We start from the raw sequence: 57671 nt of genomic DNA, 5'->3' as shown, positions 1-57671 counted from the left end.
TAGAGATGGATTTGTAATGGGTGAGGGCTCTGGTATTTTAGTTCTTGAAGAATTAGAGCACGCACAAAAAAGAGGTGCAAGAATATATGCAGAAGTAGTAGGCTATGGCATGAGTGCTGACGCGTATCATATAACTGCACCATCACCAGAAGGTGAAGGTGCTGCCCGGGCAATGGAATGTGCATTACAGGATGCAGGTATTACCAGCGATGAGATTGATTATATAAATGCTCATGGAACCAGTACTCCTTACAATGATAAATTTGAAACCATGGCCATTAAAAAGGTATTTAAAGATCATGCTAAGGAGCTGAGTATTAGCTCAACTAAATCTATGACAGGGCATCTTTTGGGGGCTGCAGGAAGCATAGAAGCAATTGCATGTGTCCTTTCAGCAAATGAAGATATAGTACCGCCAACAATAAACCTTGATAACCCCGATCCAGAGTGCGATTTGGATTATACTCCAAATCATAGCAAGAAAAGAGAAGTTAATTATGCTCTATCAAATTCCCTAGGATTTGGTGGACATAATGCAACAATTATAGTAAAAAAGTATAAATAAAACTGAATTTAAGAAAATAATTATAGGACTTCCCTATAATTATTTTTTTAATTTCATCTTTATAATAGACTAATCTTTTACTTAATCCAAAAAAATAGTAAAATCAAAATAAAATGGTAATTTATTGTACTGATTAAAGGATAAGAAATGGAGAGAAATATTATGTCAAATAAGTATAGAAAAGAACAGTTAATTGAATTTCAAAGTGTAATCACTTATAGTTTTAAAAACCCCCAATTAATTGATGAAGCATTAACCCATAGCTCCTTTGCCAATGAGATGAAAACTAAGAAGGTTATTCATAATGAAAGGCTGGAATTCTTAGGAGACTCTATTTTAAGTCTTGCAATTAGTGATTACATATTTCATCAATATAAGCACTTGCCTGAGGGTGAATTGACAAAGGTTAGGGCAAATGTGGTATGTGAATCCTCTTTGGCCAGTAAAGCAAGGTTAATAAATATTGGTGAATACTTACTGCTTGGTAAAGGGGAGGACAACACTGGTGGGCGAAATCGGGGTTCTATTTTAGCTGATGCATTTGAAGCTGTGATTGGTGCAATCTATTTAGATGGTGGGTTTAACGATGCTAGAAGCTTTATTCTAAGCCTTATGACAGACTTAATTGATATGGCTGTCAATGGAAAGCTTGTTAAAGATTATAAAACCCACCTACAGGAGCTTCTTCAAAGTAAGTCAACCGAAAAAATAATCTATAATGTAGTGAAGGAAACCGGGCCAGACCATGACAAAACCTTTGACATAGAGATACTTTTTGGGGGGAAGGTTTTAGGTGAAGGTCAAGGAAAAAGCAAGAAGGAAGCTGAGCAAAATGCAGCTATGCAGGCAATTTTAAAGGAAAGATATAAAGATGTCTAAGAAGAAATACATAATTCCGATATTTATCCCCCATAGGGGCTGTCCCCATGACTGTAGCTTCTGCAATCAAAAGCGAATTGCAGGTGATATTACCGAAATTACTGGTGTTGATGTTGGAGCTTTAATTGAGAAATATTTAGAGATATATCCTGAAGACATGGATAAAGAGGTTGCATTTTATGGTGGAAGCTTCACTGGTATTCCTTTAGATAAACAAACTGAATTACTAGAACCAGCATGGCAAGCTAAAAAGAAGGGATACATAAAGGACATAAGGCTTTCTACCAGGCCAGACTACATTAATAAGAGCATACTACAGCAATTGGGAGCCTATGGAGTATCTATAATAGAACTAGGAGTTCAATCAACCAATGACCATGTTTTAATGCTAAATCAAAGGGGACACACAAAGGATGACGTTGATAAAGCTGTATTGGATATTAAGGCTGCAGGCTATCAACTTGGCTTGCAGATGATGCTGGGATTAGCTGGAGATACCCATGAGTCGATAAATAGAACCGTAGAGGATTTTATACAATGGAAACCGGATTTTGTTAGGGTATATCCAACCATAGTAATAAAAGATACCCTTCTGGAGGAGCTATATAAGTCAGGAGACTACATACCCTTTTCCTTAGTGGAATGTGTTGCTATTGCAAAGGAAGTACTGAAAAAATTCCAAAATGCAGAAATACCTGTTATAAGGATGGGGCTACAAAGTACGGAGGAGATTACATACGGCAAAAGTGTAGTTGCAGGACCCTACCACCCAGCTTTCCGAGAAATGGTTGAAACAGAGATATATAGAGATAAAATCCAGGCAATTATTGAGTCAAAAGGACAAACTGATTTTCAAAATCTTATAATTTATTGCAACCAAAAAGATTCTTCTAAAGTAGCAGGGTACAAGCAGTCTAATAAAAGCTATTTTATAGAGAAGTATCATCTTAAGTGTTTTAAAGTGAAATCCTCAACCGAAGGCAAAAAAGGTCATTTGGTGGTTGAAGTCTTTTAAGAGTAGTTTTTGCATGAATCAAGGAAAAAGTATTTACTAGAGTTATTAACTTCTTTATGATAAAATAAATCAGTAAAGATTTCACAAGTATTTGAGGTGATTTTTTGTATTTAAAAAGATTAGAAATTCAAGGCTTTAAATCTTTTGCAAATAAAATTGAAATGCAATTTGACAATGGTATTATCGGTGTTGTAGGACCAAACGGTAGCGGTAAAAGTAATATATCTGATTCTATTCGCTGGGTGCTGGGAGAACAAAGTCCTAAGTCCCTTAGGGGAAGTAAAATGGAGGATGTTATTTTTGCTGGAACTACTACAAGAAAGCCTGTAGGTATGGCTGAGGTTTCATTAACGCTGGATAATACCTCTATGCTTATGCCCATAGACTATGGAGAAGTAACCATCACAAGAAGGGTATATCGTTCTGGTGAAAGTGAGTATTACTTAAACAAATCCTCCTGTCGTTTAAAGGATATAAGAGAACTATTGATGGATACAGGTATTGGTAAAGAAGGATATTCTATTATTGGACAAGGTAAAATTGACGAAATCCTGAGTAGTAAGCCAGAGGAAAGAAGACTAATATTTGAAGAGGCAGCTGGAATTATTAAGTACAAAACTAGAAGGGATGAGGCAGAGAAAAAACTAAACGCCACTAGAGAAAATCTACTTAGGGTTGCTGATATCCTTCATGAATTAGAAAATCAATTGGAGCCTTTAAAAAATCAGAGCAAAAAAGCTCTTAAATACCAAGGCATTAAAGAAAAATTATTAAGACTTGAGGTCAATCTTTTTATAAGAGAGATAGATAAAACTGAAGCAGGGTTAAAGGAGCTTATAGATCAAATAGACCTTCTGAAAAACTCTATGGAGAATCAAAAGGAAGAAAAGCAAAAGCTTAATCAGCAGATTGAAGATGTTAATCAATTGTTAAATCAATGGGATGAAAGCTTTTCAAATCTTCAAAATAAGTTTTTCAATACTGAAAATGAAATAAAAAAGAAGGAAGGGGCTATTCAGCTTAGTAAAGAAAAAACCCTTCATAATGATGAAAATCTTGAAAGAGTAAAAGAAGAAATTTTAAAGCTCAAAGAAGAGGAGATAAATGCCAATAGTCAGCTGGAAATTAAGCTAATTGAGCTGGAAGAGGTCTGTAAAGAGTTAGACCAACTACAAAAGAAAGTAATTGACAAAGTGGAAAGCTATGAAAGACAGGCTCATCATAATTCCTCTCGAGAGAAAGATATGGAGGATTCTAAATCTTATATTATTGACGCATTAAATGAAATTAGTGATAAGAAAAGCGAGTTAAATAGTTTAAAAACCTTGATAAGAACAATGGAGGAGCGCCTTCATCAAATTAATAAAGAATTATGTGATTTCAATGAAAAACTTAAGGAAAAAAACACTGAAGTTACAAGCTTGGAAGAAAATTTAAAACTGTTAGTACATAGTATCGATTCAATTGAGGAAGAAGCTAAAGAAATAAAAGGACTAGAAGAAAAGCTAGATAATAACATAACAACGGATTCACAGCAGTTGGAGGTTCTAAAAAATCAAATTAATCATCGCCAATCTAGAAGAAATGTACTGGAGGAAATGGAGAAGGATCACGAAGGCTTTAATAAGAGTGTTAAAAACATTCTTCAGGCGTGTGAAAAGAATCCTACTCTAGGTAAGGGTATATATGGTGTTGTGGCGGACCTATTAAAGGTGCCCAAGGGTTATGAGGTAGCAATAGAAACTGCACTAGGTGTAGCTATACAGAATATTGTAAGCGAAACTGAAGCAGATGCTAAGAGATTGATAGAGCATATGAAAAGAAATAATCTTGGTAGAATTACTATATTACCCTTAAGTGCTATACAGAGTAGAAATATTAACAACGAAGAGCATAGGATTATTGGTGAACAAAAGAATGTAGAAATAGCATTGGATATTATTAGTTGTGATGAGAAGTATAAAAATATATTTTCTAATCTTCTCGCTAGAGTTTTAATCGTACCAAATATTGATGTGGGTATTGCTGTGGCTAAAAAACTTCAATATAAGCTTAAAATTGTTACAATAGATGGTGATGTTATAAATATTGGAGGCTCATTAACAGGAGGAAGCAGTATTAAAAACACAGCTGGTATTTTGGGTAGAAAGAGGGAATTAGAAGACTTGGTGAGTCAAATTCATACTCTTGAGTTAAGAATGGATAATCAAAAAAATAAGCTGGATAACATGGTTTCAAAGAAAAAGGAATATACCCAGGTACTTTTAAATCTAAATAATACTCTACAGAAAAACAAAATTAAAGAAGCTACTTTACTTAATAAAATTGAACAGGCAAAAAAGGAAGAAATACAATATAGAGCTTCAATCCTACAAATAGAAGGTGAAATTAAGCAATTAAATAATGTTAATGAAGATTCTAATAAGAAGCAATTAATTATTGATGAGGAAATTCTTAAGATTGAAGATCATATATCAGATACTCGTCAAACCGTCAATGAAATCCATAGGAATTTACAGTTGGAAAAAGAAAAGCAGGAGGCATTGAACATAGAAATAACACAGAGTAAGGTGAAGGAAGCAGAGGTGGAGGGACAAAAAAGAGCGCTGCTTCAGGAAATAGATCACCTTCAAGCTACCATTGAAAAAGCAGAGAAGCTTAAAATACTTAAGCAAAATGAAGTTGCTAATATAAACAGCAAATATTCTCACCTTGAGGAAGAAATCAATCAAACCCAAAGTGAACTGACTCTTTTGAGGGAAGAAGGAAAAAACCTCGAATTAAAACTGGAAGAATTGAAGATAAAAAAGAGTGAGATATTAAAAGAAGAAGAAAATATAAAACGAAGACTAGAAGCAAATCAACAGGTAACTGCAGATATACAGGAAAATGGTCATAAGCTTGATTTAAAGAAAACAAAGCTTGAAATGCAGCAACAGTCCTATTATAACAAACTTTGGGAAGAGTATGAGCTAACATATAATAGTGCACAGGAGATGAAACAAGAAATTGAGGACATAGGGAAGGCAACAAGAGAAATCAAGGAGTATAAGGATGAAATAAGAGCTTTAGGGAACATTAATCTTGAATCAATCGATGAATACGAAAGGGTTAAGGAAAGATACGATTTCCTTAAGAAGCAAAAGGACGACCTTTATCAAGCACAAGAATCCTTGAAGGATGTCATCGACGAAATGGAAAAAAATATGGAGATACAATTCATCAATCAGTTTCAAATCATTAGGGAGAACTTCAATAATGTGTTTATAAAGTTATTTGGAGGAGGAAAGGCTGATTTGATATTGGAGGATGAAGCAAACATATTGAAATCAGGTGTGGATATTATTGCTCAGCCGCCGGGTAAAAAGCTTCAGAATTTATCATTATTATCTGGTGGAGAAAGGGCCCTTACAGCAATTTCCCTTTTATTTGCCATATTGCTGGTGAAGCCTAGCCCATTCTGTATTCTAGACGAAATAGAAGCAGCCCTAGATGATGCAAATGTTCAGAGATTTTCAAGCTTCTTAAAGGAGCTTTCAGAAACCACTCAGTTTATTATAGTTACCCATAGAAAGGGAACGATGGAGATTACTGATGCCCTATATGGTGTCACTATGGAGGAAGAGGGGGTTTCATCTTTGGTTTCAGTTAAGCTTGCTGATAAAAATGATGATATAGCCAGCTAGGAGGGAATTTTTATGTTTAAAAAGCTATTTGATAGATTTAAAAAAGAAGATAAGAAGGAATTAGAGAAGCGTGAGGATATTGAGGAAATTCAGCACTTATCGGAGGATCTTATTGAAATAGAAGAGGATGATGAAATAGAAATATTGGAGGCAGAAGAGACTGAAGAGCCACTTACCGATGAAACAATTGAAATACTAGAAAAAGGATTTAACGATGAGATAGATTTCTTGGAGGAAGAACCTGAAGAAGAGCAAGAACCAGAAAAAGAGCAAGAACCAGAAAAAGAGCCAGAACCAGAAGAAGTGGAAGAAATACCCTTTAACCTTTTTAAACGCCTTAAAGAAGGGCTTTCAAAGACTAAACAGGGTATTACAGGAAAAATAGAAAACCTTGTTAAATCCTATCAAAAGATTGATGAGGAGCTGTTGGAGGAATTAGAAGAAATTCTAATAACAGCAGATATTGGTGTACAAACCACCATGAGCATTATGGATTCATTAAGGGATAAAATAAAAACAGATAAAATTAAGGAACCAGAAATGATAAAAGAGTTGTTGAAGGAAGAGCTTAAAGAAATTTTAGGTAAATTTTCTGCAGACGAAAAATTAAATATTGAGCCCTCCCCGGCAATAATTCTTGTAGTTGGAGTCAATGGTGTTGGTAAAACTACATCTATTGGGAAAATAGCACATAAGCTTAAAAAACAAAACAAAAAGGTGCTTCTAGCCGCCGGTGATACATTTAGGGCTGCAGCAGTCGAGCAGCTAAAAATTTGGGGTGATAGGGTAGGAGTAGAGGTAATTAGCCATCAAGAGGGGTCAGATCCCGCAGCAGTTATTTATGATGCAATTCAAGCTGCTAAAGCAAGACAGGCTGATGTTTTAATATGTGACACGGCAGGTAGACTTCATAATAAGAAAAATCTTATGAATGAATTAGGAAAAATATCGAAAATTGTTGAAAGAGAATATTCGACGGCCACCAGAGAAGTTTTACTTGTGTTGGATGCTACTACCGGACAAAATGCTATTCAACAGGCAAAGGTTTTTAAAGAAGCTACAGATATTTCTGGTTTGGTGCTTACCAAGCTGGATGGAACTGCAAAGGGTGGAGTTGTGGTAGGTATAAGTCAGGAGCTGGCAATACCTGTTAAGCTTATTGGTGTAGGAGAAAAGATGCAGGATTTACAGGAGTTTGACTCCCAAAGTTTTGTTAATGCGTTGTTCGGAGAAGAATAATTATAAAAAGTGTTTGACAGTATCATGGTTTTATTATAAAATACTTCTGTAAAGCAAACTACCTTTACAGCTAAAAATCATAGGAAGTGATTTTATGATAGAAAAAACTATTGAGATTACTATGCTTTATGATTTTTATAGTCAGCTTTTGACCGAACGTCAGAGAGATATGATTGACTACTATTATAATCAGGATTTCTCATTAAGCGAAATAGCTGAGGTATTTAATATATCACGACAGGCTGTATATGACACAATAAAAAGAACTGAAAAGATATTATATGAATATGAAGAAAAACTCAAACTAATACAGTTATTTACAGATAAAACTGAAAATGTTGAAAAGGCACTTCAAAAAATCATAGGTCTGGATAATCTTATAAATACTGGTGCTTCTAAGGAAGTATTAAGACAGGAAACAAATATTATTAAAGAGCTATTGACGGATATGCTGAACTAATCTCAAGGAGGTTTCATGATGGTTTTTGAGGGATTGGCGGAAAAGCTACAGAACACCCTGCATAAGCTTAAGGGCAAGGGTAAAGTCAACGAAAAAGATGTTAATGACGCAATGCGAGAAGTCAAGATGGCCCTTCTTGAGGCAGATGTAAACTTTAAGGTGGTAAAGGACTTTGTTAATAAAGTCAAGGAAAGGGCCATTGGTGCAGAGGTTTTAGAAAGCCTAACTCCTGGACAGCAGATAATTAAAATAGTTAATGATGAATTAACTATTTTAATGGGTACGACCCAGAGCAAAATAAATTTTTCTTCCAAGCCACCTACTGTTATTATGCTTGTGGGCCTACAAGGAGCTGGTAAAACAACAACCGGTGGAAAACTTGCTAAGCTGATAAAAAAACAGGGTAAACGACCACTTTTAATAGCGGCTGATATTTATCGTCCAGCTGCAATAAAGCAGCTACAGGTTGTTGGTGGTCAGGTTGATGTACCTGTTTTCTCAATGGGAGACAAGCAAAATCCTGTTGATATTGCCAAGGCTGGTTTAGAACATGCAATTAGTAATGGCAACGATGTAATTATTGTGGATACTGCAGGAAGACTTCATATAGATGATGAGCTTATGGGAGAGCTACAAAGCATTAAAAGTAATATCAAACCCCATGAAATTCTTCTAGTTGTAGATTCTATGACTGGACAGGATGCAGTAAATGTTGCTGAACACTTTAATGAAAAGCTTGGGATAGATGGTGTGATTCTAACTAAGCTGGATGGAGATACACGAGGCGGGGCTGCCCTCTCGGTAAGAGCAGTAACAAATAAACCAATTAAATTTGCTGCTTTAGGAGAAAAGCTAGATGATATAGAAATTTTCCACCCCGATAGAATGGCTTCCAGAATACTGGGGATGGGAGACGTATTAAGCCTAATAGAAAAAGCGCAGGCTAACTTTGATGAAAAGAAGGCTAAAGAATTAGAAAACAAAATTAAAACACAATCATTTACTTTCGATGACTTTTTAGACCAGCTACAGCAAATGAAAAATATGGGACCTATAAGTCAGCTTTTGGAGATGATACCTGGTGCAGGTAAGCAACTAAAAGGATTAGAGGTAAATGAAAAGGAGCTTGTCCATATACAAGCAATTATTCAGTCAATGACTAAGCAGGAAAGACAAAATCCTTCCTTGCTAAATGGTAGTAGAAGAAAAAGAATTGCAGCAGGAAGTGGTACTTCAGTTCAACAGGTTAACCGTCTACTTAAGCAATTTGAGCAGACTAGAAAAATGATGAAGCAGTTTGCTGATATGGATAAGGGTGTTAAAAAGGGAGGAAAATTTAAGCTTCCCTTTGGAAATAAATTTTAAATGTACTTTTAAGGAGGTGAAATAAATGGCAGTTAAGATAAGATTAAAAAGGATGGGTGCTAAAAAAAGACCTTTCTACAGAATCGTGGTGGCTGATTCACGTGCACCAAGAGATGGTAGATTCATTGAAGAAATAGGATACTATAATCCGGTTTCCGAGCCAAAGGAAATTAAAATAGATGATGAAAAGGCAGTAAAGTGGCTAAAAGATGGCGCACAACCTACTGATACTGTAAAATATCTACTTAGGAAAAGCGGCATTATTGGAGAATAATGTTAGGGGGTTTTACACAAATGGGCGAATTAGTGAAAGTAATTGCACAAGCTTTAGTAGATTGTCCTGACGAAGTTGTTGTCAACGAGATCGAAGGAAATCAATCCATTATTGTAGAATTGAAGGTAGCCCCAGAAGATATGGGTAAAGTAATCGGTAAGCAAGGTAGAATTGCTAAGGCCATTAGAACTGTAGTGAAGGCTGCAGCAACTAAGGATAATAAAAGAGTAATTGTTGAAATCATCTAATCATAAAACTAGACTAATAAAAGCCCCCAAATCTGAGACATAAGGGAACACTGCCACTACAGCGTATTTATACGTGGGGTACTGATTTTCTTATCGATGAAGGATATGGGGGTTTTCTATTTATCTGAACCTATTTAAGAAGCGGGTGGATATATGCAATTTTTAAGAGTTGGAAAGATAGTAAATACTCATGGTATAAGGGGTGGTGTTAAGGTTATTCCAACCACCGACTATCCAGAACGTTTTGAGGAATTACAATATGTTTATTTGGATAAAACCCATAAGCTTATAATAAAAAAGCTTCAGTATGTTAAGAATATGGTTGTGCTTACCTTTAATGATTATGAGGATATTAATTTAGTTGAAGGGCTTAAGGGAAAACAATTATATATAGATGAAACTCAGCGTAGAGAGCTACCAGAGGACACCTATTATATAATTGATCTTATTGGTCTGGATGTTTATACTATAGATGAAGTCTATCTAGGACAGGTTAAGGATATAATACAAACAGGACCAAGCGAAGTATACGTTATTAGGGATGATAAGGGTAAGGAAGTCATGATACCGGCAGTAAAGGAATTTATGCCTGTAATTGATATAGAAGCAAAAAAAATCATTGTAAAACCCATTGAAGGAATGATTTAATGATTGTTAGAGTGTTAACCCTGTTTCCTGAAATGTTTAAAAACACCTTAGGAACAAGTATACTTCAAAGGGCACGAGAAAAAGCCCTGCTGGATATTGAGTGCATCAATATAAGGGACTATACAGACAACAAGCATAAGAAGGTTGATGATTATCCCTACGGAGGCGGAGCAGGAATGGTTATGACCCCTCAGCCTATTTTTGACAGCTATAAAGCTGTAATTAACTCGCTAGGCAGTGCTATTAACCCCAAGACTATATATATGTCTCCTAAAGGAAAACCCTTTAATCAGCAAGCAGCTGAAGCCTTAGCTAAAGAGGATTGTCTGATTTTTATATGTGGACATTATGAAGGTATTGATCAGAGAGCTATAGATTATCTAGTAACAGATGAAATATCTATAGGTGATTATGTATTAACAGGTGGTGAAATTCCAGCTATGGTTGTAATTGATGCTGTAGCTAGATTGATACCAGGAGTACTTTCACAGGAGGAATCATACCAAGAAGAGTCCTTTTACTCGGGACTTCTGGAGTATCCACATTATACTAGACCTCGTGATTTTCGAGGTATGGAGGTTCCTGAGGTACTAACATCAGGAGATCATAAAAAAATTGATAATTGGAGACGTAGAAAATCACTAGAAATCACCTTTAAGAAAAGGCCTGATTTATTAAAAAACACAAAGCTAACAGCAAAAGAAGTGAAAATAATCCAGGAATTAAAGGATAGTTTGTAACTACCTATTGCTATTGGAAAATGGGTATGATATAATTACAAAGGTATTACGGGCGGTCCTCTATGAAGGAGTCATATGAACGTCTAGGAAGAGAGGAGGGACAGCAATGGATTTAATTAAATCAATCGTAAATGATCAGCTTAAAAAAGATATGGTAGATTTCAATACTGGAGATACAGTAAAAGTACATGTACGTATTAAAGAAGGTAATAGAGAAAGAGTTCAGATATTCGAAGGAATTGTTATTAAAAGACAAGGTGGAGGTATTTCTGAAACCTTTACTGTAAGAAGAATTTCTTATGGTGTAGGTGTAGAAAGAACATTCCCTGTGCACTCTCCTAAAATTGAAAAAATCGATGTGGTTAGTCGAGGTAAAGTTAGAAGAGCGAAACTATTCTATCTTAGAGATAGAGTTGGTAAGGCAGCCTTTAAAATTAAGGAAAAGAAAAAGTACAATAAGAAAGCATAGATATTTCAAAAAAGGGACTGTTTACAGTCCCTTTCCTTATATAAATGAAAGTTAATAATGTTGAATGTTTAATGTTGAATGAAAGAATCAATTTAGTTGAAAACTTAAAGAATTGGGAAAACTAAATGAAATAAAAAAATAAATCTTGGTATCACTCTGAGTATGCAAAGAAAATATTGTTAATCAACCAACAACTTAGCATTCAACAATCAACATTTAACATTGTATTTTACAAATTACTTAATACCATAGGAGGTGATATAATGATGAATATAAATTGGTTTCCAGGGCATATGAAGAAGACTAGGGAGCTTTTAAAGGAACAGCTGAAGCTAATTGATGTTGTGTATGAGCTATTGGATGCTAGAATTCCATTAAGTAGTAGAAATCCTGAGATTGATGAAATAATCACTAATAAACCTAGAGTTGTAATATTAAATAAGGCAGACCTGGCTAGTGAAGATGCTACAAACCGTTGGGTTACATATTATAAAAACAAAGGTATTACTGCAATTCCTGTAAACACCATAAGCGGAAAAGGCCTTAGACAGGTACTGGCGGAGGGTGAAGCAGTAGTAAAGGAAAAGATGGAGGCCCTTTTAAGAAAGGGTAGAAGAGAGCGGGCAGTAAGAATAATGATGGTGGGAATACCCAACGTAGGTAAATCCTCTATGATAAATAAATTAGCAGGTAAGAAGAGTGCCCAAACTGGAGATAGGCCAGGAGTAACTAAAGGTAAACAGTGGATCAGATTAAAAGGGAATTTGGAGCTACTAGATACTCCAGGTATTCTATGGCCCAAATTCGAAGATCAAGAGGTTGCACTTAAGCTAGCCTTTACTGGAGCAATAAGGGATCAAATAATGGATGTTGACAGCTTAGCTCTAAAATTAATAGAACATTTAATGAAGGAGCATTCAAAAAACATTGAAGAACGATATTCATTAGCAGCAGTAGGAGAAACTCCCCTTGAAACCATGGAAATGATTGCAAAAAGTCGTGGCTGTATTATAAAGGGTGGGGAATTTGACTATACTCGTACTGCTAATATTATACTAGATGAATTCAGGGGAGGAAAAATAGGAAGAATTACTCTTGAAAAGCCTTCAGAAATTGAATAATTTTGTTTAATAAAGTGGGGATGATAACATGATAATGCTTGAGTTAGAAAATAGTCTCTGGAATGCAGGCTATGAAAAAATTGCTTGTATGGATGAAGTAGGAAGAGGCTGCTTATTTGGAAGTGTCTTAGCAGCTGCAGTTATTTTGCCCAAGGGATTATATATAGAAGGTGTTAGAGATTCAAAAAAACTAAGTGCTAAAAAGAGAGAAGTACTGTATGAGGCTATAAAAGAACAAGCAATAGCAATTGGTGTTGGGACGGTATCTGCTAAAATTATTGATGAAATAAATATAAAAAATGCTACTCGTCTAGCTATGAAAAAAGCTATAAAAAGTCTAAAGGACTCAGAAGGAAACATTGTAGTGCCTGAATATCTCTTAATAGATGCTGAAAGTATTGATATAGAAATCCCACAAACAGCCATCATCAAAGGAGATGATACTTCCCATGGAATAGCTGCTGCATCTATTGTAGCTAAGGTTATTAGAGACAGAATGTGCCTTAAATGGGCTGAGGAGTACCCTAATTATGGAATAGATCAACACAAGGGTTATGGAACCAAGCTACATCGTGAAGCTCTCCTTAACCATGGCCCTAGTCAGCTACATCGAAAAACCTTTATCAAGAAAATAATGGGCTAGGGTCAAAAAGTGAAGAAGAAGATCGGTAATATAGGTGAAGAAATAGGCAGGCGACTTTTAATTGATAAAGGTTATAGTATACTGTTTCAAAATTATCGAACTAGGTTTGGAGAAATTGATATAATTGCAGGCAAGAATAATGTAGTAGTATTCGTGGAAGTTAAAACAAGGAAATCAACCACCTACGGTATGCCAAGGGAGGCTATTAATTATAAAAAACAGATGAATTATAGAAGGCTAGCAGAACACTTTATCCAGAATCAACCATTAAGTCGAGGAAAAGACTTTAGGTTTGATGTTATAGAAATTATAATCAATAGCGATAAGAATGAAGTTATACATATTGAAAACGCCTTTTAAAACCAGTAACCACATAGCTTTTATAGCGAATCTGAATACTTTTGAAAATATATATTTTGAGACAGACTCTTTAAAAAGAGATCTGTCTTTTTGCTTTGGTAACAAATATTTAATAAATGTTATTTTTCACCTTAAAATATTTAATGAGGTAGTATATTCCAATTGGAATTTGCAAACTGGCTATTCCTAAAACCGGAACACCAAAGGCTAATACCTTTAACAACCGCAGAAGCAACAAACTTTCCATTTTCTCTGCAAATGCCACCATTATTGGAAATAATGGAAATGAGGCAAGAAAAAGAAGTAAATAAATGATCCCTCTAGTTATTATCTTAATTGCCGCTTTTCTATTTCTATAGGCTTTATTTTCATGCAAATCTATATCCCAAGCTCCTTTGGTTGAATCTTGTTGCCCATACCACCATGCCATAAATATTCCTCCCAAAATAAATGGATGTGTCCCTTTTATTTCTTATTAATAATTATATCATTCTACACACCTATAGAAAACCTTTGAAAATAGTTTTACTAAGCTAAAGAAATAGCTTTTAAGTTAGATTCCTTTCAAGACCACTGAGTAAAGTTGATAAAAAAAGTTAACAAATGAAACATAAACTTAACATATAAATGTTACTATTTGTTTCTCTTTTATTATGTATTTTTTGGTATATTTTGATTGAAAATCAGCAAAAAAATAAGGAAAACTACATAAATGACAAAACTAGACAGATTTCGATAAAGGAATTTTCTGCTAATTATAGAATAGTAATAAATAAAATGTAACTAAATAATAATCAATAAAGTAAATAAGGAGGGGCTAATGAAAATAGATATTTATTTAATTAAAATATTACTATTATTACTATTAACTGTATTTGCATTAGTAAGTGATTTGAAAACCTATCGAATAGGCAATCGCATTGTACTTCCTCCGATAATTTTAGGTATAGTTATCAATATCTATGAAAAGCAAACAATAGGTTTGATAGAGTCTATGAAGGGGATTTTTATCCCTATAATTCTTTTAGTATTACTTTTTGCATTAAGAATGCTTGGTGCTGGAGATATAAAGCTATTTAGTGGGATAGGTGCTATTATGGGGGGTGAATTTATAATATTGTGTATTCCCCTTTCTTTTCTTATAGGTGGTATAGCATGCTTAATTATTATGATGGTAAGAAAAAATGCTAAAGAAAGATTCAATATACTATACAACTATATTAAGAGTTGTTTAATAATTGGTAAATTACTACCCTATGAAGACATTGTTTCCTCAAAGGATGCTAGGTTTCCTCTAGCAACTGCAATATTTGCAGCATCACTAGTAACTTTAGTGACCACAATTTATATGAAATAGATTTAGGAGGGATTTAATTTGAAGCTAAACCTTGCAATAGTAGACTCAGACACAGACTATTTAAGGGCGTTAGAACACTACTTAATGAACAACTTCTCTCAACGATTCCATGTTAGCTTTTTTACTCAAATAGAGTATCTATGGGAAGTATTAGATAAGGAAGATCACAGAATAGATATTTTGTTGATAAACCCTTTAATGTATACAGAAGCTATAGAAAAAAGCAATATTAAGTTAATTATACTTCTAATAGAGGGAATATTGTCTACTACACTAGATGGATTTCCATATATAAAAAAATACCAACTAGGAAATCAAATAGCAGCAAGCATTTTAAATCTTTATATTGAAACCTATCCAAACCAATATTTGAAGCCGGAAGATAAAGCTAAGACCACTATCATAGGAGTATATTCTCCTGTAGGGGGCTCAGGGAAAACAACAATTGCTATATTGGCCAGCTATATACATGCTCAAAGGGGAAAGAGTGTATTTTACCTGAATCTCGAAAATGTCCCTTCAACAGCTGTATATTTTGAAGACATGAAATCTCAAAATATATCGAATCTATTCTACTATCTAAAAAATAAGAAGAAAAACATATTATTAAAAATTGAAGGAGTTCGTCAATTTGATACCACTTTAGGCATACATTACTTTCCACCAGTAGAAAGATTAGCTGATTTTGAGGAAATTAGCTGGGAGGAAATTGTCTTATTGGTGAATACACTAAAAGAAAGCAACCAGTATGATTATATAATCATTGACTTTGATAGCGGAATAAATATGAAAAAATGGAATCAAATAAGCCTATGTAATAGGCTGCTATTGGTGCTAAATCAAGATATATCTTCCCAGATAAAAGGCAATAGCTTTATAAAGGAAATCGATAGGTTTTCAGCTGATGAAGAGCTCTTTAGTAAGGATAACATACAGCTGGTTATAAATAAAGCTGATGATACTGTTGGTGGAACACAGCTATCTATAAATAATAAAAAGGCGATTTACTTACCTTATATTAATGGCTTATCGAAGCTAAAGGGCTCAGCCATTATTAACAATTTATTGTTGATTGAGCCCCTCTCAAATATGTTAAAGCTATTATAGATCAAGTAAAGGAGAAGAACATGGATGAGAACCGGTTGAATGATCTAATTAAAGAAGTAAAGGAGATTGTAAGAGATCAAGTTGATTTTAATAAAGACCCAACTGATGATGAAATTGAGGGAGCAATTGAAGAAATAGTGTTTGATAAGTCAAGGGATACAAACTTAGGGTTAGATGAAAAGTATCAAACTATTCAAAGAGTTTTTAATGATATGAGACGCCTTGATATACTGCAGCCGATTTTAGAGGATCCATCTGTTACAGAAATTATGGTTAATGGAACTTCAGATATATTTGTTGAGAAGGAAGGAAAAACCCATCGATTAGATACTAAATTTATAAGTCAGAAAAAGCTTGAGGATATAATACAAACTATTGTAGCAAAGGTTAATCGTGCTGTTAATGAAGCTTCTCCTATAGTTGATGCGAGGCTAAATGATGGGTCAAGGGTAAATATTGTCCTACCACCAATTGCATTAAATGGGCCTATACTTACAATTAGAAGGTTTCCTGAGAAGCCTATATCTATGGAGCAGCTGATAGAATACGGTTCAATAAGTCAAGAGGCAACAAAGCTTCTGAAAAGTCTTGTTAAAGGAAAATATAACATATTTATATGTGGTGGTACAGGGTCAGGAAAGACTACATTTTTAAATGCACTTTCAAATTTTATTCCTATTGATGAAAGAATAATAACCATTGAAGACTCTGCAGAGCTTCAAATTACTAATGTGATTAACTTAGTAAGATTAGAAACTAGAAATGCTAATACCGAGGGCAAAGGAACCATTTCAATAAGGGATCTGATAAAGGCTTCATTAAGAATGCGCCCAGATAGAATAATTGTAGGTGAAGTAAGGGGAAGTGAAGCAATTGATATGCTACAAGCCATGAATACTGGCCATGATGGGTCATTGTCTACGGGACACGGTAATTCCAACAGAGACATGCTTAGTAGAATTGAAACAATGGTGCTGAGTGGGGCACAGTTACCAATCGAAGCCATTAGGCAACAAATTGCATCAGCTATTGATATTATTATTCATCTAGGAAGAATGAGGGACAAGTCTAGAAAAGTGCTGGAAATTAGTGAGGTGGTTGGTTATCACAAGGGTGAAATATTACTTAATCCACTATATCACTTTAAAGAAGCAGTAGAAGCTTCATCTGACAGATTAGAAGGCTCATTGGTGTCTACCGGAAATGGGTTAAAGAATAGTGAAAAGCTTAAATTAGCTGGATTACCTTTATTATGGGAGTGAATTATATGTTAGTAAGAAATATAATTGTTTTCTTGATTTTTATTTCATTAGTGTTTCTAGTAATCCTATTATTAAAAGATAAGCTAACATTAAATACATCCTCTCATCTAACTAATAAAGGTATCGTTGATTATGACGATTATGTTATGACAAAAAATGAGTACTTAATGTATATATTCAGCGCTGCAATCCTTCTTTTTATAATCGGCTATATTTTTTATCAACACTTTTATACTGCCCTGCTGTTGACTCCTTTTTCTGTTATATATCCAAAGTATAAAAGAAAAGAAATCATACAAAATAGAAGACTTCAGTTATTAAACCAATTTAAAGAGGCAATGTATGGAATTTCATCTTCCCTTTCAGTTGGTAAATCACTTGAAACAGCAATTAAAGATTCCTTAGGTGATTTGGAAATTATGTATGATGATCCTGATACATTAATCATTAGGGAACTAACTATTGTAGTAAGGCGATTGGAATTAAATGATACAGTTGAAGAAGCCATAGCAGACCTTGCTGCCAGATCGAAGCTGGATGACATTCGTAACTTTTCGGAGGTGCTTAATACATGTAAAAGAGCAGGTGGTAATCTAATTGAGGTAATGGGAACTACAGCTAAAACCATTGGAGAAAAGATTTATTTTACTCAGGAACTAAACTTAATGGTGGCTCAAAGGAAATTTGATCAAAAAATTCTAAGTATTACACCCTTTGCATTGATTATCACTTTATCTATAGTTGCTAAGGACTATATGGAGCCGGTTTTTACAACTATAATTGGAAGGATTGTAATGACTGTAGCATTTGTCATGATAGTAGCTGCATTAATAATATCAAAAAGAATTATGAATATAGAGGTGTAGAGAATGATATTTTTCTTTTTATTCATACATGTATGTACATTTTTTATGTTATATATTTTATCAAGAAATAAATATGAGGAATTTACTGCACTGACAAACTCTACAGAATATCCATTAAGAAAACTATTACCGGTAGGCTTGCTTATATTAGATTGTGTAAACTATAAGTTTAGAGGCTCTTATGATAAAAGGTTATTCAATAACTTTATTGAGTTATATGGTGTTAAGAAGGGACGATCTTTTCAAAGAATTCATTGGGCTAATATAATTACAATTATGTTAATTGAAGGAATAGTAATTTGCTTTTATGGAATGGTGTTAGGAATCGAAACTATTACATTAACACATTTATTATTATACTTTGCTATTTTGTTCTTAACTGCATATGGGTTAGGGAATGAAATCAAAATCAAAATTAGAAGACGGCATATTCTGTTGAAGCTTGATTTTACCGAATTTGTAAACAAAATCGCTTTGTTGATTGATGCTGGCTTAACTGTATCAGCAGCTTTAGAACGCATTGCTACGGATTCAAACATAGAAAGACCCCTATATAAGGAGATTAATGAAACTCTAATGGAAATACAAGGGGGAAAGGCGGAAATGGAGGCCTTTGAAAATTTTGCCCATAGATGTAGAGTCCCTGAGGTTTTTAAATTTGTAGCTATACTTTTGCAGACTATTAAAAAAGGTAATTCTCAGATGGCTTCTATGCTAAGGCTTCTTTCAAATGAATGTTGGATTATGAGAAGAAACACAGCTAAAACACTAGGGGAAGAGGCATCGACGAAGCTCTTATTTCCTATGATGATGATATTATGTGCTATTTTGATAATTGTTTTAACACCTGCTGTTTTAGCTTTATATAGTATGTAAATAAGTGTCGGTGTTGAAGGGGGGTGACGTTTTGTTAAAGCTTTTATCAAGATTAATATATGAAGAGGACGGATTAGGAACAGTAGAATTGGTTCTTCTTTTGGCAATTCTTGTAGGACTTGCATTAATGTTTAGAAAAGCAATAGTCGAGTTTGTACGTAATATATTAGCTAACATAACTAGTAATGAGATAGATCCAAAGGAAATTGAATCAACAATTTAGTACCCTATTGATAGGAAGCATATGCTTTGTTCATATGCTTCCTAAGGCTATTGAAGGTGAAAATAATTATTCAAAAAAAAGCTGTTAAAGAGGATTGAAGATATATGACTAAGGATTGTAATAAAAGGGGCAGCATGACGGTTGAACTTGCACTACTATTACCTTTAATATTGTACTTGATATTATCTATAGTTTATATTCTTTTATTGCTATACCAATATGCATATTTACAAGCATCACTAAACTCTATTGTAGCAGACGGAGCTACTGCCTGGGGAAAAATAAAGACCTCGTCAAGCCCTAGTAATTCAATGAATAAAGAAGAAATCAATCAACTTTTAAGGGCGGGCTACATAGAAAAAAAATATCTAAATAGCCACCTATATTGGAGATTTGGGATATTTGATGACAAATTGGAAAAGAAGGAGTTTATTAAGGAATATGTTTTAGAAGCCCTTGATGGACATCAATTGTTGAAGGCGAAGGATAAAATAGTTGATGTAGAATTCAAGGACTATTTTGTATATAAAAAATTGATTGTTAACATTTCCTATACCTATGAAACTCCAATATACTTACCAAAAAGTCTTTTTAAGTTAAATAATGGATATAAAATTAATCTTCAGGCAGAATCGGTTTTAATTGATGCACCGGAGACAATAAGAAACACAGACTTTGTACTAGATCTTATGGATAGCTATGAGACTACATCTATAGTAAAAGAAAAGTACTTTAATTTGATAAATGACGCCAGTAATAAGATTAGGGAATTTATAAATCAGGGGGATAGTGATGAAAGATAACTGCCAAAGAGGAGCCATTACCGTTTTCTTAAGTATAGTGTTAATGATATTTATAATTCTTGCTGGTGTTATAGTAGATGGAGTCAGATTAAGAATAAGTGAGGTTCAGGTAAAACGCTCATCAAGACTATCATTACAATCGGTATTGGCAGGCTATAATTCAAACCTAAAGGAAGATTATGGACTATTTGCTTTAGATTATGATAATGAGATACAACTAAAGGATGCTTTTATGTATTATATGCAAAAAAATCTTAGTATTACAGAAGATATTCCAAGCATTGAGTTTTATCTGGATAACGATGAGGATATTTCCTATTGGGATATTTACGATTATACAATTGAAAAAATTTCCTTAACACCTGTGTACTCGTTAAATGATGATGAAATAATAAGAAATCAAATACTGGAGCACATGAAGTTACGAGGTCCACAAAAAATAGTAGATGAATTTCTCCACAAGCTTTTTGAATTCAACAAGTATCAAAAATCAGTAACAGCCTTTAAAAAAAAGCTTGATATAGAAGAAGAGCTGTATCAACTAGCTGTGCTACAAGATAATCTGGAAACAGTAGTTTCCCAAGCTAATAAATTTAATAGTGGACACCTTAAAGATAGTTCAAATATTCTTATCAGCAATATTAAAGATATATATAAATATCAAAAACAGCAAGAAAGCCTATTACAAGAATTAGACTCCCTTAGAAGGAATCAAACTGAGGAAGATACTGAAAATATCAATAGATTAATGCTTAAATTGTATGAAATAGATACCAGTATTGGTATTTTAGTAAACGAAATTATAGGTTTACAGAAGGAAATCGGCAATACAGTAACCAATTTCTTAGCAGTAAATAGAGAAGCATTAGCACTAGTAGATTTAATAGAGATTAAGAGCAAAAAAATAATCATTCTTATTGATGAATTAGAAGGGGAAATTGATGATGAAGAAAGTGATATAAATAATGAACTTAAAAAAGATGTTGAGAAATTTAAGAGAATTATTAATAAAAAAGAAGTGGAGGAAGTTGTAGATTTAGCAAAAGAAAATATAGCTCATCTAGAAGAAGCTAAAGCTGCTATTGAAGAAGCAGACATCCAAACAAATAGCTTAAGTATAGATACTATAAAGATAATTGAGGATAAAATTAACGAATTTCAAGGGCATGTAGCGCAATATAAAACCATGAATTATTCTAAACCCAAAGTAGATGAATTAGATGAAGATGGTATTGAAATAGTTGATGACAGGAAAACAATTGCAGTTGAGACGAAAAAATTTTTAAAGGACAAACAAAATATTATAACAAAAAAAATTGATGATTCAGTATTTCAAAGCTTACCTTCAAAAGGCAAAAATATCACACTTGAAGATGATGACGTGGAATTTGATACTGATAAAGGAAAAAACGGCTTTGCATTTGTAAGCTTCGATTTCTTAAGTACCTTGATGTTTAATAGCAGCAAAAATGGATTCATTGATATACGAGACGAAGCATATATCAATGAATATATAATAGGAACCTTTAAAAGCTACGTTTCAGACAAAGATAACTTTACTAGAGATCTTAGGAACATAAATAAAGCATCAAGAAAAGCCTTCTTTGATTATGAAGTGGAATACATATTATATGGCTCTCAATCTCAAGCAGAGAATATATTGAAGGCCAAAAGAGATATTTTAGCAATACGATTTGTATTTAATGTATTAAATGTATATCAATCACCTGAACTTGTAAAAAAGGCAACAGTTATTGCCTCAAGCATCGCACCATTACTGGGGGGTGCTTCTATGCCATTAATTAAAACACTTATTCTGTGTGGATGGGCAATGGTATATTCGATAGAGGATGTAATAGATTTAATGCAGGGAAAAGAAGTTAACCTCTTTAGAAAGAATAAAACTATTAAATTTAACTATGAAGATTATTTAAGAATATTGCTGTTGAGGCCAGGAATGAAAAAAATGAAATTGGATCGAACTAAGGATCTAATTCAAATTAATTTAAGTGAAATTCATGAGGAAAATTTCACCATAGAGAATCTATTTACATTTGTAAGTGTTGATATAGTTTATTCCATTAAATATTTATTTATTAATAACCCATTACTTATGGAGAATAATGAATCAGTTAAGAATAGATATTTTAATAAAATACAGCTATGGCATGGATATTAAGAGGAGATTAGGATGAGTTGGAGAGACTTAAGGAAAAAAGGATCAATTACTGTTGAAGCTGCTATAGTACTACCATTTTTTATAAGTATAATTTTAACTATAGGCTTTATATCAAGAACATTATACCTACATGAATTAATTCAGCATGGTATAACTGAAACAGCCAATGAAGTTGCTTCAATAGGTTACATTTATCATAAAAGTGGTATACGAGATTTACAAAAAGATCTAGAGGATGGATTAGCCGAAAAGTCTGAACCTATTAAAGAACATATAAATACAGTCCGACAATCCTATGATAATATTACTGAAACACAAAAAAGTATAGTTAATATAATTCAAGGAACTCAAATATCTGCTAATGATACTGTAGAGCAACTGAAGGAGGGATCATTGCATAACCCAATTGAAGAATTAAACAGTCTCATTGGATTAGTTGGTGAAGTGATATGGAATAAAGGAAAAACAGATTTAGAAAGGCTTCTTATCCAACAACTAATTAATAAGCACTTAATAACAAATAAGCAAAATGATATTAACAAAAGGCTTATAGCATTAGGTGTCATCGATGGATGGAAGGGGCTAGATTTCCAGAGATCTACCTTTTTCAACAGAAATGACGAAATAAATATAATTGTTACCTATAAAATAAATACATTTCCTTTAAGAATAATTAAAGAGATTCCTATAATGCAAAGAGTAACCGTTAGGGCTTGGATGGGTGGAGGGAAGCTAATTTCGTCAGAAGCAGAAAACAGTATTTCTTATGAAAGTAATATTCCACAAGATTTGGTAGATGAGGTAATTGAGGCAGGCTTTGACATTTGGAGCTTACCTGTACTTGAAAGGGGAAGGGCAATTAAGGAAATATTAAATAGAAACTTAGATCAGCAATTTCCTATAATTGACCACTTTGAAAATCGGACGGTAGAAAGCATAAGAAGTCATGATACTAGACTTATCAGTAATACAGATAGAGGCTTGTTTTATCAAATAACTTCAGATATAAGAAGATTGGATGACTTTACAGAAAGAACATACAAGGGTATTACAATAAAACCAGAGGATTATGATAATAAACTATTGACGATTGTTATTCCAGATATAGATCTTAGTGATGAGCAGATAAAAAGCCTACGAGATGCTAAATATTACGGATTAGAAAGAAACATTACCATTAGAATATTTATTATGAAGTAATGGAGGGCTTAATGAAAAAATATAATATTTTAATTTTAATACTGATTTCAATTTTAGCCATTATTAAGATAGCACTAAATAATGGCATTAACGCTATTTCAATTGCTTATAGCTCACTGATTATTCTATTGTGTATAGCGGCTTGTTTTGATATGAAAACTTGGATTATTCCTGATAAGCTGATTGTTGTAGCTATTGGACTAGGATTAATAGCAAAAGCTTTTAGAAATGATATTACTTTTTTGAATATCATATTAGGGGGACTGCTTGCCGGAGGAATAATATTCACCATCCAGTATATATCAAAAGGTAGTATTGGCCTGGGAGATGCAAAGCTATTTGCTTGCATTGGTGTATTCCTTGGAGTATGGAATACTATTGTAGCTATGCTATTAGCTACTATTTTCAGTGGAATGATAGGCTTGCTTCTATTAATAATTGGAAAAGCCAGTCGTAAAAGCATAATGCCCTTTGCCCCATTTATTTTAGTCTCTACTATTATTACTATACTCTATCAGTAGTGTGAAAGGATGATTAAAATGACTATAATAAAAGAAAAATTTCAGATAAATTATGAGACTAATTCAAATGGAAGCTATTTAGTGTTAAAAATGTTGGCGGCAGAAAAGGTAATTAGACATCAAATAGAAATACTCTCAAGTAATGAATATTCAAAAATTTTACCTGTTAATTTAAATCAAAAGGATGGAAGCCTATATATTTTTTATAATATTACTTCAAGACAAAAGCTTTCTCAAATATTAGAAAGAAGGAAGTTAAAAAAATTAGAGTTTATTGATATTTTAATAGGTATATGTAGAACAGTTACTCAAAGTAGTAATTATCTATTATTTTATAGTAACTTTTTAATACATGAAGAGTATATTTATGTTAATCCATCAGATCTTGATATATCCTTGGTATATATGCCATTTGAAGTTGATAAAGAAAGCTTTAATTCTGATTTTATTAAGCTAGTTAATAAGCTTATAATTCATATTGATACAAAGGATGATATTAATGATGACTTCATTCAACAGGTGTTAATACAGTTAAGCAGTGAAAATTTCAATTTCAGTACATTTTTGAAACATTTAAAGGAGACCAGGTTGTCGGATGCAAATAAAATAAATCCTCCATTAAATAAAATTCTGCACCAAGAAAACATTCTAAAACTACAAGAAAAAAAGTATAAAGAAAAATTTAGTAGTGAAGCTCCCCATAATATATTGAATGATAAAGCTGAAGCTATTGGCAAAGTACTATTTAAAAATAAGACCAAAAAGGAGAATGGATTATCTTTGAAAAACAAGCTTATGGCTATAATAGTACAAGTGCTACTAATTTCTTCGATTGCTCTCCTTCTATTAGAATCAAATATTATACTAAATGAAGAGGGATTGTTTGATTTTACCGCTTTAATGGGATCTTTAATAGTTGCTGGAGTAATAGATTACTTAGTTATGAAAAAAATAATTTTTGCAGACAACATAATAACAGAAAAGAGAATCTCTTTAAATAATGATAAAAAAGCAAATGAAGTTGAAGTTGATTATAAAGAGAAAAATAATTTTAAAAACAGAATAGAAAAGCTTCACCCAATAAACATAAACAAACAAGAAATCTCCAATTGCTCAGAATTTAGTAACCTATCAAAGAAAGCACTTACTAACAAAAATGCTGACAATAATCTCGACACAATGATTATTTCAATAGAGGAAGAAAAAGAAGCATTTCTTGAATGTGTGAAGGATGGACTTGCAGAAAAAACTGTCATAGATACAAAGAAGTTTATTGTTGGCAAGCTTATTGATCATGTGGATTTTGTTATTTCTAGTAGGGCTGTAAGTAGAATTCATGCAGAAATATTCTTTCGTGAAGATGAATACTACTTACTGGATCTTAATTCAAAAAATGGAACCTTCGTTAATGGTAAACAAATTAGTAGCAATAAGCCCTATAAAATTAATGATAATGATACTATTAATTTTGCTGATAGAGAATATAGATTTACCAGAGCTTTTTAATATAATAATCTAAATAAATGGAGATAAATATGCGTAAAAGAAAATTTTTGGTTACTGCATGTAGTCAGCAAGGGTATGTAAAAAAAACCAATCAAGACCAAATTCTTATTAAGATAGGTGAAGATATAACTGGTGAAATGGGATTGTTTATTGTAGCTGATGGAATGGGAGGACTAAGTAAAGGAGAGCTGGCCAGTCAAATGGCTATTGAAATATTTAAGGATTGGTGGGCACAGCGACTAACGATATTATTAAAAAATTATTGTCAGACAATGGTTTGTAATGAGCTGCTAGACATATTTAGTGTTATTAATAGAAGGATAAATGAATATGCCAGAAAGGTAAATATACAAATGGGTACTACATTGTCTGCTTTATTTATCTATCAGGATGATTTTATAATTACACATATTGGAGACAGTAGATTATATCAGATAACTGATGGATCTCTAAGTCAGTTGACGCAAGACCATTCATGGGTAGCCGAACAAGTTGAGTTGGGCCGTATAAGTGAAAAAGAAGCAAAAGTTCACTCCAAAAGAAATTTATTAACTCAAAGCATGGGTGTGAACAAGGAAGTAAGACCTTATCAAAAAAAAGGAAAACTAAAAACTAATGGTATAATTTTAGTATGTAGCGACGGATTTTATAAAGACTTAGATGATAATGAAATGGAGTTTGTTTTTAGAGAACATAAGAATAATATTGATGCAATAATATCAGAGGTTATCGAAATTATCCTTAGTAGAGGAGCTACAGATAATTTTTCTGCAATTATAGTATCATATTTCTACGCATAATATTTCTGTCATTTCTATTGATTATTTTCTTATAATCAAATTCTAATTATTATAAATTATAATAGGTAAACAATTTTATCTAATAATGTAAAAAGAGAGTATTTATCTTATATATTGAGAAAAAGGTGTAAGAATTTACAGACAATTTAATATGTGGTATTATAGTTTTATGTATAAACTATATATTTCCAATGATTTACTATCCACTTCATGTTTAAATAGTTTAGCATCAAACATTTTATGGGGGAATGCTTTTATGAAGGGAAATGATGAAAACCATAGTAATTTATTTATATTTTTAATACTTCTACTATTTGTTCTCATTCCTTTATCAGCATGTGCAAATCCCAAAGTTATAAGTGCAGATTTAAATTATTGGAAGGAAGAAATAAATACAGAAGAAATAGTATTTTCATTTGAAAAGCTAGAGGGAGAAAACCAACGAGTTTTAAGACTAGAACCTGAAAAGGAATATCTGATTGAATATGAGTTAAGATTTGATAGGGGACTATTTGATGTTTTCATTACCGATAGTGATGGTGAAGTGCTATTTTTCAGGTTAGGTACTGAGGAAATAAAGAAAAATTTATTACTTGAGTTGGAAGGGAATGTTAATCTACATATGATTGGTGGAACTGTTAAATTAAAGGCTACCGATGAAGTATTTAATATTATTGTAAAGGGAGATGGGGAAGCAGCTGGTTATTTGAAAATCAACTGGATTGAAGTTAATTAGCAAAATACTAAATTGAGGGGGATATCCATTGGGAAAAATCGCATTTTTTATTTATGATGATATGGCAGACTTTGAAATAACCTTTGCCGCCCATTTGTTAGGCACTAATGGTTATGAAATAGTAACCATCGCATATGAAGATAAGCTTATCAGAAATAAAACTGGGGTACAATACAAGCCTCTAAAACAGGTTAAGGATATAATTAATGAAGATATAGAGGGTTTAATAATTACGGGAGGCTGGAATGGTGAAATAAGGCCAGAATTAATGGACTTAATTCATAAAGTTAATAGCAAAGATAAGCTATTGGCAGCAATATGTGCAGGTCCAAGATATTTAGCTAAAGCAGGAATTCTTAACTCCTTTAAATACACTACTTCTATTTCAGAATGGACTGAAACTCATAATCAAAACTTTGGTGATGATAAAGACCCATTTCCTAGAGAAAACTATATTTTTGATAAAGTAATTAGAGATAGGAATGTTATCACGGCACAGGGAACAGCATTTATAGATTTTGCAGTAGAAATATGCGATTGGTTTAAACTGTTTAAAGATAATGAAGAAAAAGTAAGCTTTTTAAACTCTTTTAAAGGTATTGACTGTTAAATATCATCCATTTTGTATGGGCAGACGACTATGTCTGCCTTTTTATCTTTTTGCATTTGGTATAAAGATGGACTCTCCGTATTCATCTATTCCAAATTCGCCTATAAGCTGTTGCCCTTTTTCCGATAGAATCCAGTCTATAATTTGCTGACCATCAAAATTATTAATTTTATTATGCTTTTCTGGATTTACTGCTATAATCCCATACTGATTATATAATCTACTATCTCCTTCAATAATAATTTCCAAATCAGTTTTATCTCTTAATGTCAAGAATGTACCTCTGTCTACCAGGGCGTAGCCTTGCAGCTCATCTGTCATAAGGATTATCTGTCCCATTCCTTGCCCTGTTGATAAATACCAGTTTCCCTTTGGCACAAGATTAAGATCCCTCCAAAAGGTTAATTCTGCCTTATGGGTACCAGAATCATCACCCCTAGAAAGAAAGGTGGTCTGAGTTTCGTAAATTAGGTGTAAAGCCTTTAGAATATCACCCTTGGCTTGATTTCTTATATCAATAAAATCTGATTTTGGTCCTATTAACACAAAGTCGTTATACATTACATCAAAACGGTCTATACCATGACCATCTGAAACAAATACTTCCTCTGCTGCTTTTGAGTGTACAAGTAATATATCAACCTCGCCAGTTTCGCCTAGCTTTAAAGCTTGCCCTGTTCCAACAGAAATTACTTTAACATCTACCCCAGTATCTTCTTGAATATAGGGAATTAAAAAATCAATTAGTCCACTGTTTTCTGTACTAGTGGTGGTTGCAAGCATAACTGTGTTAGCACCATTTGCTACTTCCTCAGCAGTTGATATTTGGGAATTTACTGTTTTCATAAGTGCATAAGCAAGTAGTATTAAAAAGACTATAATTATTATAGGATACTTATATTTTTTCATTGCTACCTCCACCTCATAATTTATATACATAATACTTATAATAACTTGTGAGTTAAGTATATACTATCTATTTCTAAATAATGTGTCAATGTATTGTTTTTACAATTAGTTTAGCCAATTATTTAACAGCTAGTATTATAATTATTAAGAGCTTTTCACTTTTTTATATTATTAATATCTGATAAAATATAGTATAATATATCAGTTGGCAAGCATAATCAAATGAGGTGTGGTAATGGAGAATGAGAATGGCAGTAAAAGAGGAATAGGAATATTAGGAGGTACATTTGATCCTATTCATTTAGGACATCTATACATAGCTGAAGCTGTTAGGGAAGAACTATCACTTAAGGAAATTGTCTTTATTCCTACAGGTATGCCACCCCATAAGCTGCAATTAAAGGTCACAGACTCTTTTCACCGCTTAAAGATGGCACAAATAGCTACTAATTCTAATAATTATTTTTCTGTTACAGATATAGAAATTAATAGGCAAGGACCATCATTTACTATTGATACAATGTCTCTTTTACAGAAGGCTTATCCAAGTAGGACAAGACTATATTTTATCACTGGTGAAGATGCATTTTTGACCTTTGAAGATTGGAAATGTTATCAAACACTATTAAGTACTATTAGTTTTGTAATTGTTACGAGATTAGGTAATAGAGATAATGAGTTGAATAATAAGATTAATAATTTTAAAGAATTATATAATGCAGACATTACATGGCTTTCAATTCCAAGCTTAGAAATATCATCGACTGATATTCGTAGGAGAGTTAAGGAAGGAAAAAGCATTAAGTATCTTGTATCAGAAGGAGTTGAGCTCTATATTGAAAAAAAAGGACTTTACCGAGACTAACGATGTATTGATGGATACTTATTTATTAAATAATATTAAAGAAAACTTAAAGGAAGTTATATCTAACAAAAGATATATTCATACTATGGGAGTTGTAGATGCAGCCGTATATCTAGCAGAAAAATACGGTGAGAATTGTCATAAAGCAGCAATTGCCGCTGTGCTGCATGACTACGCAAAGGATTTTTCCGAAAAAGCCTTAAAGGAATATATTAAAGAGAATCAAATAAAGGTAGATGATATTCTTACTAAAGCATATCAGTTGCTCCATGGTAAAGTGGCGGCATCTATTGCTGAGAAGGATTATAATATTAGTGATAAAGATATATTAAATGCTATAGAAAATCATACGACTGGTAGAAAAAACATGAGTAAATTAGAAAAAATAATATATCTCTCGGATTTTATTGAGGTGGGGAGAAGCTACCCTGCTGTTGATGAGTTAAGGTTAATAGCAGAGGAAGACTTAGATAAAGCTGTTTTAAAAGCTTTAGATAATACAATTGTTTATGTTTTAAGCATTAATAAGCTGCTGCACCCCAATACCATTGAGGCGAGAAATGAAATATTAATGAACATTGAATAAAAATATGAGGTGACATATGACTAAAGGTAAAAAACTAATTATAATTGTGTTAATCCTCTTAATGGTAAGTGCATTCCCATTAGGAGTTTTGCTTAACAAAATTACTGCAAGTGGCTTCGACGATAGTGGTTTTCTGAGCTACTTTAGTAAAAAAGACGATAAGATAAATATTTTAGTATTTGGTGTAGATGCACTAAATAAGGACAGTGTGAGAAGAAGTCGTTCAGACTCTATTATGTTATTTAGCATGAACTCTTCTGGTAAAGATCCAGTTCTGATTTCGATACCAAGAGATACGATAGTAGACATTCCCGGCAGACAGAGGCCTGAAAAGGTAAATCATGCCCATGCCTATGGTGATGTAGAGCTTTTGGTTGAGACTGTAGAAAACTTATTTGATATAAAAATAGACCACTTTATTAGAGTAAACTATAAAGCGGTAGAGGAAATGGTGGACGCTCTAGGAGGTGTAGAAATAGATGTACCTATGGATATGAGGTATAATGATCCCTATGACAAACCGCCGCTACATATTAATATATCAAAAGGTCTTCAGATACTAGATGGTAAAAATTCAGTTCATTTTTTAAGGTTTAGAAAAGGATACGCAAATCAAGATTTGGGTCGTATCGAAGCACAGCAAAATTTTGTTGTAGCTCTAAAAAAGAAGGTATTATCACCAAGTGTGATACCTAAAATTCCTCAACTAATTGAGATTTTCCATGAGCATGTAGATACAAATATAACTCAAGGAGCAATGCTTAAGTTAAGCTCCAATTTCATTAAGTTTAATCAAGAAGAGCTAACTCGCTTTACATTACCTGGCAATGCAAGGACTGTCAACGGAGTTGCTGGATATTTTGTTGATGAAGAGGAATTAAAGAGAATAAAAATTGAACTTTCTGAAGATAAACAGACGGTAGGTAGGGTTGCTGTATTAAATGGCTGTGGAGTAAAAAATATTGCTACTAAGTATGCTTCTAAGCTTGAAGATGAAAATATTTCTATCGAAAGTATTGGGAATCATGAAAACTATGATGTGGAGGTTTCATTTATTGAATTTAGACAGCCCTTTAAAAAGCAAGCTCAAGAGATGGGTAAGCTGTTGGGAATAAAGGATATCAGGGAAAGTGATTCATTAGCTGAGGGTGAATTTGATATAAATGTTATAATTGGAAAAGACCTAGATATATAAAACTGTCGAATTGATTACAATATTTAATCATATACTTTATGGAATATTGATATCGATTAATGGGGGGCAATCATGGAGACAATAATTACTGTAATATTATTTATTGTAGGTCTAGTGGTTATAATTAAAGGTGGAGATTGGTTTGTAGAATCTGCTGTTTGGCTAGCAAAGGTAACAGGGATACCAAGTGTTTTGATTGGTGCTACAATAGTTAGCATAGCAACAACATTACCAGAGCTATTGGTATCTTCAATCGCTACATATCAGCAATTCTATGATGTGGCTATTGGGAATGTGGTTGGTTCTATGGCTTGTAATATTGGTCTTATTTTAGGGACAACAGCTATTCTTTCACCAGTAAAAATAAAAAGAGGAAATTTTACAATTAAAAGTTTATTTATGCTAATAACAGCTATAGTACTATGGCTTCTTGCAAAGGATAAAATTATTACCTCCAAAGAGGGTAACATTCTACTTGTATTGTTTGTAGTATATATTATAATGAATATATTGGAATTCAGAAATAAAGGAAAGAAGGATTCTAAAGAGTACAGTACAGTTAAATTTGGTAGAGCCTACGCAGGAAAAAACATGTTAAAGTTTGTTTTAGGAGCTATATTTATAATTATTGGAGCCCGGTTACTAGTAACAAATGGTGTTGAAATAGCCAATCTATTAGGTATACCAGATCAGGTTATTAGTTTAACTTTAATTGCACTAGGAACATCTATGCCAGAGCTAATTACTGCAATAACCTCCATTATAAAGGGACATTATGGTATATCAATAGGAAATATTCTGGGTGCTAATGTTCTTAACATGGTTATGGTGGTTGGTGTTTCTTCAAAAATTGCTGAGCAGGGTTTAGTAATAAGCTATCAAAATGTTATGTTAGGAGCAACTATATATAATATACCTCAAACCTTATATCTCGATTTACCTGTAACAGTAATTATGATGACTATTATTGTACTGAGTGGTCTAATTTTTGGTAAAATTAGCAGGTGGACTGGATTATTAGTTCTGAGTATTTATTGCTTTTATTTATTTACACTAGTAAAACTATTTTTATAATGAGGAGGAAGTTGATGGATAATCAATTGATGGAGCTTGTAGAAAGAACGGTACAATTTATTGATAGTAAGCATGGAGAAGACATTTCAGTTTTAGACATTTCAAAAATTTCATCTATCTGTGATTATTTTATAATTGCCAGTGGCTCATCTGTTAGGCAAGTTAAATCAATATCTGATGAAGTTGAAGATCAATTGGCTAAATTAGATGTTTTGCCTCGACATAAGGAAGGCTATTTTAATGGAAGATGGATTTTATTAGATTATGGAGATATCGTCATTCACTTATTTCATGAGGAAGATCGAGCCTTCTATAATTTAGAAAGAATCTGGAAGGATGGAAGTATAGTTAATATTGACAAAATTGTGAATAATAATATATAATCTAAAATAGCATATTTCTTTATTTTATATATAAAACAATAAAAAATCATTATGTGTAAGGAGTAGTAAACAAGTTTTGCATTTCAGAGAACTGGTGGTTGCTGCGAACCAGTATAGCAAATTGTTGAACTTACCTTTTAAAATCACTATTAGGATGGGTTCCTATATCAACCATGAAGTGGACTTTCAGTCAATTAGGGTGGTACCGCGGGCATTGCTCGTCCCTAAAATGACTAGAAAGTTTTTTTATATTTTAAATAATCAACAACAGGAGGAGTATAGAATGGCAAATTATCCTTTTAAGGAAATTGAAGTAAAATGGCAAAACTATTGGACCGAAAATTCTGTTTTTAAAACAACTGAAAATAATCTTCCCAAATATTATGTCTTGGAAATGTTCCCATATCCTTCAGGGAAAATTCATATGGGACATGTTAGAAATTATTCAATAGGTGATGTTGTAGCCCGTTTTAAGAAAATGCGAGGGTTTAATGTATTGCACCCAATGGGGTGGGACGCCTTTGGGTTGCCAGCTGAAAATGCTGCTATTAAGCATGATATTCATCCAGATATTTGGACAAGAAAAAATATAGAAGAAATGAAGCTACAATTAAATACCCTTGGATTAAGCTACGATTGGGAGCGTGAGGTTTCAACCTGCAGTCCTGAGTACTATAAGTGGACCCAGTGGCTATTTTTGCAATTTTACAACAAGGGCTTAGCATATAAAAAAGAGTCTCGTGTAAACTGGTGTACATCATGTGAGACAGTTCTTGCAAATGAGCAGGTAGTTGGAGGATTATGTGAAAGATGCGATAGTAAAGTAATTAAAAAAATGCTCAATCAATGGTTTTTCAAAATTACTGATTATGCAGAAGAGCTTCTACAGGATATTGATAATCTAGATGGATGGCCAGAAAAGGTCAAGATAATGCAAAGCAATTGGATCGGAAAAAGTACAGGAGCCGAAATAGATTTTCCAATTAATAATAGTGATAAAACCTTAAAGGTTTTTACAACTCGACCAGATACTATATTTGGAGTAACATACATGGTTCTTGCTCCTGAGCATCCATATGTTGCTGAGATGGTTAAGGGGACAGAATACGAGGATAAGGTAGAGGCTATAATTTCAAAGCTTCAGCATATGTCTGATATCGAGAGAACATCTACAGATATTGAAAAGGAAGGTATTTTTATTGGTCAATACTGTAGTAATCCTATATCCGGTAAGAAAATACCTATTTATATAGCAAATTATGTGTTAATAGACTATGGTACAGGTGCAATCATGGCAGTTCCTGGTCATGACCAGAGGGACTTGGAATTTGCAAGGAAGTATAACATTGAGGTTATCCCAGTAATTAAGCCTGAAGAAGAGGAAGACTTTAAAATAGAAAATGTTGCCTACGATGGTGATGGAGTTATGGTGAACTCTGGTGAATTTGATGGGATGAAAACTGGTGAGGCATATGAAAAAATATGTGAATTAATAGAGGAAAAACAGGCAGGTAAAAAAACCATAAGCTATCGTCTTAGAGATTGGCTACTATCTAGACAACGATATTGGGGTACACCTATTCCTATTATCTACTGTGATGATTGTGGAACAGTACCAGTAGAAGAAGAAAATTTACCAGTTGCTTTACCGACTGATATTAAATTCACTGGGACAGGACTCTCGCCTTTAACGACTAGTGAATCATTCCTTCAAGCTAAATGTCCCAAGTGTGGTAAGCTGGGCAAAAGAGAAACCGATACTATGGACACATTTGTTGATTCTTCTTGGTATTTTTTAAGATATACCGATTCCAATAATGCAAAACTACCCTTTGATAAAGATAAGGCAAATTACTGGATGCAGGTAGATCAGTATATTGGAGGGGTTGAGCATGCTATACTTCATCTTCTTTATGCTAGATTCTTTACTAAGGTTATCAAAGATTTAGAGCTAACAGATGTTTCAGAGCCATTCGAAAATCTTTTAACCCAAGGGATGGTTCTAAAGGATGGAGCTAAGATGTCTAAATCTAAGGGCAATGTAGTGAGTCCTGAAGAAATAATTGAAAAATATGGAGCAGATACAGCAAGACTTTTTGTATTATTTGCAGCACCACCAGAAAGAGACTTAGAATGGAGTGATCAAGGAGTCGAAGGCTGCTTCCGATTTCTAAATAGAGTGTGGCGACTAGTAGTTGATGCCACAGAAAACAATCTATATGATAGAAAAACAGACTCTCAATCTAAGGACGATAAAAATCTGAAGTATGTTATTCATAATACAATTAAAAGAGTAACTGAGGATGTTGAAGGACGTTTTAACTTTAATACTGCAATTAGTGCAATTATGGAGCTGGTAAATGAACTATATAAATATAAAGAAAACGATACAATTGACGGAAAGCTCCTTAAGGAGGGAGTCAACACAGTTATTATTCTCTTAGCCCCCTTTGCACCTCATATTGTTGAGGAACTATGGGAGAATAATTTGGATGAAGGAAGCGTACATCAAGCAAGCTGGCCTGTATACGATAAAGAGGCGATTGTAAAAGATGAAGCTGAGGTTGTTATTCAAATAAACGGTAAGCTAAAGGATAAAATCACAGTTCCATCTGGTACTGCTAAAAGTGACCTGGAAGAAATTGCTTTAAGAAGTGAAAAGGTTAAAACCTTTATTGAAAATAAAACAATTGTTAAAATAATATGTGTTCCCAATAAGCTTGTGAATATTGTAGTTAAGTAAAGGAGGATAATATGTCTAAGAGTATACATCCAATATTAATTAGTATGATCCCTTTAGTGGAAGGCCTTGCTAAAACCTTCGGACGGAATTGCGAAATAGTCCTAAATGAAATAAGTGACAGTAAAAGATCTATAATAGCTATTTCAAATGGACATGTAACTGGTCGTTCTGTAGGAAGTCCAATGCTAGAAGCGGGAGTTAAGGCAGTAAGAAAGGGCAATGATGCCGACAATATTTTAAATTATAGCAATAAAAGCTCAGATGGAAAAATTCTTAAATCCTCTACTATGTTTGTACGTGATGATAAGAATGAAATAATTGGCTGTCTATGTATTAATATCGATATCTCAGAATTTGTAGTAGCACAAAAAGCACTAGAAGAGCTAATAAAAACTGATATTAAGGGAGAAATAAACCTTGGTGATTTTGCAAGCAATAATGTAAATGATGTACTAATGAATATTGTAACAGATACTCTAGAAGCAAATGGAAAACCTGTTGCTTATATGAATAAGGATGAAAAGGTAACCATTGTTAAGAAATTGGATGAACAAGGAGCCTTCCTTATTAAAGGAGCAATTGATTATGTAGCAAAAATATTATGTGTTTCAAGGTACACCATATATAATTATTTAGATGAAATTAGAGTAAATGGATAAAGGAGGAAATTAAATGTCAGAAGTAATTAATACCCAAAAGGCACCTGCTGCAATTGGCCCCTATTCACAAGCAATCAAGGCTGGTAATATGCTATTTGTTTCTGGGCAAATTCCTTTTGTTCCCGAGACTATGGAATTGGTTTCGGAAGATGTAAAGGAGCAAACAAAGCAATCATTAGAGAACTTGAAGGGGATTCTAGAAGAGGCTGGCTTCTCACTAAATGATGTTGTTAAAACTACAGTTTTTATCAAAGACATGAATGAGTTTGCCTTAATAAATGAGGTGTATGCCACCTACTTTATTGACAATAAGCCAGCAAGAGCATGCGTAGAGGTTGCTAGATTACCGAAGGATGTTAAGGTTGAAATTGATGCAGTTGCTATAAAAGGGTAGATAAAAGAATTAGAGGATTCGAGAAATCGAATCCTTTTTGTTGTAGACAAACCCTGATATTTTCAAGACTACGTAAACCCGCTCGGAACTAAAGAAAGAATGAGCTTAAGATAATCAGGAATTTTCAAAACTCACTATGGCTCAAACAGTTGAAAATCCACATCTGATTATCTTTTCGCTCTTTTCATTCTAACCTCGCTAACCGTTTACTTAAGTTTTAAAAATCGTGTTTGTCAGTAAAAATATACTTTGTCTTCAGTCTAGAGGAATCGAGAAATCGAATCCTCTTTTTTGTGAATAATTATAGCTGATTAATTGAAAAATATAAAAGAAATTACATCAGAAATAAATGGAAGGGAAGAAAAAAATAATGCTAGATCCGCTAAAGCTACAGCCTCAAAATGACCTTGAAAAGGAATTACCAAAGGAAAAATATGATGAACTAGAAGAATATATCAATCAATTACCTGAAACGGAAGGTACCTTAATTCAAGTCCTTCATAAGGCACAGGAGATTTTCGGATATTTACCAAGAGATGTACAGCTATTTATTGCCAGAAAGCTTGGTGTTAGTGGTGCAAAGGTATATGGAGTTGTAAGCTTCTATAATTATTTCGACGATAGACCAAGGGGAGAATATCTTATAAACGTTTGTACAGGAACAGCCTGCTTTGTGAAGGGCTCCAGTAACATAATGGAAATATTGTCAGATGAACTAGGTGTTAAATCTGGGGAAACGACAGCTGACGGGAAGTTTACATTGAATGGAGTAAGATGTATAGGTGCCTGTGGGTTAGCACCAGTTATAGTAGTTGGTGACAAAGTTTATGGACGTGTTAAACCAGAAGAAATCACTGGAATCCTAGGAAAGTATAGAAGGGAGGAACATTGATTATATGAAGTCTTTAGAAGAGCTAAAGGAAATAAGGGAGAAGGCACAGAAAAAAATAGATTTACGTAAGCTAGGAGATAAAGATGATATAAAAATTATGGTAGGTATGGGAACCTGTGGTATTGCAGCTGGAGCAAGAGGTACCATGGAGTCGTTGTTGGAGGAAATTAATAAGAATAGTATAGAAAATGCATATGTGGTTCAAGTGGGATGTATGGGACAATGTCATTGTGAACCACTTGTGCAGGTTAATTATCCAAATAAAGAACCAGTTCTATATGGAAATGTAACATCTGAGAAAGCAAGTGAAATTATAAAACAGCATATTTTGGAGGGAAAGGTCGTTGAAGCATTAGTAATAGAAGGATCTGTCCATAAAAACTAGATCATTGGAGGGAAGCAAGTGAAAAGACATCGCCTACATATGTTAGTTTGCGGAGGTACAGGTTGTCACTCACAAGATAGTGAAAAGCTGATAAAGGCCTTAGACATTTTGGTTAAAAAAAATGGATATGAAGATGAGGTTAAAATAGTAAACACTGGGTGCTTTGGATTTTGTGAAAAGGGTCCTATAATAAAAGTGCATCCTGATAATATTTTCTATGTAGACGTAAAACCCAGTCATGCAAAAAAAATATTTGAAGAGCATATTGTTAAAGGAAGAAAGGTAGAGGAATTACTTTATGAAGAGCCTAATTTTCATCAGAAGGTTGAGCATCAAAGAGATATGTCCTTCTATAAAAAGCAGCATCGTATAGCTTTAAGGAACTGTGGCTTAATTGATCCGGAAAATATTGAAGAATATATTGCACTTGATGGCTATCTAGCTTTAGGCAAAGTATTAAGTAAAATGACTCCAATGGAAGTAATTGAAATAGTGAAAAAGAGTGAATTAAGAGGTCGTGGTGGAGGTGGATTTCCAACGGGGTATAAATGGGAATTAACCTATAAAAATAATAATGATGTTAAATACATTATTTGCAATGCTGATGAAGGGGATCCCGGGGCTTTTATGGATAGAAGTATTCTTGAAGGAGACCCCCATAGCGTATTGGAGGCCATGTCAATAGCAGGTTATGCAATTGGAGCACAAAAAGGTTTTATTTATATTAGGGCTGAATATCCATTGGCTATCCACCGATTGAATGTAGCAATAAATCAAGCTAGAGAATATGGATTACTAGGTTCAAATCTATTTGATTCTAACTTTAGCTTTGATATAGAGCTAAAATACGGAGCAGGTGCATTTGTATGTGGGGAGGAAACTGCATTAATTAATTCCATTGAGGGGGGCAGAGGTGAGCCAAATGCAAAACCACCCTTTCCAGCTGAGAGTGGATTATGGAATCGGCCTACCTGTGTTAATAATGTTGAAACCTTTGCAAATATACCTTCAATTATATTGAGGGGCGCCGATTGGTTTAAAGAAGTTGGAACGGAAAAAAGCAAAGGAACAAAGGTTTTTGCCTTAGCAGGGAAAGTAAACAATGTTGGATTAGTTGAGGTCCCTATGGGAACTAAGCTAAGGGATATTGTTTATGAGATCGGTGGAGGCATAAAGGATGGACACAAGCTAAAGGCTATTCAAACTGGAGGCCCATCAGGTGGGTGTATTCCGGAGTTTCTGTTAGATATACCCATTGACTATGATAGCTTAACCTCCATAGGCTCTATGATGGGGTCAGGGGGAATGATTGTATTAGATGAGAATGATTGTATGGTTAATATATCTAAGTTTTATTTAGAATTTACTGAGGAAGAGTCCTGTGGTAAGTGTACACCCTGTCGTATAGGGAATAAAAGATTACATGAAATACTTATTAAAATCTCTGATGGTAACGGAACAGAGGAAGATTTAGAAAGGCTGGTAACATTGGGACAAATGGTAAAGGAAAACTCTCTTTGTGGTCTAGGACAATCCTCCCCCAATCCGATTTTGAGCACATTAAAGTACTTTCATGATGAATATGTACAGCATGTAAAGGAAAAGATATGCCCTGCAGGTGTATGTAAGATGGGAAAAAGCGAAAAAGAGTTAAAAGTGAGAATTGAAAATTGAAAATGGAAAATTAAAAATTGAAAATGGAGAATGGAAAATTGAAAATGCAAAGCAAAAAATGGAAATAGAAAAATAAAAAATGAACTAAGAAATAAGAGATAAAAAATGTTACATTTTAAATGTTAAATGAAAAAAATAATCAATAAAGAGTTAAGAAAAGTAGATGACCAAATCTTTGATTTGAGTCAGTCACTTTGATAGGGATTTGGTATAAAACTTCATAAGCATAATTTAGAGTTTTATGGAAAATTAACTAGCTACCTATGTATTGTTGAATTTAGGATGCACAATTGAATTAAAATCAAGACAAATAATATTGCTTAAAACTAATGTAGGGGCCGACGACCCTGTCGGCCCATTGATAATAAGCTTTCAATTTCGATCAAAAAGAAGTTAGGGGTGTATGTGTGAAGGAAAACTACGTTAAGGTTACTATTAATGACAATGAAATTGAAGTTCCAAGAGAATATACCATATTAAAAGCTTCTGTTGAGGCAGGCGTAAAGATACCGACTCTATGCTATTTAGATTTACACGATTTAAAGATGATAAATAGAACTGCATCCTGTCGAGTTTGCATGGTGGAAGTGAAGGATAGACCTAATCTAGCTCCTGCCTGTTCAACACCAGTTAATGATGGAATGGTTATCGTTACCCACAGTAATAGAGCTATTAAGGCAAGACGGATGTCGGTTGAATTATTACTTTCAAACCATCCTACCGACTGTTTAATTTGCCCTAGAAATCTAAGGTGTGAGCTTCAAGCCCTTGCCAACGAATTAAATATAAGAGAAATAGATTATTCAGGAAAAATGAATGAATTTCATATTGATAGCTCCAGTCAAGCTTTAATTAAGAATCAAAACAAATGCATCCTATGTCGACGTTGTGAAACTGCATGTAATGAAATTCAGACCTGTGGGATATTATCAGCTCTAAATAGAGGCTTTGAAACCATAGTTGGGCCAGCATTTAACCTACCAATGGTTGAAACCTCCTGTACCTATTGTGGCGCATGTGTGGCTGTCTGTCCTACAGCAGCATTGACAGAGGCATTCCATGTACCAAAGGTATGGGAAGCCTTAAATGATCCTGAAAAATATGTGGTGGTTCAAACTGCTCCTGCAATAAGAGTAGCCCTGGGAGAGTTATTCGGTATGGAGGAAGGCAGCATTGTTACAGGGAAAATGGTTTCAGCATTGAGAAGATTGGGCTTCGATCAGGTTTTCGATACTGATTTTGGTGCTGATGTTACAATCGTTGAAGAAGCTAAGGAACTGCTGCATCGTATAAATGATGGTGGTAGGCTACCGATGCTGACCAGCTGTTGTCCTGCATGGGTTAGCTTCATTGAGCATCAGTTTCCAGATTTGGTGGATATACCATCTACCTGTAAATCTCCACACATTATACTTGGTACCTTGATTAAAACATATTTTGCAGAAAAAATGAATATTGATCCTGCTAAAATTGTAGTGGTCTCTATTATGCCCTGCATAGCAAAGAAGGCAGAGGCTGCAAGAACAGAATTATCAATTGATCACCACGACAATGTAGATATTGTAGTTAGTACAAGGGAATTAGGAGCTATGATAAAGGAGGCAGGCATTGATTTCAACAAATTACCGGATGAAGAATTTGATCATCCATTGGGAGAATCAACCGGGGCATCAGTGATTTTTGGAACAACTGGGGGTGTAATAGAGGCCGCTGTCAGAACCCTTCACGAATGGATGACTGGAGAAGAACTAAAACAAGTTGATTTTCAAGCTTTAAGAGGAATAGATGGGTTGCGGGAGGCTATTATATCAATAAACGGGAAGGATTTAAAAATTGGAATAGCCCATGGACTAGGTAATGCAAGACAGCTATTAGAAGATATAAGGAGTGGAAAATCAAATTATCATGCTATTGAGATAATGGCATGTCCTGGTGGATGTATTGGTGGTGGGGGACAACCCTATCATTTTGGAAATGATAAAATAGTAAAGGAACGCCAGAAGGCTATATATCGGGAGGATGAGAATAAAAATATTAGGATATCTCATCGAAATCCTGAGGTTCAAAAACTCTACCAAACCTATCTCGGAGAGCCCTATGGAGAAAAGGCTTATCGACTTCTTCATACTAGCTTCGCACCTAAGGAAAGGATATAAAGCCATAAAATGGATATTATGTAAGCCATAAAAATGAAGGATTCTATAAAAGGGGTGTTTTGTGATATTTATCATTAAAACACCTTTAATTATAGACTAGTAAAAAGACTATTTTTTTGCTACTATGATATAATGGATAAATTAAAAAATGTGAAGAGTTAGAGTTAAAACAAAGCCTTAGAAGGTTAATTATAGAAGGAATTTGTTATTATCAATTTCTTATCAAAATTACTCATTTTCATTATCCATTGATTTTTAACACATTGTATTGAGAAAGGGGTTTTTTATGAAGGATTATAGTATTTTCGATATAGTAGGTCCAAATATGATTGGGCCATCCAGTTCCCATACTGCTGGAGCATGTAAGCTGGGAAAGGTTGCATATAAGCTTGCTAAAGGAGATATAAAAAAGGTTGTTTTTATGCTTCATGGTTCATTTGCTAAAACCTATCGTGGGCATGGAACAGATAAAGCTCTGTTGGGTGGTATTTTAGGATTCGATGCAGATGATGAAAGGATTAAATATTCATTTGAGCTGGCTAAAAAAGAAGAATTGCTTTTTCAATTTGAAGAAGCAGACCTAGGGGATGTACACCCAAATACGGTGAAAATTTTGATAGAAAAAAATGACGGTGTTAAAATGGCAATCATCGGATCATCAATTGGTGGTGGAAATATTAAAATTATTGAAATAGATGGAGTTGAGCTTGAATTTACTGGGGAGTATCCTACCCTTATTGTACCTCATAGAGATATGCCTGGTGTTATTGCTAAAACCACTGCAATATTATCACAATACGAAATTAATATAGCCTTTATGAGGGTTTATAGATATAACAAAGGTAACAATGCTTTTATGATAATTGAAACCGACAGTCCTATATGTACAGATGTAATTGGTCATATAAAGTCTGTGGACAATGTTATTAATGCATATTTAGTTACAATAAATTAGGACGGTGATAAAAATGAACTTTACTAAGGGCGTTGAGCTTTTAAGCTTATGTAATGATAAAAAGTTAAGAATATGTGATGTTATGGTGGAAAGAGAAATGGTTTTAGCCAATTCATCAAAGGAAGAAATTATAGACAAAATATCTATAAGTCTTGAAATAATGAAAAATTCAATAGAAAAGGGCTTAACAGAAGATATTAAATCAGTAAGTGGTTTAATAGGAGGAGATGCAAAGAAAATTAGCATAAGAAGTAAAAGTGAGAAACCTGTATGTGGAAATCTGATGAGTAAGGCCATTAGCTATTCCATGGCTGTACTTGAAGTTAATGCTGCAATGGGAAAAATTGTTGCTGCCCCCACAGCGGGATCAAGTGGTATTTTACCAGCTACCTTAATATGTCTTGCAGAAGAATTTTCCCTGACGGATGAGCAATTGGTGGAAGGGATACTGACTGCAAGTGCAATTGGAATGATTATATCAAGAAATGCAACGGTTGCAGGAGCTGAGGGGGGCTGTCAAGCTGAAACAGGTTCTGCCGCAGCAATGGCAGCAGCTGCTGTTGTAGAATTAATGGGCGGGACTCCTGAAGCAGCACTACATGCTGCTGCCACTTGCATAAAAAATGTACTTGGTTTAGTATGTGACCCTATAGCTGGACTAGTTGAAGCCCCCTGTGAAAAGAGAAATGCCATAGGGGTGGCAAATGCACTAATATCAGCTGAAATGGCATTAGCTGGGGTTGAGAGCATTATTCCCTTTGATGAGGTTGTTGATACAATGCTGAGGGTGGGAAGGTCACTTCCATTTGAGCTGAGAGAAAGCGCATTGGGTGGATTAGCAGCAACACCAACGGGACTTCGAATTAAAAAAGAAATATTAGGTTAGAACTAAAGTAAGATATACTATAAAATAAAATTAACAGCTGAAATCAATAAAAGATAGGCAAATGCCTATCTTTAGACTGATGAAAAACCCCCATCTTCTTCGTTGCTTCGAAAACCTAGCACCCTTACGTATTACGTATACGCTGCAGTCGCTAGGTTTTCTTGCGCCTTGAATCTGCGGTTTTTTGATCAGTCTGCATTTTGATGACTTTGTCATCAACCTGAAGATAGGCAAATACCTATCTTTTCTTCATTATACTTTTACTGAAATTATATGAATGCCTACTGCCGTAGTATAGTGATCTTCTTCTTTTCTTTTTTATTCTTAAAAATCCAATAATAAGTTGCCATACTATCATCAAAGCAAAAATGCCTAAAAATGCATTTATTACTTTTTTATTTCCTATCAATACTCGCTTTGATTCTACATCTTCATTGGTGACTAAATTAACTTCTCCAATAGTACGATCATCAAGGGAGAAGATAATCTTACCTAAAATTGAACCTGCATCTATAGGTGCTTCTATGTTTTCAGTCAGTTCAATACTCTTAGTAATAGAATTAATATCTATATTTGAAGGAACTACAGCAGATAAATCGTTATCTGAATATAGCTGTATTGTATCCACCTTTCCCTTTAAAACTGTAGCTTCAGCTCCTAATGAATTATTACTTATTAGCTCAAGCTTCTGAAAATTGTCAAAACCATAATCAAGTACAGCTCTTGTATCGGAATAGATATTAGCACCCTGTGCTCCAAGAACTACTGCCACAAGTCGATGGTCATTCTTTTTAGCTGTAGATATTAATGTTTGCTGTGATGCTGTTGTCCAGCCAGTTTTTATTCCATCAACTATATCGTACTTTATATCTATATAGTTACCATTATATAAGATTTGATTTCCACGACCTGTTCCCCATAAAAAACGATTTGTGTTTTGGAAATATCTTTTTTCAGGTGTTTGCTCTGTCTCGTCAAAAACTAAGCTTACTGTTGAAACAATTTCTCTAAAAACTTCATATCCCATTGCGTGGCGACCGATTAAAGCTAAATCATATGCTGTAGATATATGATTAGTGTCGGGTAATCCATGGGGGTTAGTAAAGTGTGTGTTTTCAGCACCAATCTCCTTTGCTCTTTGGTTCATTAACTTGGCAAACTCTTCTACAGAACCAGAAATGTGATTGGCAAACAACTCAGCAACATCATTTGCAGATCTTATCAATAGTGATTGGAGCAGCTCTTTAACTGTGAAGGATTCTCCCATTAAAAGGTACATGCTGGAGCCAGTTACAAAGAGATCGTAGTCTAGAGTAATAACCTCATCTAAATCAAGATTTTCAATTACTAAAATTGCAGTTAAAACCTTTGTGGTGCTGGCTGGATAGGCAGGTTCATATCCATTGTGGTCAAATAGAATCTCTCCTGTCTCGTAATCCATAAGAATTGCATTTGGAGCAGTTAATGTTGGTGTGGTACCATAAGCGAAGCCGGTAAAGAATAGACAAACTATTAAAGAGAGGATTAGCATTCTAGCTTTTTCTTTAATTGATTTTTGAATCATTTTTATACTCCTTATCTATGTTCGTGTTTTAAGTTTAAGTACTCTAATAGTATATCAAAAAACTCCAATATATTTAAGGATTAAATTAAGGAAAAAGAAGGAAATTTTAAATTTAGGGGAGAAATTAAATTGCAAGGGGGTGATAAGGTGAGAAATAATTCAAAGCAAAAACAATTAATAATTATTATTGTAAGCATTGTTCTTCTAATGATTACATACTTAAATTATTCAAAAAATAAGCAGAATAGATATGTTGTTAGTCCACAAAATCAAATTAAAGAATCTAATGAAAATATTATAGAAAAAAAACCAGATAATCAAATTAATATTTTGGTCCATGTTGAAGGTGCTGTTAATTCACCCGGAGTATATGAATTTACTGGTGAAGCAAGAATTATCGATGCCATCAAGGCAGCAGGGGGTGTAACAGATGCTGCCGATACCTCAAAAGTAAATATGGCTATGAAAATTAAGGATGAAGACTTTATATATATTCCCGAGAAAGGAGAGGAATTTCAAAGTAGTCATCAGAATTTAGACCTTCATCAAAGTAATACTCCACAAAAAGTTAACATAAATTCTGCCAGTATTAATGAACTTGCTACCTTAAGCGGAATTGGGGATGCACTTGCACAGAGAATTATTGAGCATAGAAATGAAAATGGACCTTTTACGTCTATAGAAGATATAAAAAAAGTAAGTGGTATTGGCGAAAAAAAATATGAAGCAATAAAAGAATATATTATGGTTAGATAAGGCATTAAGAAATGTTAAATGTTGAATGTTATATGTAAAAATATTAAGTCGGATAGTCATGACAATATGTCCACCCAATTAAAATGTTAATTGATAGATGAAAAAAATTTATAAAAAGAAAAACTATTATGAATGGTAAATATGATAGAATTTATTATATAATAGGAATGCTAACCTAATAGATTACATATAGGGAAGTTTAGATATACTATTATTTGATAGGAGGGAGGAAAACCTTTGAATAAATCAGATAGATTAACTCAAATGACAAAAAGTGCAGGCTGAGCTGCTAAAATAGGACCTGATGTCCTGGCACAGGTACTGTGCCATTTACCAAAGGAACAAAATGAAAACCTATTAATAGGTCTTGATACCTCTGATGACGCGGCAGTCTATAAACTTAATGAAGAGGTAGCATTGATACAAACCTTAGATTTTTTTACCCCTGTTGTTGATGATCCATATACCTATGGACAAATAGCGGCTGCAAATGCACTAAGCGATGTTTATGCTATGGGAGGAGAACCATTAACAGCTATGAATATTGTTTGCTTCCCCAGCTGTTTATCAATAGAAACAATGAGGGAAATACTAAGGGGTGGAGCCGATAAAGTAAAAGAGGCCGGAGCTATATTGGCAGGTGGACATTCAGTAGAGGATGATGAACCTAAATATGGCTTATCAATTACTGGAACAGTGCATCCCGAGAAGGTGTGGGCAAATGGTAATGCAAAAGTAGGAGACGTATTAATATTAACTAAGCCAATTGGTCTAGGCATATTAAATACAGCTATAAAAGCTGATATATCAACTCAAGAGCAGTATGATGATGCAGTTAAAACCATGATAGCTTTAAATAAGTATTCCAAGAGGGCAGTGGAAGGGTTAAGGGTTTCAGCCTGTACAGATATAACCGGATTTGGATTTTTAGGACATACTTATGAAGTAGCAAAAGCTAGTAACGTATCAATTGAAATATTTAGCGATGAAATACCGATATTAGAAGGAGCAAAAGAACTAGCAGGGATGGGTATTATTCCAGCAGGTATGTATTCAAACAAAAAGTATCTTGATGGAAAAGTAAGCTATGTCAATAGAATTGAAGAAGTTATTGATGACATATTGTATGACCCTCAAACCTCAGGAGGCTTATTAGTTGCAATTAATCCCCTTGATCTAGAGAGGGCATTAAAGGCATTAGAAAAATATAGCATAAATCCATATGCTGTTGTTGGAACAGTTGTTGATAAGGGAGAGTATCCTATATATATTAAATAACTAATAAACTAAAAAAGGCAGGTGATTTAAAATCACCTGCCTGTGTTATTTATTATGCTTTGGTTGTAAAGAATTCCTTAGTTAATTTAAATACTACACCACTTAATCCAAGTAAACCAATTAAGTTTGGTATTGCCATTAAACCATTTAAGGTATCAGCTACATCCCAAATCAATTCTAAACCACCGATGGCACCAACTACAATTAGTGGTAACCAAACAATACGATAAATTTTGTTAACTCCAGATCCAAATAAATGCTCTGCACATTTCTCGCCGTAATAAGCCCAGCTTAGTATAGTAGAGAAAGCAAAGAATAAAATACCAATAGCAACGATAATTCCACCAGGTCCTGGTAATCCTTGATTAAAGGCAGCTGTTGTTAATGCAGCACCAGATTGACCACTAGACCAAACGCCTGTTGAAATAATAGTTAAAGCTGTTAATGTACAAATTACTATTGTATCAGCAAATACTTCGAAAATTCCCCAAAGACCTTGTCTTACTGGGTGATCAGTTTGAGCAGCAGCATGGGCGATAGGTGCACTACCTAAACCAGCCTCATTCGAGAATACTCCACGAGCAACCCCGTAACGAATAGACATCATTACTACTGATCCAGCAAATCCACCTACTGCAGACTTAGCTGTAAATGCATATCTGAAGATAAGGCCAAAAGCAGCTGGTACATTTGCAATATTTATAATAAGAATAATTAATGCGCCAATAATGTAGAAAACAGCCATAAATGGTACTATTTTTTCAGTTACAGATGCGATACGCTTTAATCCACCAAGAATAACTAGTCCAGCTCCAATAGCTAGTAAGAAACCAGTAATAATTGGTTGGATATTAAAGGTAGTTTCTAAAGCAGCTGCTACTGAGTTTGATTGTACCATATTACCTATACCAAAGGCTGCAATTGCTCCAAATACTGAGAATATAACAGCAAGCCATTTTAAGCCTAAGCCTTTTTCTATATAGTACATAGGTCCGCCAACCCAGCTGCCTTCTTCGTTCTTTTCACGATATTGGATAGCAAGAACTACTTCAGCAAATTTTGTTAGCATACCAAAGAATGCAGAAACCCACATCCAGAATATTGCTCCAGGTCCACCAATAGCAATAGCTGTTGCTACACCGGCAATATTACCTGTACCAATGGTAGCAGCCAAAGCTGTTGATAATGCTTGGAAAGGAGTAATATCTCCTTCTGTACCTTCCTCAGGTTTATCAAAAATTTTCATTAAAGTTTCCTTCATAGTAAAACCAAATTTTCGAACTTGAAGGAAATTGGTTCTAATGGAGAAGTAAACTCCTGTACCTACTAATAATAGCAGCATAGGTGGACCCCAGACAAAAGCATTAATAATACCGTTAATATTCTCTATTGCGCTTAAAAAACCTAACATTACAAAACCTCCCTTTTTAATAACTATTATATATGATAACGAATAGCTCTATTTATTAATATCACCTCCTTTAATAAAATTAATACTCTTGAATACATTTTAGAAAAAACAATAAACAATAAATTAAAAAGAATCGTATTCAAAAGTAATTATTAAAATTAGAAATTTTAAAAATATTAAGGTTATGTAATAAATTTAATATAATGTTACCATAAATATGACACAAATGAAATACAATTAATGTAAAATTATATAATTTTAATAAGTGTTAAAATATTTTAGATATATGAATTTGTATACAAGATATAAAAATATGTTATAATCTAGGTAAATTTGTAAATTTTTTAAGGAGTGATAACTGTTGAAAAAAGCAAGTCTATTAAGCAAACTACCTTCGGTGGATGAGATAATAAATCATGGAAGAATCAACGAAATAGTAGAAGATATTCCACGCACTCTAATCACTGAAAAAATTAGAAAAACTATTGAAAAGTATAGAAAAGAGCTATTGGCATTGAAGGATGATAATATAAAGGAAGTAAAGATAGATACAGAAACCATTGTTGATGAAGTACTCATTAGCTGCAAAAAATTCATGGAAATGAACTTAAAAGAAGTAATAAACGGGACAGGCGTGGTCCTGCATACCAATCTCGGTAGATCTATACTGGCTGATGAACTAAAGGAAGAAATTTGGGCTGTGGCATCGGGGTATTCTACTTTAGAGATAGACGTAGAGACAGGTAAACGAGGAAGTCGATATAGTCATGTTGTTGAACTAATTAGATTTATAACCGGGGCAGAGGATGCATTGGTTGTAAATAACAATGCAGCAGCTGTAATGCTGGTGCTTAGTACACTGGGTAAAGATAAAGAGGTTATAGTTTCAAGAGGTGAGCTTGTAGAAATTGGAGGGTCATTTAGAATACCAGATGTAATGGAACAAAGTGGAGCAAAGCTTGTGGATGTTGGCGCAACAAACAAAACCCACCTATGGGATTATGAAAATGCAATTGGAGAAAATACAGCTGCATTAATGAAGGTACATACAAGTAACTATAGAATTCTTGGCTTTACTGAAGAAATATCTCTAAAGGACATGGTGGAACTAGGGAAGCGTAGGAATATTCCAGTTATAGAGGACTTAGGTAGTGGAGTACTAATTGATTTGAAAAAATATGGACTTACATATGAACCAACTGTACAGGATAGTGTAGCAGCAGGTACTGATATTGTTACATTTAGTGGTGATAAATTACTTGGGGGGCCTCAAGCTGGAATTATTATAGGTAAAAAGCAATTTATAGATAAAATGAAAAAAAACCCTCTCACTCGGGCCTTTAGAATTGATAAGCTTACTATCGCTGCATTAGAAGCAACATTAAGATGCTATTTGAGAGAAGATTATGCAGTTAGTACACTTCCAACTCTAAAAATGATTACTGAGGGTGTTATTTCAATAAATGACAGGGCGGAAAAACTTTTAGAGATGATAACTGATTTAGATTTAAATATGAAAATCGAAATACATGATGATTATTCACAAATTGGTGGTGGGGCTTTGCCATTAGAAAAACTACCTACTAAGGTATTAAAAATAAAGGCTAATAACATATCCACTGCTCAATTAGAAGAAAGGCTAAGACACTATGAAAAGCCAATTTTTACACGCATACAGGATGATATATTAATAATAGATATACGAACTATTAAGGAAAGAGATTTTAAGGCCATATGTGATGGGCTTAGGAATGGAGTTCTATCTAAATAAGCTTAAAAATTGATGTAAGGGTAGGGTAATGACTTTATTTATCATGAACTGGTGATATTCGAGGGGGGTTCTAATGAAAAACATAATAATAGGTACAGCAGGCCATATAGACCATGGAAAAACTACATTAATACGAGCAATCACAGGTAGAGATACTGATAGACTAAAGGAAGAAAAAAAGAGGGGTATTTCAATAGACCTTGGATTTACATATTTTGATTTACCAAGCGGTAAAAGAGCAGGGATTATTGATGTTCCCGGGCATGAAAAATTTATAAGAAATATGCTGGCTGGCGTAGGCGGTATGGATATTGTCATGTTGGTTGTGGCAGCAGATGAGGGTGTTATGCCTCAAACCAAAGAGCACCTTGATATAATTAACCTTCTTAATATAAAAAAAGGAGTTATAGTTGTTACTAAAATAGGTTTAGTAGATGAAGATTGGTTACATTTAATAAAAGAAGATATAAGGGAAAAGGTGAAGAATACATTTTTAGAGGAATCACAAATGATAATGGTAGATTCTTTGAATGGGATAGGTATTGAAGAATTAATAAATACTATAGATAAACTGGCTGAAGAAACAGAAAGCAGAGATATACATTCCCCTGTTCGTATGCCAATAGATAGAGTATTTACTATTACTGGATTTGGAACAGTTATTACAGGTACTTTAATGGAAGGAAATATAAAGGTTGAGGATACGCTAGAGATACTGCCCGATAAAACAAAGGTGAGGGTAAGAAACCTGCAGGTCCATAGTAAGTCTGTAGATACAGCCTATGGAGGGCAACGAGTTGCAATAAATGTAGCAAATGTTAAGAAGGAAGATATAGAAAGAGGTCAAATTTTAGCTCAAATAGATTCTATGGAAACAACTTTAATGATAGATGGACGAATATCTGTATTAAAAAGCTATCCACGGAAGCTTGAAAATCGTGATAGAATTAGGTTGTATCATGGTTCAACAGAGGTTCTTGCTAGGGTTGTTTTGCTTGATAAAGAAGAAATCCTACCTGGGGAATCTGGGTTTGTACAACTGCGCCTTGAAGAAACCACCTCAGTAAAAAAGGGGGACAAAAATGTTATAAGGTTCTATTCACCAATGGAAACCATTGGTGGGCTAACTGTTATTGATGCGAATCCCCAAAAACATAAAAGATTCGATGAAAAGGTTATTGGCGAGCTGGCTTTAAAGGAAACTGGAACACCAGAGGAGGTTTTAGAGAAGCAAATAGAACGATATAGTAGAGAATTTCCTGACATAGGTTTTTTAGCTAAAGCTACCAGTAATCAAGTTTCATATATTGATGAATTAATTGAAGCCCTTGTGGCAAAAAAACTCATCATTAAATTAGATTCAAGTACTATTATACACAGAAAATTCTATGAGTTAATTAAAAGCAATGCCAATACTCTCCTGAAGCAGTATCATACTAACAACCCACTAAGGCATGGTATGCTTAAGGAAGAGCTAAAGAGCAGACTATTTCCTAAGAATAAAGGGAAGGCTGTTGACTCAGTTATTGATACAATGGAGGCAGACAATTATATTAAAGTTATAGAAAAGTATGTGGCATTGAAGGACTTTCAGGTAATATTAAGTGATGCTCAAAAAAAAGTAAAGGAATCTATTGAGGATATTTATTTGAAAAACCAATTTAGCACCCCTAAAATTGAAGAGCTCTTTCAATTATTACCCTATAAAAGGCATGATATTGAACAGGTTCTCGAAGCTATGCTGGGGAAGGAGCTAATTAGAGTAAATCCCGAAATAGTATTACACACAGAAGCAATAAATGAGGCTAAAAAACGCCTTTTTACCCATATTAAAGAAAAAGGTAATATTTCACTGGCTGATTTTAGAGATTTACTGGATACCAGTAGAAAGTATGCAGTAGCATTATTGGAATACTTTGATAATAATAAAGTTACAAAAAGGCAAGGGGATCAAAGGATTTTGTTTTAAAGCTGGAGTTATCTCCAGTTTTTTCTTTTAATAATGCTAGAATTTATATATAATATGAATAAGATGTCTAATAAGTTGATCTAATTTAGGTACAAGCATGCTAATAAATTGAAGAGGTGATATATAGTGGCTTATAAGTTCTTAATAATTGATGATGAACCATTATTGGTTAAAGGCTTAAAATACAGTCTTGAGCAAGATGGCTACGAAATAAGTGTAGCTTCAGATGGACAAGAGGCACTAGATAAGGTGGAAAAAGAAAAATTTGATCTAATACTATTGGATTTAATGCTACCAAAGATTGACGGTTTAGAGGTTTGTCAAAGAATTAGAGAAAAATATCAAACTCCTATTATCATGTTAACTGCAAAAGGAGAGGATATTAGTAAAATTTTAGGCTTAGAATATGGTGCAGATGATTACTTAACCAAGCCATTTAATATATTGGAGTTAAAGGCTAGGATAAAGGCTGTTTTAAGACGATATCAAAGCATGGAAACTTCCTTGGATAGAGTAATAAATATAGATGATTTCACCATGAATACTTTAGGAAGAAAAGTAACTGTAAGAGGAGAAGAATTAAATCTAACAGCTAAAGAATTTGATCTGTTATTGCTCCTTGCCTCTAACCCAGGAAAGGTCTATAGTCGAGAAGAACTTTTGGAGATTATATGGGGTTATGAATACTTTGGAGATTTGCGAACTGTAGATGTTCACATTAGAAGATTAAGAGAAAAAATTGAAAACAATTCAAGCCATCCAGAATACATATTAACCAAATGGGGGGGTAGGCTATTATTTTAGGAGTAAGTAATCAGTTTATAAGTATTAGGTGGAAGATATTATTCACATACCTATTATTACTTATTATTGCATTATTGATTATTAACATATTCGTTTACGAAACCATTAAAAAGAATTATCTAATGGAGAAGGAAATCAATTATCTGACCCAGGCCAACATATTATCCAATCGTGTTAGACTGTCAGTAGATGATGCCACTATAGAATTTAATCAGCTTTATCTAAGTCAAATGATGGACGAAGTAAGCCATTTGGTTGAGGGAAGAATTCTTATCATTGATAGAGATAATAATGCCATTTACGATTCATTTAATGATATTCGAAATACAAAAATTGATAGCTTTGAAGTTTCGAGATCCTTAAAGGGAGAGAGAATAGCAACTATTTATCATCTTGAAAGATATGGCGAAACTATGTATGTCAGTGTTCCAGTAATATATTATGATAGAATTTTAGGTGTTGTATTTATGTCTATTTCTCTACAGGAGGCATTCAATACCATTAATAACGTTAAAAATCTATTGTTTTTTATATCTATTTTAACACTTTTACTAATAGCTGTTATTAGTTTGTTTTTTGCCAATTTAATTTCTCATCCGATTAAAATATTAACTGAGGCAATGCAAAGAACAGCGCAGGGCAAGTTGAATGAAAAGGTTGATATTGATGGAAATGATGAGATAGGACAGCTTTCAAGGGCATATAACTTTATGAGTACTAAGCTAAGTCACATAGAAAAACAGAGACAGGACTTTGTTGCAAATGTCTCTCACGAGCTGAAAACTCCATTGAGCTCCATGAAGCTACTGGCGGAGTCCCTTATAATGCAGCCTTCCACTGATACCGCAATATACCATGAATTCCTTGAAGATATAGATTCCGAAATAGATAGACTAAATGAGATAATAGAAAGCTTATTGAATATGGTTGATTTAGACGAAGAGAAGTTAAATTTAAACTATAAATTAACCTATGTAAACTATCTGATTGAAAAGATTGTTAATAATATTAGACCATTGGCTGAAAAAAAGAATATAAAAATTATAATCACCCAGTGGGAAAAAATTCAAATTTATCTTGATCAAGGGAAAATATACCAAGCCCTTATAAATATTATTCATAACGCTGTAAAATATACAGACGAAGGTGGCAAAATTACTATTAATATTGAGCGAGAAGGCCGCTTTGCCGTTATAAAAGTTACAGACACAGGCTACGGTATTCCACAGGAAAGCTTACCTTATATATTTGATAGGTTTTATAGAGTTGATAGTGCACGATCACGAAAAACAGGTGGTTCTGGTTTAGGACTATCCATTTCTAATCAAATTGTTGGGCTTCATCAAGGTACAATTGAAGTAGAAAGCCAGATTAAAAAGGGGAGTACCTTCATTATTAAGCTTCCTATGGATATTAATCAGCTCTAAAAAAATATAGTAGATATAGGGATGATTCTATGAGGAAAAATATCTTTTTCATTATTTTATTAACAGTAATACTCATTCTTTTATTGATACGCTGTGGAAATAACCAGTTTTTAGATGAGTCGACATTGGACAATACCATTGAAATTGCGCCATATCCTGAAAGAACTGTTGAACTTATCACCCTCTATTTCGCAGACTTTAATAATGAGCATTTGGTTAAAGAAATTAGGGCGGTAGAAAGAATAAACGAGTCTAAGGAGGAGAGTATTCTTAGGGAATTAATGAAGGGACCAATGGACCGACAGCTGCAGCCTACAATACCAAACCAAGTTAAGTTATATTCAATAATTACTGTAGATGATACAACCTACATTAATTTTTCTAAAGAGTTCGCAACAAATTTCCGAGGTGGAGAATCTTCTGAAATAACAACAATTTATTCTATTGTCAATTCATTGACTGAGCTTAGGCATGTGGATTGGGTTAAGATTCAGGTGGAAGGTGAGAGGCTAGATATTTATCAAAACCATATGACGTTAAAGGAAGCCTATGGAAGAAATGATAGAATCATCCATGGTGCATTTCCATCTGCTATTGAAGTGATAAGAACATATTTTAATCATATAGTACAGGAGCAATATAGATATGCATATGATTTGATTTACAGACCAGCAGAAATAAATTTAGACTATTCAATGTATTTTCACCATGTAAGGTCGAAAAAGCTAGGAGTTACCAAATATACAGATGATTCCTTTAGTATTTTTAAAGAGCCTGGTCTAACAACAATTGTAATGGACTATGAAGAAATAATGTCTGATGGTACAGTAAACAGATATGAGAAAGGTATTTTTAGGTTAAAGAATGATTTAGGAGAATGGAAAATAGTATACGAATCTTTAATAGAAAATTAGAGTTTTATTATAGATTGTTCTATATAATATATTTAGCTAGGTTGTTTAAAGACCATTTGAGACCAATTGAGTTTCAAGTGGTTTTATACTTTTTTGCTTCTAAATAATTATGTAGCACTGTGGTATTTCTAATCTTATTAAATATATTTAATAGAAAATTTAAAATATTATAATTATTAGAACTTTTTCATCGATATAGAGTCTAATATAAAGAAGTGAGTAATATTTTATGAGGGGTGGTAGAGTATGAGCTTGAAAAAATGGAGAATTGTTGTATTAATAGTATTGGTTGCAATAAGTTTATTAATTGTGGCATGTAGTAAAGGAGAGGTGACAGATAGTGGAACGAAAATGGAATCCCCAACTGACACTCCAACAGAAGGTACTGCAATGGGAGTTGGGGAGAAAGAATCAAAAACTACTACTGAAGATACAATAAGGCATGACGCATCAAAAGATAGAGCAGTCGATGAGAATCGCACTTCAGGAAATCAACAAATCAGTGCAGGGCAGCTCACTGCTGGAGAGTGGAATGATCTGCGAAATTGGGATTGGTGGGTAAGGCTGTTGAATAATAAAGAATGGGCACAGTATCAAGACCGATGGGGCTTTTATACATTTAAAAAGCTTCAAGTGATTGTGAAGGATGGACAGAAAACAGTAAGTGATGTAAAGGTTGTTTTATACGATAAGCAGGGACACGTCCTATGGAGTGCTAAAACTAATAACAAAGGAGTAGCTGAACTTTTTACAGAGTTATATGATAGAAATCAAAATACAGTTTTTGACTTAGTTATTGAAAATGGACAGAATAGGAAGAAGATAGAGAATGTAAAGCTTTCTTTATCAGAACCTCACTATGTAGAGTTTAACCAAAGAGGTGAAGAGAGCAATATACTGGATTTGATGTTTGTGATAGATACAACAGGCTCTATGCATGATGAACTAGACTATCTTAAAGCTGAGTTGAAAAATGTAATTCTCAGAATCAATGAGGATTCAGCTGATTTAGATATTCGTCTCAGCTGTAACTACTACAGAGACCATGGAGATGAATATGTAGTTCGCTCTTTTCCTTTTACAAAATAAATTGATGAAGTGATTAAACAGTTAAATAAACAATATGCAGATGGTGGAGGAGATTATGAAGAAGCAGTGGAAGAGGCACTAAAGGATGCTATTGAGAATCATCAGTGGAGCTCCAATGCTAGAGCACGTCTATTATTTCTTGTATTGGATGCTCCTCCTCATCATACAGCTAATAATGTAAAGACACTACATAATGTAATCACAAAAGCTGCAGCTGATGGAATTCGGATTATTCCCGTAGCATCTAGTGGAGTAGACAAAGATACAGAAGCTTTACTTCGATTCTTTAGTATTTCAACAGGTGGCACATATGTATTTTTAACCAATCATAGTGGAATAGGTAACGATCATATAGAACCTACAGTGGGTGACTATAAAGTAGAGTTTTTAAATGACTTGTTGGTACGAGTTATAAATGAATATACATCCAAATAACTACTAAAACTAAAAGCCAGGAAAGCCAGAGGGACGTTTTGGGACCAGTGAAAAAGTCCCCTGTAAACATCCAGTTTAACTTACACATATGTTTATATATTAAGTGCAAAATATTTTTAAGGTCATTGAAAATACTTGATTTTAGACAAAAAAACCCCCGTTTATGGTATAATGTAAGTACGACCAAACAAAACCAAAAGGGGGTTTTTTCATGCTTCAACATAAGCCAAAGCAAATATCTTTTCACTCATCATTATATAATAAAATACCAGAAAATCATATACTAAAAAGAATAGATTCAGCAGTAGATTTTAGCTTTATCAATGGATTACTAGAGAATAGCTATTGCAAGGAATTTGGACGACCTGCTAAAGAACCGGAATTAATGTGCAAGCTACTTTTTTTGCAGCATTTATATAATTTATCAGATGAAAAGGTTAAGGAAGAAGCCAGTTTAAACCTAGCATATATGTACTTTATTGGTATTAATCCAGAAGATTCGCTTCCGGATAAAAGTCTTTTATCTAAATTCAGAACACAACGACTTGAAGAGTCAACGCTAGATGAAATCATCACAGAAATCGTAAGACAATGTGTAGAAAAAGGAATCGTCGAGGGAAAGAGTGTAAGTATTGATGCTACCCATATAGAGGCGAATACAATAAAGAAAACTCCAGAACGATTAATGAAGCATTTAGGAAGAAAAATTATCAAAACATATGCAGAAGAAACATCCCAA

The 57671-nt window shown here is 33.6% G+C and carries 57 protein-coding genes and 1 other annotated feature (1 of these 58 running past the window's edge); of the genes, 53 read left to right on the top strand and 4 right to left on the bottom strand.

What is annotated here, in order from left to right:
* The 15 genes from fabF to BLP68_RS13095 form a co-directional block, all read left to right on the top strand.
* Positions 1-565 carry the end of a beta-ketoacyl-ACP synthase II gene (gene fabF / locus BLP68_RS13165; RefSeq protein ID WP_091544427.1) on the top strand. It extends 674 nt beyond the left edge of the window, so 565 of the gene's 1239 nt are visible here — the last part of the coding sequence; its start codon lies beyond the left edge, outside the window; its stop codon occupies positions 563-565.
* Positions 566-727: 162 nt separating this feature from the next.
* Complete coding sequence (gene rnc / locus BLP68_RS13160; protein WP_091544424.1) at positions 728-1444, top strand: ribonuclease III; 717 nt, start codon at positions 728-730, stop codon at positions 1442-1444.
* Positions 1437-2459, top strand: coding sequence for an elongator complex protein 3 (locus BLP68_RS13155; protein WP_091544421.1), 1023 nt, complete (start codon positions 1437-1439; stop codon positions 2457-2459). The genes rnc and BLP68_RS13155 overlap by 8 nt, the downstream gene beginning before the upstream one ends.
* 104 nt (positions 2460-2563) lie before the next feature.
* Positions 2564-6145, top strand: a complete 3582-nt coding sequence (smc, locus tag BLP68_RS13150; RefSeq protein ID WP_091544419.1) for a chromosome segregation protein SMC — start codon at positions 2564-2566, stop codon at positions 6143-6145.
* A gap of 12 nt (positions 6146-6157) precedes the next feature.
* Positions 6158-7384, top strand: a complete 1227-nt coding sequence (ftsY, locus tag BLP68_RS13145; RefSeq protein WP_091544416.1) for a signal recognition particle-docking protein FtsY — start codon at positions 6158-6160, stop codon at positions 7382-7384.
* A gap of 94 nt (positions 7385-7478) precedes the next feature.
* The gene (gene ylxM / locus BLP68_RS13140) at positions 7479-7844 is read left to right on the top strand and encodes a YlxM family DNA-binding protein (protein WP_091544414.1); all 366 of its coding nucleotides are present in this window, start codon (positions 7479-7481) and stop codon (positions 7842-7844) included.
* Between the two features lie 18 nt (positions 7845-7862).
* On the top strand, positions 7863-9209 hold the full coding sequence (gene ffh / locus BLP68_RS13135) for a signal recognition particle protein (protein WP_091544412.1): 1347 nt from the start codon (positions 7863-7865) through the stop codon (positions 9207-9209).
* A gap of 25 nt (positions 9210-9234) precedes the next feature.
* On the top strand, positions 9235-9483 hold the full coding sequence (rpsP, locus tag BLP68_RS13130) for a 30S ribosomal protein S16 (protein ID WP_091544409.1): 249 nt from the start codon (positions 9235-9237) through the stop codon (positions 9481-9483).
* Between the two features lie 20 nt (positions 9484-9503).
* A complete protein-coding gene (locus tag BLP68_RS13125; protein ID WP_091544406.1) occupies positions 9504-9731 on the top strand; it encodes a KH domain-containing protein in 228 nt (75 codons plus the stop codon).
* 153 nt (positions 9732-9884) lie between these two features.
* Positions 9885-10379, top strand: a complete 495-nt coding sequence (rimM, locus tag BLP68_RS13120) for a ribosome maturation factor RimM (protein WP_091544403.1) — start codon at positions 9885-9887, stop codon at positions 10377-10379.
* Positions 10379-11119 (top strand): tRNA (guanosine(37)-N1)-methyltransferase TrmD, encoded by a 741-nt coding sequence (gene trmD, locus BLP68_RS13115; protein WP_091544401.1) that lies wholly within the window; start codon positions 10379-10381, stop codon positions 11117-11119. Before rimM ends, trmD begins: the two co-directional genes overlap by 1 nt.
* A 106-nt stretch (positions 11120-11225) precedes the next feature.
* Entirely contained in the window at positions 11226-11588 is a 363-nt protein-coding gene (rplS, locus tag BLP68_RS13110; RefSeq protein WP_091544399.1) for a 50S ribosomal protein L19, read from the top strand.
* Between the two features lie 266 nt (positions 11589-11854).
* A complete protein-coding gene (gene ylqF / locus BLP68_RS13105; RefSeq protein ID WP_091544535.1) occupies positions 11855-12709 on the top strand; it encodes a ribosome biogenesis GTPase YlqF in 855 nt (284 codons plus the stop codon).
* Between the two features lie 28 nt (positions 12710-12737).
* Entirely contained in the window at positions 12738-13352 is a 615-nt protein-coding gene (locus BLP68_RS13100; protein ID WP_091544396.1) for a ribonuclease HII, read from the top strand.
* Between the two features lie 9 nt (positions 13353-13361).
* Positions 13362-13712 carry a YraN family protein gene (locus BLP68_RS13095; RefSeq protein WP_091544393.1) on the top strand — a complete coding sequence of 117 codons (351 nt, stop codon included), beginning with the start codon at positions 13362-13364 and terminating at the stop codon, positions 13710-13712.
* A gap of 109 nt (positions 13713-13821) precedes the next feature.
* Here the strand turns inward: BLP68_RS13095 and BLP68_RS13090 are convergent, their stop codons facing one another.
* A complete protein-coding gene (locus BLP68_RS13090) occupies positions 13822-14142 on the bottom strand; it encodes a hypothetical protein (RefSeq protein WP_091544391.1) in 321 nt (106 codons plus the stop codon).
* A gap of 390 nt (positions 14143-14532) precedes the next feature.
* Here BLP68_RS13090 and BLP68_RS13085 point away from each other — a divergent pair, with 390 nt between their 5' ends.
* The 14 genes from BLP68_RS13085 (at position 14533) to BLP68_RS13020 (ending at position 27758) form a co-directional block, all read left to right on the top strand.
* Positions 14533-15069 (top strand): A24 family peptidase, encoded by a 537-nt coding sequence (locus tag BLP68_RS13085; protein ID WP_091544389.1) that lies wholly within the window; start codon positions 14533-14535, stop codon positions 15067-15069.
* 18 nt (positions 15070-15087) lie between these two features.
* Positions 15088-16176, top strand: a complete 1089-nt coding sequence (locus BLP68_RS13080) for an AAA family ATPase (RefSeq protein WP_091544386.1) — start codon at positions 15088-15090, stop codon at positions 16174-16176.
* Between the two features lie 20 nt (positions 16177-16196).
* Entirely contained in the window at positions 16197-17438 is a 1242-nt protein-coding gene (locus tag BLP68_RS13075) for a TadA family conjugal transfer-associated ATPase (RefSeq protein WP_091544384.1), read from the top strand.
* A gap of 5 nt (positions 17439-17443) precedes the next feature.
* On the top strand, positions 17444-18304 hold the full coding sequence (locus tag BLP68_RS13070; RefSeq protein ID WP_242876988.1) for a type II secretion system F family protein: 861 nt from the start codon (positions 17444-17446) through the stop codon (positions 18302-18304).
* Positions 18305-18307: 3 nt separating this feature from the next.
* Entirely contained in the window at positions 18308-19180 is an 873-nt protein-coding gene (locus BLP68_RS13065; RefSeq protein WP_091544381.1) for a type II secretion system F family protein, read from the top strand.
* Positions 19181-19211: 31 nt separating this feature from the next.
* Positions 19212-19403: a Flp1 family type IVb pilin gene (locus BLP68_RS13060; protein ID WP_091544378.1), complete on the top strand. Its 192-nt coding sequence runs from the start codon at positions 19212-19214 to the stop codon at positions 19401-19403.
* Positions 19404-19507: 104 nt separating this feature from the next.
* Entirely contained in the window at positions 19508-20206 is a 699-nt protein-coding gene (locus BLP68_RS13055; protein ID WP_091544376.1) for a TadE/TadG family type IV pilus assembly protein, read from the top strand.
* Complete coding sequence (locus BLP68_RS13050; RefSeq protein WP_091544375.1) at positions 20196-22385, top strand: DUF5702 domain-containing protein; 2190 nt, start codon at positions 20196-20198, stop codon at positions 22383-22385. Before BLP68_RS13055 ends, BLP68_RS13050 begins: the two co-directional genes overlap by 11 nt.
* 12 nt (positions 22386-22397) lie before the next feature.
* Positions 22398-23585 (top strand): TadE/TadG family type IV pilus assembly protein, encoded by a 1188-nt coding sequence (locus BLP68_RS13045; RefSeq protein WP_091544372.1) that lies wholly within the window; start codon positions 22398-22400, stop codon positions 23583-23585.
* Between the two features lie 11 nt (positions 23586-23596).
* A complete protein-coding gene (locus BLP68_RS13040) occupies positions 23597-24106 on the top strand; it encodes a prepilin peptidase (RefSeq protein WP_176759022.1) in 510 nt (169 codons plus the stop codon).
* Between the two features lie 18 nt (positions 24107-24124).
* Positions 24125-25612: a DUF6382 domain-containing protein gene (locus BLP68_RS13035; protein WP_176759021.1), complete on the top strand. Its 1488-nt coding sequence runs from the start codon at positions 24125-24127 to the stop codon at positions 25610-25612.
* Positions 25613-25641: 29 nt separating this feature from the next.
* Positions 25642-26412, top strand: a complete 771-nt coding sequence (locus BLP68_RS13030; RefSeq protein ID WP_176759020.1) for a PP2C family protein-serine/threonine phosphatase — start codon at positions 25642-25644, stop codon at positions 26410-26412.
* Positions 26413-26668: 256 nt separating this feature from the next.
* Positions 26669-27148 carry a hypothetical protein gene (locus tag BLP68_RS13025; RefSeq protein ID WP_091544362.1) on the top strand — a complete coding sequence of 160 codons (480 nt, stop codon included), beginning with the start codon at positions 26669-26671 and terminating at the stop codon, positions 27146-27148.
* Positions 27149-27176: 28 nt separating this feature from the next.
* Complete coding sequence (locus BLP68_RS13020; protein WP_091544359.1) at positions 27177-27758, top strand: DJ-1/PfpI family protein; 582 nt, start codon at positions 27177-27179, stop codon at positions 27756-27758.
* A gap of 42 nt (positions 27759-27800) precedes the next feature.
* On the opposite strand, the gene BLP68_RS13015 is transcribed toward BLP68_RS13020, so the two are convergent.
* A complete protein-coding gene (locus tag BLP68_RS13015) occupies positions 27801-28667 on the bottom strand; it encodes an ABC transporter substrate-binding protein (RefSeq protein ID WP_091544357.1) in 867 nt (288 codons plus the stop codon).
* 235 nt (positions 28668-28902) lie between these two features.
* On the opposite strand from BLP68_RS13015, the gene nadD reads away from it, so the two are divergent.
* From nadD to sdaAA, 14 genes are all read left to right on the top strand, one after another.
* On the top strand, positions 28903-29532 hold the full coding sequence (gene nadD, locus BLP68_RS13010) for a nicotinate-nucleotide adenylyltransferase (protein WP_091544354.1): 630 nt from the start codon (positions 28903-28905) through the stop codon (positions 29530-29532).
* Positions 29504-30118 carry a bis(5'-nucleosyl)-tetraphosphatase (symmetrical) YqeK gene (gene yqeK, locus BLP68_RS13005; RefSeq protein WP_242876987.1) on the top strand — a complete coding sequence of 205 codons (615 nt, stop codon included), beginning with the start codon at positions 29504-29506 and terminating at the stop codon, positions 30116-30118. The genes nadD and yqeK overlap by 29 nt, the downstream gene beginning before the upstream one ends.
* A 16-nt stretch (positions 30119-30134) precedes the next feature.
* On the top strand, positions 30135-31313 hold the full coding sequence (locus BLP68_RS13000) for an LCP family protein (protein WP_091544352.1): 1179 nt from the start codon (positions 30135-30137) through the stop codon (positions 31311-31313).
* A 72-nt stretch (positions 31314-31385) separates the two neighbouring features.
* Positions 31386-32387, top strand: coding sequence for a calcium/sodium antiporter (locus BLP68_RS12995; RefSeq protein WP_091544350.1), 1002 nt, complete (start codon positions 31386-31388; stop codon positions 32385-32387).
* A gap of 14 nt (positions 32388-32401) precedes the next feature.
* A complete protein-coding gene (rsfS, locus tag BLP68_RS12990; RefSeq protein WP_091544348.1) occupies positions 32402-32770 on the top strand; it encodes a ribosome silencing factor in 369 nt (122 codons plus the stop codon).
* Positions 32771-32813: 43 nt separating this feature from the next.
* Positions 32814-32999: a binding site (T-box leader), on the top strand.
* A 54-nt stretch (positions 33000-33053) separates the two neighbouring features.
* Complete coding sequence (leuS, locus tag BLP68_RS12985; RefSeq protein ID WP_091544346.1) at positions 33054-35513, top strand: leucine--tRNA ligase; 2460 nt, start codon at positions 33054-33056, stop codon at positions 35511-35513.
* An 11-nt stretch (positions 35514-35524) separates the two neighbouring features.
* Entirely contained in the window at positions 35525-36172 is a 648-nt protein-coding gene (locus BLP68_RS12980) for a helix-turn-helix transcriptional regulator (RefSeq protein WP_091544344.1), read from the top strand.
* Positions 36173-36185: 13 nt separating this feature from the next.
* On the top strand, positions 36186-36566 hold the full coding sequence (locus BLP68_RS12975; RefSeq protein ID WP_091544342.1) for a RidA family protein: 381 nt from the start codon (positions 36186-36188) through the stop codon (positions 36564-36566).
* Between the two features lie 370 nt (positions 36567-36936).
* A complete protein-coding gene (locus BLP68_RS12970) occupies positions 36937-37458 on the top strand; it encodes an NADH-quinone oxidoreductase subunit NuoE family protein (RefSeq protein WP_091544339.1) in 522 nt (173 codons plus the stop codon).
* A 4-nt stretch (positions 37459-37462) separates the two neighbouring features.
* Positions 37463-37843: a (2Fe-2S) ferredoxin domain-containing protein gene (locus BLP68_RS12965; protein ID WP_091544336.1), complete on the top strand. Its 381-nt coding sequence runs from the start codon at positions 37463-37465 to the stop codon at positions 37841-37843.
* 18 nt (positions 37844-37861) lie between these two features.
* The gene (locus BLP68_RS12960; protein WP_278278228.1) at positions 37862-39517 is read left to right on the top strand and encodes a NuoF family protein; all 1656 of its coding nucleotides are present in this window, start codon (positions 37862-37864) and stop codon (positions 39515-39517) included.
* Between the two features lie 407 nt (positions 39518-39924).
* The gene (locus tag BLP68_RS12955) at positions 39925-41673 is read left to right on the top strand and encodes an NADH-dependent [FeFe] hydrogenase, group A6 (RefSeq protein WP_091544333.1); all 1749 of its coding nucleotides are present in this window, start codon (positions 39925-39927) and stop codon (positions 41671-41673) included.
* Positions 41674-41959: 286 nt separating this feature from the next.
* On the top strand, positions 41960-42628 hold the full coding sequence (gene sdaAB, locus BLP68_RS12950; RefSeq protein ID WP_091544332.1) for an L-serine ammonia-lyase, iron-sulfur-dependent subunit beta: 669 nt from the start codon (positions 41960-41962) through the stop codon (positions 42626-42628).
* 13 nt (positions 42629-42641) lie between these two features.
* The gene (gene sdaAA, locus BLP68_RS12945; RefSeq protein ID WP_091544329.1) at positions 42642-43514 is read left to right on the top strand and encodes an L-serine ammonia-lyase, iron-sulfur-dependent, subunit alpha; all 873 of its coding nucleotides are present in this window, start codon (positions 42642-42644) and stop codon (positions 43512-43514) included.
* 238 nt (positions 43515-43752) lie between these two features.
* Here the strand turns inward: sdaAA and BLP68_RS12940 are convergent, their stop codons facing one another.
* Entirely contained in the window at positions 43753-45078 is a 1326-nt protein-coding gene (locus BLP68_RS12940; RefSeq protein WP_091544327.1) for a D-alanyl-D-alanine carboxypeptidase family protein, read from the bottom strand.
* A gap of 147 nt (positions 45079-45225) precedes the next feature.
* Here BLP68_RS12940 and BLP68_RS12935 point away from each other — a divergent pair, with 147 nt between their 5' ends.
* Both BLP68_RS12935 and selD read left to right on the top strand, forming a co-directional pair.
* Entirely contained in the window at positions 45226-45834 is a 609-nt protein-coding gene (locus tag BLP68_RS12935) for a helix-hairpin-helix domain-containing protein (protein WP_091544324.1), read from the top strand.
* A 264-nt stretch (positions 45835-46098) separates the two neighbouring features.
* Entirely contained in the window at positions 46099-47112 is a 1014-nt protein-coding gene (selD, locus tag BLP68_RS12930) for a selenide, water dikinase SelD (protein ID WP_176759025.1), read from the top strand.
* Between the two features lie 52 nt (positions 47113-47164).
* Here selD and BLP68_RS12925 read toward each other — a convergent pair whose 3' ends face one another.
* Positions 47165-48523, bottom strand: coding sequence for an alanine/glycine:cation symporter family protein (locus BLP68_RS12925; protein WP_091544318.1), 1359 nt, complete (start codon positions 48521-48523; stop codon positions 47165-47167).
* Between the two features lie 361 nt (positions 48524-48884).
* Here BLP68_RS12925 and selA point away from each other — a divergent pair, with 361 nt between their 5' ends.
* The 8 genes from selA to BLP68_RS12885 form a co-directional block, all read left to right on the top strand.
* Positions 48885-50294: an L-seryl-tRNA(Sec) selenium transferase gene (gene selA / locus BLP68_RS12920; RefSeq protein ID WP_091544315.1), complete on the top strand. Its 1410-nt coding sequence runs from the start codon at positions 48885-48887 to the stop codon at positions 50292-50294.
* Between the two features lie 73 nt (positions 50295-50367).
* Entirely contained in the window at positions 50368-52263 is a 1896-nt protein-coding gene (gene selB / locus BLP68_RS12915) for a selenocysteine-specific translation elongation factor (RefSeq protein ID WP_091544312.1), read from the top strand.
* A 126-nt stretch (positions 52264-52389) separates the two neighbouring features.
* Complete coding sequence (locus BLP68_RS12910; RefSeq protein ID WP_143003098.1) at positions 52390-53067, top strand: response regulator transcription factor; 678 nt, start codon at positions 52390-52392, stop codon at positions 53065-53067.
* 122 nt (positions 53068-53189) lie between these two features.
* Entirely contained in the window at positions 53190-54494 is a 1305-nt protein-coding gene (locus BLP68_RS12905; RefSeq protein WP_242876986.1) for a sensor histidine kinase, read from the top strand.
* A gap of 29 nt (positions 54495-54523) precedes the next feature.
* Positions 54524-55408 (top strand): GerMN domain-containing protein, encoded by an 885-nt coding sequence (locus tag BLP68_RS12900; RefSeq protein ID WP_091544306.1) that lies wholly within the window; start codon positions 54524-54526, stop codon positions 55406-55408.
* A 246-nt stretch (positions 55409-55654) separates the two neighbouring features.
* Positions 55655-56497, top strand: coding sequence for a hypothetical protein (locus tag BLP68_RS12895; protein ID WP_091544303.1), 843 nt, complete (start codon positions 55655-55657; stop codon positions 56495-56497).
* 9 nt (positions 56498-56506) lie between these two features.
* Positions 56507-56932, top strand: coding sequence for a hypothetical protein (locus BLP68_RS12890; RefSeq protein WP_091544300.1), 426 nt, complete (start codon positions 56507-56509; stop codon positions 56930-56932).
* Positions 56933-57143: 211 nt separating this feature from the next.
* The coding region (locus BLP68_RS12885) for a transposase (RefSeq protein ID WP_143003097.1) at positions 57144-57671 on the top strand (528 nt) is incomplete at its 3' end.

Source organism: Alkaliphilus peptidifermentans DSM 18978 (assembly GCF_900101495.1).
GTDB lineage: Bacteria > Bacillota > Clostridia > Peptostreptococcales > Natronincolaceae > Alkaliphilus_C > Alkaliphilus_C peptidifermentans.
This window is presented reverse-complemented; position numbering and strand designations above follow the sequence as displayed.

Coding starts and splice junctions, on each gene's coding strand:
- rnc (WP_091544424.1), top strand. CDS start 728: ATGTCAAATAAGTATAGAAAAGAACAGTTAATTGAATTTCAAAGTGTA.
- BLP68_RS13155 (WP_091544421.1), top strand. CDS start 1,437: ATGTCTAAGAAGAAATACATAATTCCGATATTTATCCCCCATAGGGGC.
- ftsY (WP_091544416.1), top strand. CDS start 6,158: ATGTTTAAAAAGCTATTTGATAGATTTAAAAAAGAAGATAAGAAGGAA.
- ylxM (WP_091544414.1), top strand. CDS start 7,479: ATGATAGAAAAAACTATTGAGATTACTATGCTTTATGATTTTTATAGT.
- ffh (WP_091544412.1), top strand. CDS start 7,863: ATGGTTTTTGAGGGATTGGCGGAAAAGCTACAGAACACCCTGCATAAG.
- rpsP (WP_091544409.1), top strand. CDS start 9,235: ATGGCAGTTAAGATAAGATTAAAAAGGATGGGTGCTAAAAAAAGACCT.
- BLP68_RS13125 (WP_091544406.1), top strand. CDS start 9,504: ATGGGCGAATTAGTGAAAGTAATTGCACAAGCTTTAGTAGATTGTCCT.
- rimM (WP_091544403.1), top strand. CDS start 9,885: ATGCAATTTTTAAGAGTTGGAAAGATAGTAAATACTCATGGTATAAGG.
- trmD (WP_091544401.1), top strand. CDS start 10,379: ATGATTGTTAGAGTGTTAACCCTGTTTCCTGAAATGTTTAAAAACACC.
- rplS (WP_091544399.1), top strand. CDS start 11,226: ATGGATTTAATTAAATCAATCGTAAATGATCAGCTTAAAAAAGATATG.
- ylqF (WP_091544535.1), top strand. CDS start 11,855: ATGAATATAAATTGGTTTCCAGGGCATATGAAGAAGACTAGGGAGCTT.
- BLP68_RS13100 (WP_091544396.1), top strand. CDS start 12,738: ATGATAATGCTTGAGTTAGAAAATAGTCTCTGGAATGCAGGCTATGAA.
- BLP68_RS13090 (WP_091544391.1), bottom strand. CDS start 14,142: ATGGCATGGTGGTATGGGCAACAAGATTCAACCAAAGGAGCTTGGGAT.
- BLP68_RS13085 (WP_091544389.1), top strand. CDS start 14,533: ATGAAAATAGATATTTATTTAATTAAAATATTACTATTATTACTATTA.
- BLP68_RS13075 (WP_091544384.1), top strand. CDS start 16,197: ATGGATGAGAACCGGTTGAATGATCTAATTAAAGAAGTAAAGGAGATT.
- BLP68_RS13070 (WP_242876988.1), top strand. CDS start 17,444: ATGTTAGTAAGAAATATAATTGTTTTCTTGATTTTTATTTCATTAGTG.
- BLP68_RS13065 (WP_091544381.1), top strand. CDS start 18,308: ATGATATTTTTCTTTTTATTCATACATGTATGTACATTTTTTATGTTA.
- BLP68_RS13055 (WP_091544376.1), top strand. CDS start 19,508: ATGACTAAGGATTGTAATAAAAGGGGCAGCATGACGGTTGAACTTGCA.
- BLP68_RS13050 (WP_091544375.1), top strand. CDS start 20,196: ATGAAAGATAACTGCCAAAGAGGAGCCATTACCGTTTTCTTAAGTATA.
- BLP68_RS13045 (WP_091544372.1), top strand. CDS start 22,398: ATGAGTTGGAGAGACTTAAGGAAAAAAGGATCAATTACTGTTGAAGCT.
- BLP68_RS13040 (WP_176759022.1), top strand. CDS start 23,597: ATGAAAAAATATAATATTTTAATTTTAATACTGATTTCAATTTTAGCC.
- BLP68_RS13035 (WP_176759021.1), top strand. CDS start 24,125: ATGACTATAATAAAAGAAAAATTTCAGATAAATTATGAGACTAATTCA.
- BLP68_RS13030 (WP_176759020.1), top strand. CDS start 25,642: ATGCGTAAAAGAAAATTTTTGGTTACTGCATGTAGTCAGCAAGGGTAT.
- BLP68_RS13025 (WP_091544362.1), top strand. CDS start 26,669: ATGAAGGGAAATGATGAAAACCATAGTAATTTATTTATATTTTTAATA.
- BLP68_RS13015 (WP_091544357.1), bottom strand. CDS start 28,667: ATGAAAAAATATAAGTATCCTATAATAATTATAGTCTTTTTAATACTA.
- nadD (WP_091544354.1), top strand. CDS start 28,903: ATGGAGAATGAGAATGGCAGTAAAAGAGGAATAGGAATATTAGGAGGT.
- BLP68_RS13000 (WP_091544352.1), top strand. CDS start 30,135: ATGACTAAAGGTAAAAAACTAATTATAATTGTGTTAATCCTCTTAATG.
- BLP68_RS12995 (WP_091544350.1), top strand. CDS start 31,386: ATGGAGACAATAATTACTGTAATATTATTTATTGTAGGTCTAGTGGTT.
- rsfS (WP_091544348.1), top strand. CDS start 32,402: ATGGATAATCAATTGATGGAGCTTGTAGAAAGAACGGTACAATTTATT.
- leuS (WP_091544346.1), top strand. CDS start 33,054: ATGGCAAATTATCCTTTTAAGGAAATTGAAGTAAAATGGCAAAACTAT.
- BLP68_RS12980 (WP_091544344.1), top strand. CDS start 35,525: ATGTCTAAGAGTATACATCCAATATTAATTAGTATGATCCCTTTAGTG.
- BLP68_RS12975 (WP_091544342.1), top strand. CDS start 36,186: ATGTCAGAAGTAATTAATACCCAAAAGGCACCTGCTGCAATTGGCCCC.
- BLP68_RS12970 (WP_091544339.1), top strand. CDS start 36,937: ATGCTAGATCCGCTAAAGCTACAGCCTCAAAATGACCTTGAAAAGGAA.
- BLP68_RS12965 (WP_091544336.1), top strand. CDS start 37,463: ATGAAGTCTTTAGAAGAGCTAAAGGAAATAAGGGAGAAGGCACAGAAA.
- sdaAB (WP_091544332.1), top strand. CDS start 41,960: ATGAAGGATTATAGTATTTTCGATATAGTAGGTCCAAATATGATTGGG.
- sdaAA (WP_091544329.1), top strand. CDS start 42,642: ATGAACTTTACTAAGGGCGTTGAGCTTTTAAGCTTATGTAATGATAAA.
- BLP68_RS12940 (WP_091544327.1), bottom strand. CDS start 45,078: ATGATTCAAAAATCAATTAAAGAAAAAGCTAGAATGCTAATCCTCTCT.
- BLP68_RS12925 (WP_091544318.1), bottom strand. CDS start 48,523: ATGTTAGGTTTTTTAAGCGCAATAGAGAATATTAACGGTATTATTAAT.
- selB (WP_091544312.1), top strand. CDS start 50,368: ATGAAAAACATAATAATAGGTACAGCAGGCCATATAGACCATGGAAAA.
- BLP68_RS12905 (WP_242876986.1), top strand. CDS start 53,190: ATGGAGAAGGAAATCAATTATCTGACCCAGGCCAACATATTATCCAAT.
- BLP68_RS12900 (WP_091544306.1), top strand. CDS start 54,524: ATGAGGAAAAATATCTTTTTCATTATTTTATTAACAGTAATACTCATT.
- BLP68_RS12895 (WP_091544303.1), top strand. CDS start 55,655: ATGAGCTTGAAAAAATGGAGAATTGTTGTATTAATAGTATTGGTTGCA.